Raw genomic sequence first — 56,744 nt, 5'->3', positions numbered from 1 at the left:
AAGTCTTCGGGAGTATCTTGGGCAGCGGTACGGACAATGGCGGGGGTCGTCATGGGGCCGCATGCATTTTGCCTGACATTCGCGCTCGTCTCCATGGGCCTGCTTCTTGCGGGGTGTCAGACCGTGACTGTCCAGGCGGACGACAAGACCGGCCCGACCACGAAACTCGAAATCACCGGCATCCTGGATGACCATGGCAATCCCGACCCGGTCTTCAACGACAGCGGCTGCTGTAACCGCCGCCGAAGCGTCCCCGATCTGGCCCCGCTCACCATTGCGGCTTCGGCCGAGGATCCCGAGAGCGGTGTGCGCGACATTGCCGTCTGGATCTGGGCCATCAAGCGGTGCCGCTACGACGACAGCACGGCGGATTTTCAGATCACGCAATCGACCGTGGCCGCTGCAGGCACGGCTTCGGGGACGTACCCACCCGGCAGTTCCGCGCCGCTCAGCCGCAGCTCGACGGCAACCGTTCGCATGGCCGACACACCCTATGGCGCCTGCAACCCCAAGACCGTCACTGACGCCAGTGGCCAGACGCGCGTGGTTGCCGCGCAGCCGACGGGCTTCTGCGGCCGCAGGGTCTTCATCGTCACGCAGAACGGCAACGCCTATCAGGGTTCGAGCAAGGGCGTGCTGTTTACGACCGGACCATTCGGCTCGAACAATCAGCCGTGCAACGAAATCCCCAACTGAACGCATCGGCGACGGCTTCCCCAAAACGCAGCGCTGGCAATCGCCGCGACGTCGGCTATCGTCACCGCTTCAGGCGACAGGCCGGCCCGCACACAACCGCCGAGAACAACAGCGAAGGAGCCCCATGAGCACCGTATCCCCGCCTCAGAACCCGGAAGCCGATCCGCGTGTCAAAGCCGTGTTCGACGACATTCGCACCACCCGCAAATCCGACTTCATCAACAATATGTGGCTGTGGCTCGCCTTCGATCCGGAGCTCCTGGAACAGACCTGGCGCGACGTGAAGGCCGTGATGGCAACGCCCTCGGCGCTCGATCCGCTGGTCAAGGAGATGCTCTATATCGCCGTCTCCGTCACCAATGGCTGCGGCTACTGCGCCCATTCCCATACGGCGGCGGCAAGGGCGAAAGGCATGACCGACGCCGAGCATGCGGACCTGCTCAGGGTGATCTCGCTTGCCGCCCGCACCAACCAGTTGGCGACGGCGCTGCAGGTGCCTGTGGATACCGCCTTCGACAAGACAAAAGAATAGACCGCGCGACCAAGAATAAGCGGTCTCGAAATCGCCTGTCTTTCCACAGGCTTGGTGCGGCTGGCGCAGAAAACGGAATAAAAGAAGAACATCCTTTCTGGCCTTTCCCCACCGAATCACTACATTGAGCCGCATGATGAGTGGTTTCGACGATATTCCCTTCTTCGACGAGGAGCCGGCGCCGCGCAAGCAGCAGCCCGCCCCCGCAGGTATTCCGGCAACGGGCGGCATCGCCGCGCGCGCCATGGCGGCGCGCGATCGCGCCCAGCCGCGCCCGGACTATCTCTCCGGCCTCAACCCGGAACAGTCCGAAGCGGTCGAGACGCTCGATGGCCCCGTGCTCGTGCTTGCCGGCGCCGGCACCGGCAAGACCCGGGTGCTGACGACCCGCATCGCCCATATCCTTTCGACCAACCGCGCCTTTCCCTCGCAGATCCTGGCGGTGACCTTCACCAACAAGGCGGCGCGCGAGATGAAGGAGCGCATCGGCGTGCTCGTCGGCCATGCGGTCGAAGGCATGCCCTGGCTCGGCACCTTCCACTCGATCGGCGTCAAGCTGCTGCGTCGTCACGCCGAGCTCGTCGGCCTGCGTTCCGATTTCACCATTCTCGACACCGATGACGTAGTGCGGCTGATCAAGCAGCTCATCCAGGCGGAAGGCATCGACGACAAGCGCTGGCCGGCCAAGCAGTTTGCCGGCATGATCGACGGCTGGAAGAACAAGGGCCTCGATCCCGCCCAGATCCCCGAGGGAGACGCCCGCGCCTTTGCCAACGGCAAGGGCCGCGAACTCTATGCTGCCTACCAGAACCGGCTCTTGACGCTGAACGCCTGCGACTTCGGCGATCTTCTTTTGCACCCGATCCGCATCTTCCGCATGCATGCGGATGTGCTGAAGGACTATCACGACAAGTTCCGCTACATTCTCGTCGACGAGTACCAGGACACCAACACGGCGCAGTACATGTGGCTGCGGCTGCTTGCCCAGCGCCCCAAGGGCGTACCGCAGAACGTCTGCTGCGTGGGCGACGACGACCAGTCGATCTATGGCTGGCGCGGCGCGGAAGTGGACAATATCCTGCGCTTCGAAAAGGATTTCCCGGGCGCCAAGGTGATCAAGCTTGAGCGCAACTACCGCTCGACCGAGCACATTCTGGGCGCTGCCGGTCACCTGATCGCCCACAACGAGGGCCGCCTCGGCAAGACGCTCTTTACCGACCGCACCGATCCGGATGATGAGAAGGTGCAGGTGCACGCCGCCTGGGATTCCGAAGAGGAAGCCCGCGCCGTCGGCGAAGAGATCGAGCAGTTGCAGCGCAAGAGCCACAAGCTCAACGACATGGCGATCCTTGTGCGCGCCTCGTTCCAGATGCGCGAATTCGAAGACCGCTTCGTCACGCTCGGCCTCAACTACCGCGTCATCGGCGGCCCGCGCTTCTACGAGCGCCTCGAAATCCGCGATGCCATGGCCTATTTCCGCCTCGTCTGCCAGCCGGCCGACGATCTCGCCTTCGAGCGCATCGTCAACACGCCGAAGCGCGGTCTTGGCGACACCACCGTGCGCACGCTGCACGACTATGCCCGCGCCCGCGACATCCCGATGCTGGCGGCGGCCTCCGAGATCATCGAGACCGACGAGCTGAAGCCGAAGGCGCGCAAGGCGCTGTTCGACGTCGTCACCGATTTCCGCCGCTGGCAGAGCCTGCTGGAAACGACCGTGCACACCGAGCTTGCCGAGCAGATCCTCGACGAGAGCGGCTATACGGCCATGTGGCAGAACGACAAGACGGCGGAAGCCCCCGGACGGCTGGAAAACCTGAAGGAACTCATCCGCTCGATGGAAGCCTTCGAGAGCCTGCGCGGCTTCCTCGAACACGTCGCTCTGGTCATGGATGCCGAGCAGAACGAGAACCTCGATGCCGTCTCGATCATGACGCTGCACTCGGCCAAGGGCCTGGAGTTCGATACCGTCTTCCTGCCCGGCTGGGAGGAAGGCCTGTTCCCGCACCAGCGCGCGCTTGATGAGGGCGGCCGCTCCGGCCTTGAGGAAGAACGGCGCCTCGCCTATGTCGGCATCACCCGCGCCAAGCATCGCTGCCACATCTGGTTCGTCTCCAACCGCCGCATCCACGGCCTCTGGCAGTCGACCATGCCGTCACGCTTCCTCGAGGAGCTGCCGCTCGCCCATGTGGACGTGGCCGAGAATGAACAATCCTATGGCGGCTATGGTCGCGGCGGCTACGGCCAGTCGCGCTTCGACAAGGCTGATCCCTTCCAGAACAACTACTCCACGCCCGGCTGGAAGCGCGCCCAGCAGCACCGCTCCGACGCCACCCGCGACAACTGGGGCACCCGCTCCGGCCACGCGGTCGAGCGCATCGGCTACGGCGAAAGCGGCCCGCGCGGCCGCACGATCGACGGCGAGCTGGTGGCGAAATCGACGGCCACCGAACCCTCGCGTTTCTCGGTCGGCGACCGCGTCTTCCACATGAAGTTCGGCAACGGCAACATCGCCGCCATCGAAGGCAACAAGCTCACCATCGACTTCGACCGCGCCGGCCAGAAGCGGGTGCTGGATGGATTTGTGGAGAAGGCGTGAGGAGGTCGAAGCCCTCCTCACGTGCACTCCCTATGGACTGCACAACCATCGATCTCATGGCGCCAACCGGCGAAGTGCAATAATATTGCGGGCACAATTCTCGCGTTTGAACGAAACCATGTACCGATCTCCCTCGACGCAAAGTGGGTGGAGACATGTCCTGGACGAGCGCTGTTCGCAGCCTGCTGGAGCTGGGCGCCGCAAATGTTGCGGAGGGTGACCGTGAAGGCATCCTCGTCGCGAATGTCGCGGCCTGTGTGATCGTCGTCACCACCACGAGCTTTGCCCTCATCTACGCACTCTATGGCGAGCCGAGCCTCATTCCCCTCGTCTATGCCAATCTCGCCCTAGCCGTCGCGGCCGCCATGACGCCGCTTTTTCATCGCTTCGGCCGCGTCGCGTCAGGGCTTTGGGAATTCGGTATCTGCGTGGTGGTCCTCGTCTGGATCGCCTCCTATGTCGGTCGGGACTCCGGCGTCCTGCTGACGCTGCTCGGCGTGACGCCGGTCGCCTTCGCGATCCTCGGGTTTCAAAACATGGCGCTGGTCACGGTCCTCAGCGCCATGGCTGCGATCACGGTCATCGCCGCATCCATCGCGTTTCCTCAGGCGCGGTCGGGTGTCTATGACGACACCCGTTTCCTGCAACTCCTCCATTCGTCGTCGATCATCACGCTCACGCTCATGTGCTTCGCAACGATCTACTATGCCTTCCACCTGGCGAGAGAGGCGCAGGGGCGGCTCGCCCGCCTGATGACGTCGATCATGCCGGACGAGATCGTGGCGCGCCTGCTGAGGAACGAGCGTGAAACGATCATCGACGAATTCGAGCATGCGACTGTTGTCCTGATCGACATCGTCCAGTTCGTGGCCCTGTCAAACAGCCTGGGGCCGGAACGGACGGTCAACCTGCTCAACGAGCTCTTCAGCGAGTTCGATCGCCTGGCCGCAGCAACCGGTGTCGAAAAGATCAAGACCATCGGCGATGCCTATCTTGCGGTGGCGGGCGTGCCCGCCCGGCACCCCACGCCCGAGAAGGCGGCGGCAGTGTTCGGCTTCGGCGCCATCGCCGCGGCCCGCGAGATCGGCGAACGCCATGGCGTCGTCCTCAAGCTGCGCGCTGGCATGGCCTCGGGATCGGTAACGGCTGGCGTGCTTGGGCGAGCGAAATACGCCTATGATATCTGGGGTGCACCCGTGAACCTTGCCGCGCGCCTGGAAGCGATCGGCAAGCACGGCTGCATCACCACCACCGCAGAAATCAGGCAGCGACTAGGCGAGTCTTTCCTGTTCATTTGCTCCGGCCGCGAGGACATCAAGGGCTTCGGCCCGACTGAGATCTGGACCTCGCGGATGCTGGATCCCGATGCATGTGCCCCTGGCATCCGCGCACACACGGCGAAGTGAGCAGCCGAAAGGAGAGCCCTCAGACCGCCTTGCGATAAACGAGAAACCCCGACTTCTCCGCCACCTTGTCGTAAAGCGTCATCGCCGTCTCATTGGTCTCGTGCGTCATCCAGTAGACGCGTGGCGCGCCGACGGCACGTGCCGCCTCATAGACGCCCTCAATCAACGCTCGTCCGACGCCCTTGCCGCGGGCTTCCGCATTGGTGAAGAGGTCCTGTAGGTAGCAGTTCGGCTGGATCATCGTCGTGCTGCGGTGGAAGAGGTAGTGCGTAAGCCCGATCAGCCGCCCTTCGCTCTCCGCCACCAGCGCATGCACCGGCTCGTAGGCGTCGAAAAAGCGCGACCAGGTCATGGCGGTGATCGCCGGGTCCAGCGCGGTTTCGCCGGAGCGGCCGTAGAAGGCGTTGTAGCCGTCCCAGAGCGGCAGCCATTGTTCGTAGTCGGTCCGGGCTATCGGGCGGATGTGAAGCTTGTCGGTCATTTGTCGGTCCTGTGATCGATTGGATGGAGCGGCACTGCGGCCCTAGCGTTTGGTCATCGCGGCGGTGATTGCCTGAACGTCGGTCATGATCGCATCGCCCATGAAGGCGATGTTTTCCATCGCGCGCTCACCGGCCTCGTGATGCCCTGCCCCGCAGGCGTCACGCACGACGACGGGCACCAGGCCGAGATCGGTCGCATGGCGCACGGTCGGGTCGATGCCGATTTCCGTGGCGATACCGCAGATGGCGAAGGAAGTAAGCCCGAGGTCGCGCAGGATCATGGCGAGCGGCGTGCCCTCGAAGGCGGAAAACGTGATCTTGTCGAGGATCGCCTCGTCGTCACGGGGCGCAAGTTCGGGCACCAGCTCGGAGCCCGGCGTGCCGCGCAGAAACCAGGGGTGCACCGCATCCGGATCGTCTGTCCGCTGCCAGGCCATCGCCTGGCGTAGCTGGAAGGCGCCCATCAGCGGCCTCGGCATCGACAGATGCCGGAGAAAGATCACCGGAAACCCGCCGGCCCGCGCAGCGTCCAGCACCTTCAGCACCTTGGAAAGCACCGCCGGGCCGTTCTTGACCTGATTGGTAATCCCCACCTGCATGTCGTAGACGATGAGCGCCATCCGCTCCGGCCGGCAGAAATCCTCAAGCGTCTTTCCGATTTCCAGTTTCGCGGCCATGACATCTCCTCCGGGCTCCTCCTCTGGCGCCCCTCTCCCGGCAACATCGCGCGCCGGGAATGTGGCGCGGGAGAAGGAGGCTTGCAAGACGGTTTCGGCCGCCTCGCGCAACTATTCGGATGCCTGGCGGAAATCGCGGCAACCGGAGCCCGGCTTGCCCGGAACATGGATCAATCGCGCTCGTTGCGCAGCCGCGCCTTCTCCATCAGCGCCAGCACCTCTTCGTCCGCCGTCTGTTCGAAATTGCGGTAGTACAGGCCGACGGCACGGAACGCGAAGGGCGTGGCGAGGCAGACGATGCGATCGACCTGGCTGCGCAGTTCGGTAAGTTCGCTTTTCGGCGCTACCGGAACGGCAAGCACGAGGCGCCCCACCCCCATTCGCCGCAGCGCCTTGATCGCCGCCCGCACGGTGCCGCCGGTGGCGATACCGTCGTCGACGAGGATTACATCACGGGCTCGGGACGACGCCGGCGCGCGGTCGCCGAAATAGAGCGTGCGGCGGCGCAGGATCTCGGCGCGCTGGCGCTCCGTTTCGGCCTCCAGATAGCCTTTCGGCGGACGGACCAGCCGGATCGCCCGACGGTTGAGCACCAGTTCCGGCTCCTCGCCATCGACCAGAGCGCCCAGACCGAATTCCTCATGCCCAGGCGCGCCGATCTTGCGCACGATCAGGATTTCCAGCGGCGCCGCAATATGGACGGCGATTTCATAGGCGACCGGAACGCCTCCGCGCGGCAGCGCCATGACGAGCGGATCGTCAAGCCCCTCGTCTTCGACCGCGCGCGCCAGCTGGCGCCCGGCATCCGCCCTGTCCTCGAAGAGCCACGTTGCCGTGAACATGTCGCCTCTCCCGGTTCGTCCTCCTGCGTGAGTATCGGGCCCTGAAAACAAGGGGCGCGCATGCCTGGCCCGAGGCTCGGATCGCGCTGCCCGAAGGGCCTCACCCCGGGGCTGCGGGCGGTACCGTTCATGCACGCCTCTTCGCCTGCCGGCGTGCCGCCCCACGGTTGATCGGGCGCCGCTGTGAACAACCGTGCCAATCCCGACCAATCGCTAAAATTGCAACGGATTTCGCCGGGTTTCGTTAAGGCGCCATCGCTACCAATTGGCGTCACATATCTGGCTGAGACGCAAGCCGCCTTTGTTGATTTTAGCACGACAGGCCGTTTCGAAATGAGCTTTCTCCCTGCCATATCGATCATCGCTCTTCTGGCGATGCTCCCGGTGCTGATTTCCCTGCGGGCCTCCATGGTCGAGGGGGGCACGGATTTTGCAGCCGCCTGCGCCATCGCAGCGGCGGCAACGCTGTTTCTGATGCTGTCCGAGATCCCGGCGCTGCGGCCGTTGTCGCTGATCGGCATCGTCTTTCTCATTGGCGCCTGTCTTTTCGTGCTCTCGGGCTTTCACCGGGCGCTCGGCGTCCTCCGGCCGATGTCGACGCCGCTGGTCGCTGCCGCCTCGATTTCGGCCGTGGTGGTGCTGATTGCCGCCTTCGGCCCGCACAGCGCGACATTGCACGCACTGTCGGCCGTCGGCATCGCCGCCGCCTTCGTGCTGATCATCGCCGTCTGTTCGCAGCACCGGCGCGCAGCGCCCGGGCCGATCGAGCGCCTCTGCGTCATCGGCTGCGCCGCCATCGGCTGTTCCGCCCTGATTGCGGTCACGATTTTCTCGCCGATCGCCCACGGGACCGCCGAAACCCCGCTTGCGTCGGCCAGCTGGGACTTCGCCTGCGTCGTGCTTAGATATTTCTACCTGCCTGTGCTGTTCCTCGGCGTGATCCTGATGATCCAGAACCGGGTGATCACCGACCTCAAGAGCGCCATTGCCCGCGATGAGTTGACGGGCGCCCTGTCGCGCCGCGCGCTGCTCGACCTCGGACAGCGGGCGCTGGCAGTGGGTTTTGCGCGCCAGAGACCCGTCACCTTCCTGCTGCTCGATCTCGATTATTTCAAGCAGATCAACGACCGCTACGGCCATGCGGTCGGCGACACGGCGCTCGGCCACTTCGCCGGCACGGTCGCCGCCTGTCTCAGCGGGCGCGGCACGCTCGGGCGCATCGGCGGCGAAGAGTTCGGCATCGTCCTGCCCAATCACTCGGAAGATGCCGCCTTTGCGGTGGCCGAGGAGATCGGCCGCACGGTGCGCGATACGCCGATCGGCCGCTTCGACCGCCCGATCCGGCTGACAGTGAGCATTGGCCTTGCCGAGGCCGAGCCCGGCGATACTATCAGCGACATCATGATCCGCGCCGACATGGCGCTCTACGACGCCAAAGCCGACGGCCGCGACCGCTGCACCATCGCCGGCCGCTTCCAGCCCGAGGCCAGCGCACGGGCTCTTGCCGCCGCCGCCGCGCAAATGCGCGCTGCCGACCACCGAAACCTCGAGCCGCAGCTTCTTCGCGGCACCGGTTGAGCCGGCACGCCTTGTAAAGCCAATTCCCGAACCTATGTGAACCTGGCTGCCCGAGCGCATGCCTTCCCGGGGATTGCCTCGGCAAAAACATGCGTCAATTCAAAATGCTACGGCGACCTTGCGTGAGACGTCAGGCGCTGCAGGAGGACATCCATGTCGCGTTCGCTTCGTGCGCTCTTTTTTGCCGGCCTTGCCATAGCCGCCACAGCCCTGCCCGCTCGCGCCGAAACAGTCGGCGAAGTCGGGGTCGACTGGCTCGGCAACGACATCATGATCGATGCCGTGAGCGACCCGAAGATCAAGGGTGTGACCTGCCACGTGACCTATTTCGACCGCAGCGTCATCGACCGGCTGAAGAACGGCAACTGGTTCGAGGATCCGTCGAACAATTCGATCGCCTGCCGGCAGACCGGCCCGATCGAAATCGGCGACATCGATCTTTCCAAGGAAGGCGAGGAAGTGTTTCGCGCCGGCTTGTCGCTCGTCTGGAAGAACCTGCTCGTCACACGGATCTACGACCGAAGGAACGATACGCTGATCTATCTGGCGCATTCGCGCGAATTGACGGATGGCTCTGCCAAGATGTCGATCACCACCATTCCGCTCTACGGCCAGACGGTCAATTGGCAGAACGGCAAGCCGCAGTAGGAGCGGTCCCTGCCGCCGGTATCGGCGTGCAAGGCGATCGGTCAAAGGTTGAAAGCGCCCGCCGCTTTGCGGGCGCTTCCGAAACCTCTTCGGTGCGAAACAGGGAGAAGTCTGGGAGCAACCCGTTCCGCTTTTGTAAGCACCTGACGTTCCGTGCGTTCACACGAACCTACGTGAACTCCCTGGCGCATTCATGCCAAATCGAATTTCCGCTTTCAACGTTTCCACTTCACCGCGGGATGATCTAGTAGGCCGTCGGCGGAACGATGCCCTGGTAGTAGTCGCCATCACCGCCCTGGTATCCGCCATAGGGGTTGCGATCACGGTAGACCGGCGTCGGCGCCGGCGCCGACATTCTGTTGATGCTGCCCGTCGACATCGTGTCAACCGAAGCGCTCGGCCGCTTCATTGGCGTCATCATCTTGTGTGTGTTCTGCGTTCCGGGAGGATTGTTGACGTCGATGCCCTGGTAATAGCTGTCGGCCAAGGCCGGTCCGGCGATGACCATCGTAACGGAGAGCACGGCGGCGAGTTTCCTGAGAGAGATTGTCATAGGTTCAACTCCTGTTGACGGGACCAGGCACCCGGCCTCCGTTCGGGCACCCGGCAACACCGGTAAAGTAGTACAAGTAACCCGCCCAGCCACTTGACGTTTTGTCACAATGGCATCGCCCAAGCGTGAAGTTCATTGCCGAAGTTTAACTTGACCGTATCGTTCCAGTACGTGCGGAAACGGTCTGAAAACACGCCGAAACGCAAGAAAGCCCCGGCGCCGATGCACCGGGGCTTTCTCAGATAAGGAACAAGCTTGCGTCAGGCGGCCTGGGCCAACTCGTCCGCAATGACGGTATCGAGGTTGAGGAAGCAGACCATGGTCTTTTCCAAAGCGACGATGCCGCGGCAGAAGGCGCGCTGCGCTTCCGGGATGATCTCCGGCGCCGGCTGCAGCGCCTCGCTCTTGATCGTCATCATGTCCGAGACCTGCTCGACCAGGAGGCCAACGAGCTTGCCGGCGATGTCGGTGACGATGATCGCCGAGCGCTCGGACGGCTCGGTCATCTTCATGCCGAGGCGGGCCGCCATGTCGATGACCGGGATCACCGCGCCGCGCAGGTTGATGAGGCCGAGCACGTAGGGCGGCGTATGCGGCATCGGCGTTACCGGCGCCCAGCCGCGGATTTCGCGGATCGCCATGATATCGATGCAGAATTCCTGGTCGCCGAGGTGGAACGACACGATTTCGAGATAGGCGCCGGACTGCTTGATTGCGTTGCTCATGTTCAGAATTCTTCCCAGTTTTCACCGGAGGCCGTCGTCGACGGCACCGAGCCCGGTTTGTTGCCGAATGCGCCCGCAAGCTTGCCCATCAGGGCCTTGGCGGGAGATGGAGTTGGAAACGAGGCCATTTTGGCAGCGCCGATCTTGCGCAGCGGCACCGCTTCGCTGGTGCCCTTGGCTGCCGGCCGCTGAACGGCTGAAACCGAAGGTGTTTTCGTCTGCACCGGCGCAGCGGTCCTCGCCGCGGGCGTCACAGGCGCCGGCGCCGCCGTCGGCATGGCGCGCTGCATCGTGTGCCCTTCGCGGAATTGGCCGACGAGGTCCGTCAGGCGTTCGGCGTCCTGCGCCAGCGTGTGGCTGGAGGCATTGGTCTGCTCGACCATGGCGGCGTTCTGCTGCGTCATCTGGTCGAGTTGGCCGACGGCCGTGCTGATCTCGTTGAGACCCGTCGACTGTTCGCGCGCCGCCATCACGATCGCGGTCATCAGTTCGTTGATGCGCGCGACATCAGTGCCGATCCGCCCGAGCGCCTCGCCGGTCGCCTGCACCAGCTTGACGCCGGTGCCGACCTCGCTGCCGGAGCGGCTGACGAGCGCCTTGATGTCCTTGGCGGCACCGGCGGCGCGCTGCGCCAGCTCGCGCACTTCCTGCGCCACGACCGCAAAGCCCTTGCCGGCTTCGCCCGCGCGCGCCGCCTCGACGCCGGCATTGAGCGCCAGAAGGTTGGTCTGGAAGGCAATCTCGTCGATGACGTTGATGATCTTGCCGATTTCGTTCGAGGCACCCTCGATGCGGGCCATGGCGGCGATCGCCTGGCCGACGATGCGGCCGGACTCCTCGGCATTGGTGCGGGTCTGGTCGACCATCTGGCTCGCCTCTTCGGCGCGCTGGGTCGCGGTGCGGACCGTCACGGTGATTTCGTCGAGGGCTGCCGAGGTCTGCTCCAGCGAAGCGGCCTGCCGCTCGGTGCGGCGCGCCAGGTCGTCGGCCGCCGTGCGCATCTGCCGCCCGTTGGATTCGATCGAAAGCGCATTGTCCTTAACGCTCGAAAGCACCACGCGCAGCCGCTCGACCGTCTGGTTGAAGTTCTGCCGGAGCTGGTCGAGATTGCCGTCGAACGGTCGGTCGATGGCAACGGCAAGGTCACCCTCGGCAAGCTGGGTCAGCGCGCGGCCGAGATTGTCGATCGCCGCCTGGATACGGCGCACCGCCTCCTCGCGCTCCTGCTGCTGCTGTTCGCGTTCCTTCTCGATCTCGCGGCGGCTGTGGGCAGCACTCTGTTCGAGAGACTGCTTTTCGATCGCCGACAGGCGGAAGAGGTCGACGGAGCGCGCCATGGCGCCGATTTCGTCGCCGCGGTCGAGCGCTTCCAGCTTGGTCGAAAGTTCGCCCTTCTGGATCCGCTGCATGCCATCGCGCAGGGAGAGAATGCCGCGCCTGAGCGTGCTGCCATGGAACCAGAGCAGATAAAGCAGCGTCGCCATGGCGATGAGGCCGGAGGCGAGCTGAAGCTGGAACGCCTCGTCGGAGGTGGCGCGCGCCTCGGCAACGCGCGTCTGAACCAGCGTCGCTGCCGCTTCGGAGAGGCTGGCGAGCGCCGTGGCGACCCGTTCGCCGGCACCGTCGATCGCGTCGTCGATCTTGCCGAAGTCGTCAGCCGAAGCCTTGCCTTCGATCAGTGCCTTCAGGTCCGTTCCGATCGCCCGGCGCAGTTCCGCCACATCGGCGTCAAAGGTCGAAAGCGCATCGCTGCCGCCAATGAGGCCGGCAAGCGCCTTGATATCGGTCGATTTCGTCTCAAGCAGTTTCAGGATCTCGGCGATGCTGGCGGCGCGCGCCGGCTGGATCGCGCCCTCCTCGCGGTCGATGATGCTGTCCATCGCATTGAGCACGAGATTGGTGGTCGCAAGCCGGACCTCGTCGACCGTGGTCAGCCCGTTCTGCGCGGCGAGCGCGCCCTGCAGGGCATCGTTCGCCTGCCGGCCCTCGTACCAGGCGACTCCGAGCACGGAGCCAAAACCGACGAAAGCGGCACCGGCAAGCGTTGCCAGCCGCTGGCTTACGGAAAGATTGCGCTTCAATGGGGAAGATGCGGCGGTCATAGACATTCCATGCTCACGGACCCGGCGCGGGCCGGATCCTCCGTTAGGATCGATGCGGAAAACCGGGCTCGATCAAACCGGATGACCTCATGTCATGTCGGAGCACAACGCTCCCCCGCGCTGGAAAAACACTGTCAAACAGACCTTAAACATTCGCTAAGGCGCCCCGCCGATCCCCAGGGAAAACGCCTTATTTTCGAGATCGCGCATATTTACTGCAAGCGCCGGTTTTCCCGGCATTTGAGGGCACAATCCATCAGCACGCCGGGTGCCGGTTTTGACACCGATCTCGTGACAGGCCCAGACAGACCCACGGTCCGCCGGCAGCGCGCCCGCTTCCCCTTGCCGCCCGAACTGTTATGATGATGCCATGAACACGAAGACTGAGCGCTCGATCCGCCTTCCTCTCGTCGCAACCCTTGCGGCCGCGATCGCCGTCGTGCTGCTGCTTGCCTTCCGCGGCTGGATGGAAAACGGCGCCGAGATGTTCCTGGCACTCGCCCAGTCCGGCCTTTCCTGGTGTTTTTAGCGCGGCCACGCTTCTAAGTTTTGCCCCTTACCCTAACCTTCTCCCCGCTTGCGGGAAGAAGGGACGAGAGCGAGCGAAACGTCGCCGTGCGGTTCTTCTGCGGTGGGTGTTGGCGCACTGAGGCTCATTGTCGGAGCGGGAGGTGGCCGTGCGGTCCCTTCTCCCCGTCACGACGGAAGGTCGCGGCAGCGGGATGAGTGGCAGCCACCCGACAAAATGCTCGCCCCGCTGCCACAACCTGCGGCAATTGTCCCATTTGCGCGGGGTGCGTGAAGGCGGTATCAAGGGCCAATCAACCGGACACGGCCGTCCTCGGCCCCAACAAATCGGTAGCACGCATGAAAACCATCCGCATCGTCCTTTGGGCCGCCGTCGTCGTCATGGCGGGTATCCTGGGCTGGCTGACCTATGAAATGACCCAGTCGAAACAGCAGGCCGCCTCCGGCCCCTTCGGCGTTCCCTTCACGCTGGTTGCCCAGGACGGCAAGGAAATCACCGAGAAGGCCTTCACCGGCAAGCCGACCGCGCTCTTCTTCGGCTTCACCCATTGCCCCGAGGTCTGCCCGACGACGCTGTTCGAACTGAACGGCTGGCTGGAACAGGTCGACCCCGAAGGCAACAAACTGCAGGCCTATTTCATCACCGTCGATCCCGAGCGCGACACCCCGGAAATCCTCGGCCAGTACGTCTCCAACGTCTCCAAGCGCATCACCGGCATTTCCGGTCCGGCCGACAAGGTCATGGAGATGGTCAAGGGCTTCCGCGTTTACGCCAAGAAGGTTCCGGTCGACGCCGCAAAGCCCGACGGCGACTATACCATGGACCACACCGCATCGGTGTTCCTGCTCGACGCCAACGGCAAGTTCTCTGGCACCATCGCCTATGAGGAAAACCCGGAGACGGCGGTAAAGAAGCTGGAAAACCTGACCAAGGGCTGAGCCCTTCGATCCTGACCTGAAGATGCAAGCGCCGGCCCCGTCCGGCGCTTTGCCTTTGTAGGGCAATCGTGATAGCGCACAGCACACGATTGCCGACGCTTGAGCGCACCCCTTTCAGGGCTTGGTGCGGGCGGCGGATTTGCCAGCCGAAGGACGGACCCTTGAGCGAGATCAGACTTTTCGTCACCACCACCGAGAAGCAGGCGGAAGCCGTGCTCGACCGCATGAGCGAGGTCTTCGGCGAAGAGGACTATGCCATCGGCACGACGGAAGTCGACGAGAAGCGCGACATCTGGGAAGCCTCGATCTACATGATGATGGTCGACGAGGAGAGCGTGGGCGAACGTCTCACCGAAGCGCTCTCTGAAAACTTCGCTCATCTCCCGATCGAGCGCGAAGTGCTGCCGGATATCGACTGGATCGCCAAGTCACTCGAGGGCCTGGCGCCGGTGCGCGCCGGTCGCTTCGTCGTGCACGGCTCGCATGACCGCGACAAGGTCAAGACCGGCGAAATCGCCATCGAGATCGACGCCGGCCAGGCCTTCGGCACCGGCCATCACGGCACCACCGCCGGCTGCCTCGAAGTGCTGGCGACCGTCGCGCGCACCCGCACCGTGCGCAACGTGCTCGATCTCGGCACCGGCAGCGGCGTGCTGGCGATCGCCGCCTGGAAACTGATGCACGTGCCGGTCCTTGCCACCGACATCGACCCGATCGCCACCCGCGTCGCCGAAGAAAACGCCCGGGTCAACGGCGTCGTTACCGGCATGACCTTTGCGACCGCCCCTGGCTTTCATTCGACGGCCTTCAGCACCAACGGCCCCTTCGATCTAATCATCGCCAACATCCTCGCCCGCCCCTTGATGAAGATGGCGCCGCAGCTCGTCGCCAACCTCGCCCCCGGCGGCTCGGTGATCCTCTCGGGCATCCTTGCCGAACAGCGCTGGAAAGTGCTCGCCCATTACAACGGCCAGCACCTGCGCCACGTGCGCACCATCTGGCGCAACGGCTGGGTAACGATCCATCTGGAGAAGTGAGGCCCGGCCGCTAATCTTGCGTGACCATGACATCCTCAATTAATGTCGTCGGCGTTCCACGCGCAAACAACCAATCCCGCGCCAGGCATTCGAAGGTGTCGTCGCGAAGATAGAACAGGAAATGCCTGTTCGCCGTCTCCGGCATGGGTGCCGGGCGCCAGCTCGATACCTGGTCGCGCAGCGGATCGTCGCCCACCAACTCGTAAAACTCACCCCACTTGGGAGCGAGCCTGCTGTAACGGCATTGGCCGCGAAACCAACCCTCGTCATTGGTCGCTCCGAGTCGCCAGGCTTGGCATCCGCCGAACGTGAGATAACCGATCTCATCCTCGCGCGCCGGATGCCCCCAAAGAGCCAGCCGAAAGCAAAGCTGGATTAGGCTTCCTGCCGCGCGGACTTCCACCGCCGGAACATTCGGATCAGCGTTCCAGTTTTCGTTGAGTTGTATGAAGCTCAAGCTTGGCAAGCGAACTACCTCACGACCGTATCGATTCGGCTGGAATGATACTTCTTGCCGTGACCAACCAAACCGAAAAACGAAAAGGCCGCCTCGTCCATCATGACGGGCGGCCTTTCGAAACTAAGGCGATGCCAGAGGCATCGCCTGCTGGTTGGCTTGTGGCCAACCATGCCCGCGAGCCTGAGGAGGAGGAGTGCTCGAGCGGGCGTCTACCGTTCCGAAGCTGACCACCCTTGAGGGAGGAGGAGAACAGAGTGACCAACTATTCTCGGAACCGCAGCTTTTTGAACCACCGGATGTTTGTCCGTGTTCGTTGAGGCGGCTTATAAACTATTATTCCGATAGAGAAAGAGTTTTTTGAGCATGGGTGCCATGCGCTGAGCGCATATGTATGGTAAATGAGCAATTGCCCTCCTATCAGGGTGCAACCGCAGCGTTGCGCGGACCGGGAATCAGGCCACCATGCAGGATATCGCCTCTTTCCCGGCAAGGGCGATTTCCGCTAACATAGCCCATCTTTTCCCGCGGTTTGCCGCTCAATCTACCGGAATTCCCTCATGTTTCAGTCATTTGAAGTCACCTCCACGCCGCAGTTCGGCAAGGAGCGCACCGAAGCCCTGCGCGCGTCCTTCGCAGCCCTCGGCATCGACGGCTTTCTCGTGCCGCGCGCGGACGAGTTCCAGGGCGAGTATGTGCCGGCCTCCTCCGAGCGCCTGTCCTGGCTCACCGGCTTTACCGGCTCGGCCGGCGTCGCCCTCATCACGCGGCGTGAAGCGGTCGTCTTCGTCGATGGCCGCTACGTCACGCAGTTGAAGGAGCAGGTCGACGGCGCGGTCTTTACTGGTGGCGACCTCATCGGCGAGCCGCCGCATCTCTGGTTGGAAAACCATGGAGCCAAGGGCTTCAAGCTCGGCATCGATCCCTGGGTCCACACCGGCGCCGAAGTGCGCCGGCTGGAAAAGGCGCTCGCTTCCCTCGGCGGTTCGCTCGTCTTCCTCGATCACAACCCGCTCGACAGGATCTGGACGAACCGTCCGGCTGCCCCGCTCGGGAAGGTGACGATCCAGCCGATCGAACATGCGGGCACGCTTGCCAAGGACAAGATCGCGACGATCGCAGCCGGCCTTTCCAAGACGGGCGCCGAAGCCGTCGTGCTGACCGACCCCTCCTCCGTCGCCTGGACATTCAACATCCGCGGGTCCGACGTGCCGCACACGCCGCATCCGCTGGCCCGCGCCATCATCCACGCCGACGGCCGCGCCGAACTTTTCCTCGACAAGCGCAAGACCGGCATCGAGCAGGAGGCCTACCTCACCCAGATCGCCGACATCGTCGCACCGTCGACCTTCGACGACCGTCTGCGGGCTCTCGGCACCGCCGGCGCCTCCGTCATGATCGATCCCGATCTCGCCTCCTTCGCCATTTCCGAACTGATCCGCGCCAAGGGCGGCAAGGTCGTCGAAGCGGTCGATCCCGCCCGCCTGCCCCGCGCCCAGAAGAACACGGCCGAGATGGAAGGCTCGAGCCGCGCCCATCTGCAGGATGGTGCGGCCATGGTCGAGTTCCTCGCCTGGCTCGACAGCCAACAGCCCGGCACAGTCACCGAGATCGGTGCCACCAACCAGCTGGAAGCTGCCCGCGCCACCGTCGGCGAGCGCATGCAGAACCCGCTAAAGGACATCTCCTTCGACACCATCTCCGGCGCCGGCGCGCACGCGGCGATCATGCACTACCGCGTCACCACGGCCACCGACCAGGCAATCGAAGCGGGCACCATGTTCCTGATCGATTCCGGCGCGCAGTATATCAACGGCACCACCGACATCACCCGCACGGTGGCCGTCGGCGCCGTGCCTGAAGAGCAGAAACGCTTCTTCACCCTGGTGCTGAAGGGCATGATCGCCATCAGCACGGCGCGCTTCCCCAAGGGCTCGCGTGGCGTGGATCTCGACCCCTTGGCGCGCATCGCGCTCTGGAAGGCGGGCGCCGACTATGCCCACGGCACCGGCCACGGCGTCGGCTCCTATCTCTCGGTGCATGAAGGCCCGCAGCGCATCGCCCGTCTTTCGACGCAGGAACTGCTGGCCGGCATGATCCTTTCCAACGAGCCCGGCTACTACCGCCCCGGCGCCTTCGGCATCCGCATCGAGAACCTCATCGTGGTGCAGCCGGCAACGATGGTTGATGGCGGCGACCTGCCGATGCTCGGCTTCGACACGATCACCTACTGCCCGATCGATCGCCGCCTGGTGCTGCCGGCGCTTCTGACCGACGAGGAACTCGCCTGGCTCAACGCCTATCACGCCGAGACGCGCGAAAAGTTGATGCCGCTGCTGGCCAGCGACGAGACGCGCGCCTGGCTGAAGGCCGCAACGGAAGCGCTGTCGCGCTGAGTCATGCTCTCTGCTGGGCTCCTGCTGTCGCGGGAGCCCATAAAACGAGCCGTCGCGCAGCCGATAGCGTGCTGCGCCCTCACCCGCCAGACCTTGGTCTCCGGACGTCCTGGTCTCTCGTTCAGATGCCCAGAAGCTTCTTCGCTTCGCCAAGCGTTGCCTCCGAGGCGGCGTGATCGCCAGCCTGGTGCTGTGCCTCACCCTTGGTGCGCAACTCCTTGACCTTGGCCATGTCGGCATCGGACAAGGAAGCGGTCTGCATGGCTGCATCGATCGCCTTCATCATGGTCGGGCATTGATTGGCAAAGGCCGTTGCCGGCGCTAGCGCCAGCAAAAGGGCAATAGAGATCCTGGTCAACATGGTCGCTCCTCCACTGCCGGGAGGCTTCATGCTGCGGTGACGTCGTACGCCACCTAACGAGGGGGGATATGTCCTGCCTCTCCGGCAACGGCAGAGATGATAGTCCAGGATGCGCGCGCCGCCAATCGAAACGGGCGCAACACATCCGTCCACGGCTTCGCACACCGCCGCGGACGGGCGTCCTACATCACCAGATGCCGGATCACCATGACCACCACCCAGCCGATGACGAGCATACGCAGTGTTGAGAGATTCAGCCCGAGCGCGATGGCAAAGGCGACGAACATGGCGATCGTCACGTCGAGCCCGCCATAGACGAAGGCCGGCGCCACCAGCGTCGTCAGAACGGCTGCGGGAACGGCGTTGAGCGCCGCCTCCAGCCGCGGCGGGATCTCTTTCATCTGGGTGATCAGGATATAGCCGCCGACACGCGTCAGGAAGGTCGCAACGGCCGCCGCGATGATCAGGTAGATGAGGTTCAGGTGTTGCGGATCCATGTTCACGCCTCCTTCTCGACACCCGTCGGTGCCACTGCCCGCTCGCTTGGCGGCAGACAGGCGGCAAGAATGATGCCGGCTAGTGCTCCGATGCTGACATGCCATGGCGAGCCGACGAAATGCATGCCGGCGACGGATGCAAGCCCCGAGACGATGACGATCGGCAGGAACCGGTCACGCTTGCGGAAGCCCATGACGAGACCCATGAAATAGACCGGCAGCAGGACATCAAGGCCGATCGCCTTGGGGTCACCGATCATCTGCCCGAAGATCGCGCCGACCAGCGTGTTGATGATCCACGGGATGTAGATCACGAGACCGAAGCCGAGATACCAGGCAAAGGTGATCGGCAAGCCGCGCTCGCCGCGCTTTTCGGTCTCGGCATATTGCGGATCGACCAGCAGGAAGAATGCGAGGAACTTCTGCCCGAAGGTGAAGTGCCGGACATATTTGGCGATCGAGGCCGAATAGAGCACGTGGCGGAAGTTGACCGCAAAGACGGAGAGCACCACCAGCCAGGGCTGGACGTGATTGCCGAAGAGCTCGATGCCGACCATCTGGCTAGCGCCGGCATAGACGGTCGCGCTCATGAACACCGCATCGGCAATGGTGAAGCCATTGTCGACCGCAAGCGCCCCGAACAGCGCACCGAAGGGCGATGCTGCCAGCATGATGGGAAAGCCGCCGCGGACCCCTTCCCAGAATTCATCTTTTTTCATGGAAACCTCCGCCGGCCGAGGCGATGACGCGCCATGCGGCCGGTGCCGGACTGATAGGCGCTTGCGCCCCCGGCAACAATTCAAATGCGCTGATACAATGATTGAATTTTATGATGCCTCGGCGAACGAGGCTTGAACAAAAGGCGCACCGATCAGGAAAACGATGCGCTTTATCGCTTGGAATAAGCGCCGGCGCGGGCCAGCCGCCCCTTACTTCTTGACCTGGAACGTATGCTCGATGCCGGGGAACGTGCGCGCCTTCACCTCGTTCGCATACTCCTCGGCAGCCTTCGAGATCGCCGGCGCCAACTCGGCAAAATGCTTGACGAAGCGTGGCTTGAAGTCGTTGAAGAGGCCGAGCATGTCGTCGGAGACGAGGATCTGGCCGTCGCAGGCAGGCGACGCGCCGATGCCGATCGTCGGCGAGCGCAGCTCCGCGGTAATGTCGCGGGCCACCGGCTCGACCGTGCCCTCGATGACGATGCCAAACGCTCCGGCATCGTCGATCGCCTTGGCGTCGCGGCGGATCTTTGCCACTTCCTTGTCGTTGCGGCCGACCGAGCGATAACCGCCGGTCGTGTTGACGAGCTGCGGCATCAAGCCGACATGGCCGAGCACCGGAATGCCGCGGCTGACGAGAAACTCGACCGTCTCGGCCATCTCCGCCCCGCCCTCGAGTTTCACTGCGCTGCAGCCGGTTTCCTTGAGGATACGCGCCGCACTGCGGAACGCCTGCTCCTTCGATTCCTGGTAGGAGCCGAAGGGCATGTCGATGACGACGCAGGCCTGCTGCGAGCCGCGCATGACCGCTTGGCCATGGGCGATCATCATTTCCAGCGTCACGCCGACGGTCGTGTCGAGGCCATAGAGCACCATGCCGACGGAATCGCCGACCAGCAGAAAGTCCACATGCGGATCGAGCAGCCGCGCAATCGGCGTCGTATAGGCCGTGAGGCTGACGATCGGGCGCTCGCCCTTCAGCGCTTCGATGTTGGCGGGGCTGAGCCGGCGCTTGGCGGTCTGCACGCTCATGTCAGGCAACCTTTGCAAATGATGCGGATTTCGGGGCGATCACGCGATTGTCGAGCAGCTTCGTCGTGCCGAAGCGGACGAAGAGCAGAAGCAGCACCGGCCGGTCGCCGATCGTTTCGATCGTCTCCAGCGTCTCGGGATCGCGCACCGCTACGACCTCGGGCTTCGCCAAGGGCTCGCTCGCCAGAAACTCGGTCACGGCCTTTTCGAGTTCGACGACATCGCTGACGCCGGAGGCAACGAGGTGCTGCGCCTCATCCAGCGCCTTCGGCACGATCGCCGCGGCACGCCGCTCTTCGGCCGTCAGGTAGACATTGCGCGACGAGCAGGCGAGCCCGTCGGCCTCGCGCACCGTCGGCACGCCGATCACGGTCACCGGCTGGGCGAGATCGTCCACCATGCGGCGGATGATCTGCAGCTGCTGGAAATCCTTCTCGCCGAAATAGGCGCGATCGGGCCCAACGATGTTGAAGAGCTTGGTGACGACGGTGGCAACACCGGCGAAATGACCGGGGCGCACGGAGCCCTCGAGCTCGCTGCCAAGCGTCGGCACGTCGACGACCGTCTCCATCGGCCGCGGATACATGTCGGCAACACCCGGCGCAAACAGATAGTCGACGCTGCCCGCTTCGAGCATCGCCTGGTCGCGGGCGAGATCGCGCGGATACTTGGAAAGATCCTCGTTGGCGCCGAACTGCAGCGGATTGACGAAGATGCTGGCGACGACGACGTCGTTTTCCTCGCGGGCCCGGCGCATCAGCTCCATATGGCCGACATGCAGGTAGCCCATGGTCGGCACGAAGCCGACCGTCTTGCCGGCGCGTCTATGCTCGGCAAGCGCTGCACGCAGCTCGGCGATGGTGGTGAAAGTCTTCATCTCCGGACCCTCCAATCCGCGCCGGCGCCCTGCCCTTTGGGATGCTGGCGCGCTGCCTTCGCAGATGGCCGCGCCCTGCTCCGCGAAAAGGCATTTGCATAAAATTCGGCTGCAATCCTCTATCTTGTGCAGCGCAAAAAAACAATCGGATTGATGACAGCTTGGTGACGCTCAGCCGCGCTTGACTTCCACCGGCAGCCTGTCACGGTTGGCGATCGATGCCACCTGCAACCCACGCTGGAGAGCAAGATGAAACCCTGCCTGCGCCTTCTCGGCGTTCTCGTCCCGACGCTTGCCTTCGCCACTGCGGCCGAAGCAAAAATCCCGCTGGTCAACGCCACCTGCCCCGGCAAGATCGAGGTCCATGCCGACGAAGGCGGCCCGATCTACATCAACGGCAAGGAAGCCAAGCTCAAGGTGTTCAACGAGAACTACTACGAAGCGCACGGCGCCGGCGTCACCATCTCGCTCAGCATCAATCCTGACGGCTCGCCGAGCGTGTCCTACACCGGCAAGGGCGGCGCCAACGGCGTGTGCACCGTGAAGTGACAATAACATCGAGCAGCGGCGCGCGCCCTTGGGGCCGCTCGCAGTCGCTAGCACCGTCGATCCTATTTGCAGCATCGAAGCAGGTCTCGCTCCGCTTGAAGACCTGTAGTTGCACCCCACATCAGCCCGGCTCAAAAAATCTTTGAGCCGGTGTCGGGATCGTCGACCGGCATTCGTCCTTAGGGCAACTCCAGGAAAAGTGCGACGCGGTTTTCCGTCCGGAGTTGCGCCAATCAAAGAGTTGGATCGCTTCGCGGTTTCGCCGAAACAACGAAGTGATCAGATCCGTAAAACACGAAATCCATTCCAAGGAGCATTTCATGCGCATGATTTTCGTAAATCTGCCGGTCAAGGATCTGAAGGCCTCGCGCGCGTTCTTCGCCGCCCTCGGCTTCACCTTCAACGAGCAGTTCTCCGACGACACCGCCGCCTGCACGGTGATCTCGGACAATATTTTCGTCATGCTTCTGACCGAGCCGAAGTTCCGCGACTTCATCACCGGCGAGATCAGCGACGCCCGGAAAGGAACCGAGGTCATTACCGCCCTTTCCGCGTCCAGCCGCGCTGAATGCGACGACATGCTCGCCAAGGCGCTCGCTGGCGGCGCCAAGCCCTGGAAGCCGGCGCTCGACTACGGCTTCATGTACGGCATTTCCTTCCAGGACCTCGACGGTCACGTCTGGGAATTCATGTGGATGGACCAGGAAGCCGCCCAGCAGCAGGCCTCCTGATCTCGCGCAGTGCCCCGAACTTTGCGCCTGCCGCCAAAAGCGGCGGGCGTTTTTGTGTGATGGAGTGATCGCAGTGCCCGCCAAAGCTTCCGGTCGGCGCCCGATTTGAGAAGAAAGCGACCGGTGAATCCGATAGTTGGGACGGGATACGAATGGCGAGCGACGCGCAGCTTCGCTTGCAAGCATTGAGAATGAGGAACCCCATGTCCACGAAGGTCGAAGCCAAGCATTGGTCCAAGGTCGAGCTCTTGCATGAGACAGTGCGCAACCCGAACATTCACGTGCGCGGCAGCAACAGCTACTACAGCAACGCCTGGACCGGATCCTTCGAGGAAAGTGTCGTTCGCTACCTCTATGGCGACGAATACAGCCTCAGGGCCTGGGAACCGCAATGGCCAATCGATCAACTGCTGATCGGCGACTATGTCGCGATTGGCGCCGAGGCGGTGATCCTCATGGGCGGCAACCACACCCATCGCACCGATTGGGTGAGCCTCTATCCCTTCCTCGATGTGATCGGCGAAGCCTATGTCGGCAAGGGCGACACCGTCATCGGCGACGGCGCCTGGATCGGCATGCGCGCCATGATCATGCCGGGTGTGACGCTCGGCGAAGGCGCCGTCATCGCGTCGGGTGCCATCGTGACGAAGGACGTTGCGCCCTACACCATCGTTGCGGGGAACCCTGCCCGCCCCGTGCGCCAGCGTTTCCCCGCGACCGATGTCGAGACGCTGATTGCGCTCGGCATCTACCAGTGGGAACGGTCAAAGTTCGACGCATTGCGCCGTTTCATCTGCGCCGACGATATTGCCGCCCTGAAAGCCGCCTCCGAAGAGTACGACAGCAGGCAGGCGTAACGACGCTCTGCCGATTGCATGCAACCGGCGGGGATTACCCGCCGATCAGCGCCAGCCACTCGTCCTCGTCCATGGTCGCGACGCCGAGTTCGCGGGCCTTGTCGAGCTTGGAGCCGGCACCCGGTCCGGCAACGACGATGTCGGTCTTCTTCGACACGGAACCTGCCACCTTGGCGCCGAGGCTCTCGGCCTTGGCCTTGGCTTCATCGCGCGTCATCTTTTCGAGCGAACCGGTGAAGACGACAGTCTTGCCGGCGACCGGGCTGTTTGAGGCAACCGGTGCTTCCGCTGCCTCCGGCGTCACCTCCAACAACAGCCGGGTGACGACTTCGAGGTTGCGCGGCTCCTTGTAGAACTCGACGATGGCACGGGCGACCACCTCGCCGATGCCGTCGATGCTGTTGAGTTCATTCCAGGCGTCGCCCGTAAACGTCGACGCGTCGCGCATCGCCTCGCCGAAGTGCTCGTAGGTGCCATAGGAACGCGCCAGCAGCTTTGCCGTCGTCTCGCCCACATGGCGAATGCCGAGCGCATAGATGAAACGCTGCAGCGCGATCGAACGGCGCGTATTGATGGCGTCGTAAAGCTTGCGCACGCTGACGCGGCCGAAGCCGTCGATGTTTTCGAGCTTGGTGAGCGACGCCTCCTGGCGTTTCTCCAGCGTGAAGATATCCGGCGCCGTGCGGATCATCAGCGTCGGGTCTTCGCTTTCGAAGAAGAACTCGATCTGCTTCGAACCGAGGCCCTCGATGTCGTAGGCGTTGCGCGAGACGAAGTGCTTCAGGTGCTCGACGGCCTGCGCGCGGCAGACGAAACCGCCGGTGCAGCGGCGCACCGCATCTACTTTGCCGGTCTTCTCGTTGATGTCGCGCACCGCATGGCTGCCGCAGACCGGGCATGTGGTCGGGAAGCGATAGGGCTCGCTCCCCGCCTTGCGCTCGTCCATGACCACGTCGACGATCTGTGGAATGACGTCGCCGGCGCGCTGGACGATCACCATGTCGCCGATGCGGATGTCGCGGCCCTCGCGGATCGCCTCGCCCGAATTACCGAGACCCTTGATGTAATCCTCGTTGTGCAGCGTCGCGTTGGTGACGACGACGCCACCGACCGTGATCGGCTCAAGGCGTGCCACCGGCGTCAGCGCGCCGGTACGGCCGACCTGGATGTCGATCGCCGTCAGCCGGGTGAAGGCCTGCTCGGCAGGAAACTTGTGCGCGGTTGCCCAGCGCGGCGAGCGCGAACGGAAGCCGAGGCGGGCCTGCAGGTCGAGCCGGTCGACCTTGTAGACGACGCCGTCGATATCGTAGTCGAGATCCGGCCGTTCGCGCTCGATGTGGTGGTAATGCTCCAGCAGCGCGTCGGCCGAGGAGAGCCGCTGCATCAGCGGGTTAACCGGGAAGCCCCAGCTCTTGAACACCTCGACCATGCCCATCTGCGTGTCGGCGGGCATTTCCGAGATCTCGCCCCAGGCATAGGCAAAGAAACGCAGCTTGCGGCTCSCCGTCACCTTGGCGTCGAGCTGGCGCAGCGAGCCCGAAGCGGTGTTGCGCGGGTTGACATAGAGCGGCTTGCCGAGCGCCGCCATCTCGGCGTTGAGCGCGGCAAAGTCCGATTTCGCCATATAGATTTCGCCGCGCACCTCGACGACATCGGGCGCACCTGCCGGCAGCGTCTGCGGGATCATGCCGATGGTGCGGATATTGGCGGTGACGTTTTCGCCAGTCGTGCCGTCGCCGCGGGTCGCGGCCGTCACCAGCCGGCGGTTCTCATAGCGCAGCGACATGGAGAGCCCGTCGATCTTCGGCTCGGCGGTAAAGGCGATGGAGTTGTCCGGCAATTGGCCGAGGAAACGATAGACCGAGGCGACGAAATCGCGCGCGTCCTCGTCGGAAAACGTGTTGTCAAGCGACAGCATCGGCCGGGCGTGCACGACCGGCTGGAAGGTGACGGAGGGTGCAGCACCCACCTTCTTCGAGGGGCTGTCGTCGCGGATGAGTACCGGAAAGCGCTGCTCGATCGCGTCGTTGCGCCGCTTCAGCGCGTCATAGTCCGCATCCGAAATCTCCGGCGCGTCCTGGCCATGATAAAGCGCGTCATGGCGCGCAAGCTCGGCCGCGAGAAAGGCAAGCTCTTCGGCCGCTTCCGTTTCATTGAGATTCTCGACGGGTTTCAATTCTTGGGACATGCGCGACGACTCCGGATTCGAAGTCGTTTTGTAGAGCAACTGATGGGAAAGAAAAGACCGTCCGGCGCCGTCGGCTCACGCGCCAATGGCATTGACGGCCCCCGGCGCGAGCCCGACAAGCGGCCTGACATCCAGTTCGCACCAGCGTTCATAGCGCCTCTGATAACGGCAGCGGATGGCCTCGAGATCCTTTTTCTGGACACCACGCTTGCAGTAGATCCATTTGCCTTCCGCCTGGCCACGCATCACCCGGCTCACCGGCTGCAGACCGAACATCTTCAGGATCGCGGCCCCGCCCTTGTCCCAGCCGATGCTGTAGATGTCGATGCCGTCGGGCGGGAACGTGTGGTGTTCGAGGATCGCCGAAACCGTCGCCCAGACGAGAATGCCGTTCTGCCTGCGGCGCTCGGCGCGCATGGAATCGAGCAGGAAGCTCATATTGAGGATGGTCGCGAGATAGACGACCTTCGCCTTTCGCGCCTGCGGATGGGCAAGCAGCCCGCTCGCCAGCAGGTTGCCGAAGGCATAATGCCCCTGCAGGAACAGCTTGAAGTGGTTCTTCTCGAAGGCGTAGTAGTCGATGAAGCCGAAGATGTTGCCGTCGAGGTCCTGCAGGCAGATCAGGCTGTAGGGGTCGGAATGGAACGCCCTCATATCCTCTTCGGGATCGATCGCGCCGCTGCGAAACACATCCTGTGCCTTGCGGACCACCTCATAGGCAACCGCCGTCGGCGCCGGGACGCGGACAAGATAGGAACGGTCCCCGTGCGCACAGGGCGCCACAAGCGCCAATGGCGTGACTTCGTCCGCGTTCGGCGGCTGAGGATCGGCCTCCTCCTCCGCCAGCCCGACCTGCGAGGCGTGTCGCAGCCTTGCGACAAGAGTTGCTGCAGTCACGGCGATCGCAATGCACGCGAACACCCCGAAGCCACCCAGTTCCTGGTTCGCTTCCTTTATCGTCAGGATAAGGCCGGCATAGGCGAGCGCGATGAGCAGGATCAGTTCCGGATGCGCACGCATCTGCGCAAACCGGATCTCCAGTCTATGCTCAAGTTTCTCCCACATGCCCGAAGTGCCCCAACCGCAGAGGAAATAGAACACGGGTGCAGCGGCGCAACAATTCAACCAAAAGGCTTAGGAAGCCCAAGACCGTGGGTTCAGATGAACATTCTGAGGACATCGCATCCTTCAGCCGCCAATGCTTCCACTTGGCGCCAGGATGATCTAGCCGTTGCCGGAAAGCAAGCGAGCGGCAGCCGCCCTCGCCTCTTCGGTGATCGAGGCGCCGGCAAGCATGCGGGCGATTTCCTCGGTGCGCGCCTTGTCGTCCATGCGGGCGACACGGGTGGAAATCATCTCGGCCTTCTCGGTCGAAGGACCCTTGGAGATCAGAAGATGCGTTGCCGCACGGGCCGCGACCTGCGGCGCGTGGGTGACGGAGAGCACCTGCACCGTTGCCGAGAGCCGCTTCAGCCGCTGGCCGATAGCATCGGCCACCGCACCGCCGACACCGGTGTCGATTTCATCAAAGACGAGCGTCGGCGCCGAGCCGCGATCGGCAAGCGCCACCTTCAGCGCCAGCAGGAAGCGCGAAAGTTCGCCGCCGGAAGCCACCTTCATGATCGGGCCCGGCCGCGTGCCGGGGTTGGTCTGGACGTGGAACTCGACGAGGTCGATACCGTCGACCGTCGGCAGCGACGGATCGCTTTGCACCTCGACCATGAAGCGTGCCCGCTCGAGCTTCAACGCCGGCAGTTCGGCCATGACAGCGTCGGAAAGCGCGGTCGCGGTATGGCGACGCTTTTCGGAGAGCGAGCGCGCCGAAGCGTCGAACGCCACCCGCGCCACGCCGACTTGTGCATCGAGCTGCTTCAACTTTTCCTCGCCGGCATCGAGATCGGCGAGATCGGAAATCATGCGAACGGCGAGTGCCGGCAGTTCCGTGACCGGAACCGAATATTTGCGGCTGGCGGCGCGCAGCGCGAACAGCCGCTCCTCCACCCGCTCCAGTTCCTTCGGATCGAACTCCGTGTTGCGCAACGCCCGCTCGACCGACATCTGCGCGTCCGAAAGCTGGTTGAGCGCACCGTCGAGCAACTCGACCGTTTCTTCGAGCAGGCCCGGCGCCTCCTGGCTCTTGCGCTCGAGACGGCGCACGAGTGAGGCGATCAGCGGAACCGGCGAAGCGTTGCCGTTCAGGAACTCCGAGGCCTCGTTGATGTCGCCGGCGATGCGCTCGGCCTTCATCATCCGCGCCCGGTTCTCGGCAAGCTCGTCCTCTTCGCCGTCGCGGGGGCTGAGCTTCTCCAGTTCTTCGACCGAAGACCGAAGGTAGTCCGCCTCGCGCGCGGCCGCCTCGACCCGCTCGCGGTGCTTCTTCAGGCCGCGCTCGGCATCCTTCCAGGCGCGATAGAGTTCGCTCACATGCGCCGCTTCTTCGGCGGTGCCACCGAAGGCGTCGAGAAGCGTGCGGTGCGCGTCGATATCGACGAGCGCGCGGTCGTCGTGCTGTCCGTGAATTTCGACCAGCATCTGGCCAAGCTGGCGCATCAGCTGGACGCTGATCGGCTGGTCGTTGACATAGGCCTTGGTGCGGCCGTCGGCCGACTGCACGCGACGAAAGATCAGGTCGCCGTCGTCGTCGATGCCGTTTTCCCTGAGCATCAGCCGCGCCGAATGCCCCATCGGCACGTCGAAGACCGCCGTCACCTGCCCCTTGTCGGAACCGTGGCGAACGAGCGAGCCATCGCCGCGCCCGCCAAGGGCGAGCGACAGGCTGTCGAGAAGGATGGACTTGCCGGCCCCGGTTTCACCGGTCAGCACCGAGAGCCCGGCGTCGAAATTGAGATCGAGCCGTTCAATCAGGACGATATCGCGGATCGAAAGCTGGGCAAGCATCCGGGGTTATATCTTCCTTGAAGGGCGCCGATAGATATCAGGCGCCGACGAGTTTCTTGGCGGCGCGCGAAATCCAGGAGTTGCCGCTTTCACGCGGCTCAAGGCCACCCGACTGCAGCAGCTTGAAGCTATCGTTGTACCACTGGCTGTCCGGGTAGTTGTGACCGAGAACGGCGGCAGCGGTTTGCGCCTCCTGGGTCACGCCCATCGCGAAATAGGCTTCCGTCAGGCGCGCCAGCGCTTCTTCAACCTGGTTGGTGTTCGGATACTGCTCGACGACGACGCGGAAACGCGACACGGCGGCAAGGTATTCCTTACGCTCGAGATAGTAGCGGCCGACCTGCATCTCCTTGCCGGCCAGCTGGTCGCGGGCAAAGCGGATCTTCGACTTGGCGTCGTCGACATATTCGGAGTCCGGGTAGCGGTCTACGACCGCCTGCATGGCTTCGATCGCCTTGAAGGCCGGCTTCTGGTCCTGCGTCACCGCCGGGATCTGCTTGGTATAGGCGAGACCCTGGATGTACTGCGCATAGGCCGCGTCTTCCGACTGCGGATAAAGATTGAGGTAGCGGCCGGTGGCGTTGATCGCCTCCTGGTACTGACCGTTACGGTAAGAAACAAAGGCGTTCATGACCAGCGCCTTGCGGGCATATTCCGAGAACGGATGCTGGCGGTCGAGCGCTTCGAACTTGCGCGCCGCCTCCGTCGTCTTGCCGGCATTGAGGTTGGCGAGGCCCTGATTGTAGAGCACTTCCGGCGGATCGGTTTCGGCCGTCAGCTTGGTGATGTCGATATCGGGATCGTTCTGGCAGGCGGTAATCAGGGCGCTGCCGGCAACGGCCGCGACAATGACGGCGGCGACGCGCGCTGACTTTTTCAAATCCACAGAAACTGCAAGAACCATCGGATATTCCCGTTCCATTCTGCGGGCATGGACCCCGCCAGACATGCGCTTTTAGAGCAAGTTACCTTGAGACCGCAACGTCATGATCGGTGATTCATGCAAATTTGTGGCAGCTCTATCATGAAAATGCCGGCCTTTCGGCCGGCGACTGGAGGAGATGATGACTTTTCTTGTTATGCGGACCAGGGCGCGAAGCCCGGAGCTGCCACTGCAACCATATCGCGCGCGCGGGTACGCTGGCGCGGGGTTGCCGTTTCGACGACTTCGTAGGCCGTCGGGTCGCTGAGAAGTGCCTTCAGCGCGTTGGCGTTCATCTTGTGGCCGCCGCGGTACGAGCGGTAGCAGCCGATGAACGGCGCGCCGGCGAGCGAGAGGTCGCCAACCGCATCGAGCGTCTTGTGGCGCACGAATTCGTCGGTGTAGCGCAGGCCCTCGACGTTGATCACCGTGTTGTCGTCGGAAATGACGACGGAGTTTTCGAGCGAGGAGCCGAGCGCAAAACCAGCAGCCCAGAGGCGTTCGACATCGCGCATGAAGCCGAAGGTGCGGGCACGCGACAGCTCGCGCTTGAAGACCGAAGGCGTCATGTCGCCCTTCCAGGCCTGGCGGCCGATCAGCGGGCAATCGAAATCGATCTCGACCTCGAAGCGCATGCCGTCATAGGGCGTGAACTCCGACCAGGAGGCACCCGATTCGATGCGCACCGGCTTGACGATGCGGATGTAGCGACGCTTGACCGCAAGGGCGCGAACGCCCACCTGCTCGATCGCGTCGATGAAGGGTTCGGAGCTGCCGTCCATGATCGGCATTTCGGCGCCGTGCACTTCGACCGTGAGGTTGTCGAGGCCGAGCGCGTAGATCGCCGCCATCACATGCTCGATCGTGGCGATCGAAGTCGCCGGCGACATGCCGAGAACGGTGCAGAGATCGGTGTTGCCGACCTGCGAGGAAACCGCCTTGTATTCGCTGACCCGGCCGTTGGAGAGAACGCGCTGGAAAACGATGCCCGCATCGGCTTCGGCCGGATGGAAGGTGATCGACACTTCCGCACCGGAATGAACGCCAATTCCCTTGAGCGTTACCGGGCTTGCAATCGTCGTCTGAAACCCGAGCAATTCGATTCCCATTCTCGTCACTTTCAATACCTGTGGCCAATGGCCAAAACCTGCTGGTGGACGCAACGATCTTCAGGGCACAAGAAAGATGCCCGAGAGTCCCGGCTCAACGACCGGTCCTCTGCGTTTCGAACAGACAGCGCTTGATCGAATCGCATGCGTCCCCAATTCCGAGTCTGAAAATAGGAGTTTGGAGGCACCATTCCAAATCACTGTTCGTTTCGCTTTGTTACGCATTTGCGACGGTCCGTAACATCGAATCAAACACCTGAAATAATGAACAAAATGCAAAAATGCCCGGGCAGTTGCCCGGGCATTCGGCAAGGTGAAGGAACGAGCCTTCCAATCAGTTCGATTGACGGCGCAGGAACGCCGGGATTTCGAGCTGATCATCTTCTTGCGGGCGCGCCTGCGGCGAAGCGCGACCGTGATCGTCAAGCTGGCCGCGGCGCGGCGCATAGAGGCTCGCTTCCGGCGAGAGCGGCCGGCGCTGCTGGGAAGCAGCGGTCGGGGCGGAAGCCGTCATGTCGGCGGCTGCCGGGGTCTGTTCGCGGTCACGCAGGCCGAGCGAGCTGGTGATGCGGTTGAGCAGACCCATCGGGCCGCGCTCTTCCTGCATCGGGGCAGCCGGCTGTGCGCGGCGGTCCATCTCTGCCTTTACGACCGGCGGAAAGTCTTCGACCTTCGGCATGCGAACCTGTTCCGGCTGCTGGCGCATGACCGGAGCGACGGGCTCCTGGCGCATGATCGGCTGCGGCTGGGGCTGAACCGGCTGCATCTGCGGCTGCGGCTGGCGCATGACCGGAGCGGCCTCTACCGGTGCAGCACCGGCGAAAAGCTTGCTCTGGGGACGAAAGTTGTCGTCGTGCATCGGCTGCTGAACCGGGGCCTGGGCCTGCACCTGGGCAGCCCGGGTCGCGATGTCGAGCTCGCGCTCCATTTCGGCTTCGCGGATGGCGGCTGCGATCTGGTCGGCGGTTGCCTGCTGCTGCATCGGCTGCTGAACCGGCTGTGCGACCGGCTGCTGCATCACCGGCTGGTGAACCGGGGCCGGCTGGTGCTGGGCAACCGGCTGCGGCTGCTGGGCCGGAACGGCGGCGGACGGGCGGACGACCGGCTTTGCTGCTACCGGACGAAAGTCGGCGGAACGACCCGCCACCTCCGCGGCCGTGCGGTCGATGCCGGTGGCAACGACCGAGACGCGGATGAGGCCTTCGAGGTCTTCGTCGAACGTCGCGCCGAGGATGATGTTGGCATCCGGGTCGACTTCTTCGCGAATACGGGTAGCCGCTTCGTCGAGTTCGAACAGGGTGAGGTCGCGGCCGCCGGTGATCGAGATCAGGAGGCCTTGGGCGCCCTTCATCGAGGTTTCGTCGAGCAGCGGGTTGGCGATCGCGGCTTCGGCGGCGGCCAGTGCGCGGCCTTCGCCCGAAGCTTCGCCGGTGCCCATCATGGCGCGGCCCATTTCGCGCATCACCGAGCGGACGTCGGCGAAGTCGAGGTTGATGAGGCCTTCCTTGACCATGAGGTCGGTGATGCAGGCAACGCCCGAATAGAGAACCTGGTCGGCCATAGCAAACGCGTCCGCAAAGGTCGTGCGGTCGTTGGCGATGCGGAAGAGGTTCTGGTTCGGGATGACGATCAGGGTGTCGACCGACTTCTGCAGTTCGGCGATGCCCTGGTCGGCGAGCCGCATGCGGCGCGCGCCTTCGAAATGGAACGGCTTGGTGACGACGCCGACCGTCAGGATGCCCTTGTTGCGGGCGGCCTGCGCGACGATCGGGGCTGCACCGGTGCCGGTGCCGCCACCCATGCCGGCGGTGACGAAGCACATGTGGGTGCCGTTGAGGTGATCGATGATCTCATCGATGCACTCTTCGGCGGCCGCACGGCCGACTTCCGGCTGCGAACCGGCGCCGAGACCTTCGGTGACGGCAACGCCCATCTGGATGATGCGCTCGGCCTTGGTCATGGTCAGTGCCTGGGCATCCGTGTTGGCGACGACGAAATCGACGCCCTGGAGGCCTGCGGTGATCATGTTGTTGACAGCATTGCCGCCGCCGCCACCTACACCAAAGACGGTGATGCGGGGCTTCAGCTCCGTGATATCCGGCTTCTGCAAGTTGATAGTCATAGTCCCGTTCCTTCTGGTTTCTGGCCGCCTTGCCGAGCCGGCCAAATCTTTCAAAGTCCTAGTTTGTCTTCACCCGGCCCCGTCCCTGTCGGAGCCGGCCGTCACTCAAAAGCTCTCTTTCAGCCACTGGCCCATGCGGGCGATGCGGCCGTTGCCGGCGCCGAGCGCCGAGAACATGCCGCCGTGGGAGGCATGGGTCTCGAGGTCGGCGACCTGCGGATAGATCATCAGGCCGACCGCCGTGGAGAAGGCCGGGCCCTTGGCAGCGGCCGGCAGCCCGGAAACTCCGAGCGGACGGCCAATGCGAACATTGCGGGCGAGGATGCGGCGAGCCGCTTCCGGCAGGCCGGTCAGCTGGCTGGCGCCGCCCGTCAGAACGATTCGCTTGCCGACGATCGGGCTGAAGCCCGAGCGCTGGATGCGATCGCGGATGAGTTCCAGCGTCTCTTCGATGCGGGCGCGCACGATGCGCGACACAAGTGCGCGCGGCACATGCGTCGGCTGATCGCGGTCGTCCTCGCCGATCGGCGGAACCGATACGATGTCGCGTTCGTCGGCGCTGTTGGGCAGAGCCGACCCGTGCACGACCTTCAGCCGTTCGGCATCCTCGATGCGGGTCGAAAGACCACGCGCCAGATCCGTCGTCACGTGATGGCCGCCGAGGCTGACAGCGTCAGCGTGAACCAGCTTGCCTTCGGCAAAGACCGAGATCGTCGTCGTGCCGCCACCCATGTCGATCGCCGCACAGCCGAGCTCGACCTCGTCGTCGACGAGAGCGGCAAGACCGCTGGCATAGGGGGTCGCCACCATGCCCTCGACCGAAAGGTGGGCGCGGTTGACGCAGAGTTCGAGGTTCTTGAGCGCTGCCCGTTCGGCCGTCAGCACATGCATGTCGACGCCGAGAACGTCGCCGAACATGGCGAGCGGATCGCGGATGCCGCGCTCGCCGTCGAGCGAGAAGCCCGTCGGCAGCGAGTGCAGGATGGCGCGGTCGGAGCGCAGCGACTGCTGGCCGGCGGCGGAGAGAACCTTGCGCAGATCATTGGCGTCGACTTCCTGGCCGCCGAGATCGATCGTCGCCGTATAGACGTCGCTCTGCAGCCGGCCGGCCGAAACGTTGACAATCAGGCTGTCTATGGTGAGGCCGGCCATGCGCTCGGCCGCATCCACGGCGAGCCGTACGACGCTCTCGACCGCATCGAGGTCGGCGACGACGCCGTTCTTGACGCCGCGGGACTTCTGGTGGCCGATGCCGATGATTTCGACGCTATGCGTACGGTTGGGCAGGATCTGGCTTTCGGCGCGCGGCGTCAGCCGGCCGATCATGCAGACCACCTTGGTCGAACCGATATCCAGCACCGAGACGACATGAGACCGCTTCGAGGAAAGCGGCTTCAGGCGCGGCAGGCCAAAGCTGGAGGAACCGAATAGACTCATATGCGGCCTTCTTTCTTCTTTTCGGTCTCCTGCGCCTTCAGCATCTTGTCCCTCGCCTTCAAGGCAACTTCGCGCCGGGTCACTGCGTCCGGCGTCAACTGAACTGTTGTTCTGTCTTCGAGCCTCAGATCCACGGCAGCGATATCGCGATCGAGGAGCTGGTGCTGGCTTTCCATGTCGGAGAGCACCTTCATCGCCCGGGCGACGTCGTGCTCCGGCAGCTTGACGACGATGCTGTTGTCGAGGCGCAGGTCCCAGCGGCGGCCGGCCACGCGCACGAAGGCCTTCACGCGCGAGCGGATCTCCGGCCAGCGGGAAAACTCGTCGTAGAAATCGGCAGCCGCCGTTTCGGCGTCACGGCCGACGAAGAGCGGCAGAGCGGCAAACTTGTTGTCGCGCAAGGGCGCGATCACGCTGCCGCTGCGCTCGATCAGCGAAAGATCCGAACCGTGCTGCCAGATGCCGAAGGCCTTGCGCTCGGTGAGGCTAACCTCGATCGTGCCGGGATAGATCTTGCGAACGGTGACGCCCTGCACCCAGGGCATTTCCGCAATCAGCTTGCGTGCCTCGGCGATATCGAGCGCCACCAGCGACGTCGTGCCGTCGAGGCCGAGCTGCTGGAGAATGTCGATTTCCGAGGTCTGGTCGTTGCCGGAAACCTTGACGTCTTCGATCGCGAAGCCTGCGGCCGTGGTCGAGGCCTGCGCGAAATTCTGCGTATGGCCGCCGAGCGACATGCCGTAAAAGCCGGTGGCGGCGAAAAAGGCGATCGCCGACAGCGTGCCGGTATAGGCGGGAAAGCGGATGCGGCCAGCGCCGAGGCTGACGAAGAAGCGCACGACGCGACGAAGCGGACGCGGCAGTACGCGCGCGCCATCCACATCGACGGCGGCGGCGCCATCGAGGTGACGAACCCTCTTGCCCCTTTTGCCCCTCAACGCAAACACGACGCGTCCTCCACCATCCAACTCAAAAACTCACCGAAGCTGTAGCCGGCATGCGCGGCCATCTCGGGCACCAGGGAGGTCGGTGTCATGCCGGGCTGGGTGTTGATCTCCAGCCAGATCAGCTCGCCCTCGGCGGAGGAACTGTCATCGAAACGAAAGTCGGATCGGCTGACGCCCCGGCAACCGATTGCCTGATGCGCCTTCAGAGCGAGTGTTTGTATTTTTTGGTAAATATTTGGTGAAATCTGTGCCGGAATGACGTGACGCGAACCACCTTTTACATATTTGGAATCATAATCGTAGAAGGCATGGCCCTGCGGGATGATTTCGGTGACGCCGAGCGCCTTGTCGCCCATGACACCACAGGTCAGTTCTCGGCCGGCGACATAACGCTCGACCATGATTCGGTCGCCGTAACGCCATTCGCTCGATGTCACCACCTGCGGCGGATGCGACTGATCTTCCTTGACGATGACGACACCGAAGCTGGAGCCTTCGGAAACCGGCTTGACCACGTATGGCGGCTTCATCGGGTGCTTCGGACCAAAGGCATGGCGATCCATGACCTGCGCATCGGCAACTGGAATGCCCGAAGCAGCCGCAACGTGCTTGGCCTGCGCCTTGTCCATGGCGAGCGCCGAGGCCAGTACGCCGGAATGGGTGTAGGGGATCTCAAGATATTCGAGGATGCCCTGGATCGTGCCGTCCTCGCCGAACGGTCCATGAAGGGCGTTGAAGGCAACGTCGGGTCGCAGCGCGGCCAGCGTCTCTGCGACATTGCGATCGACGTCGATCCGGGTGACGCGATAGCCGGCAGCCTCCAGGGCATCCGCACAGGCAGCCCCGGACGACAGGCTAACCGGTCGCTCCGAAGAAAATCCGCCCATCAGGACAGCCACATGCTTGCCGTTCATTCAAACCCCCAGACAATACGCCACTATCGCAAGGTTTCCTTGCGTCTGGCTGGCTCCCGCCCTCGCGAGTCAGCTGCGCCATTGGGGTCACTAGAACGTCATTAAGGTTAACGAACCGTTTACTTTCGTTAACCCCGGTCAGGAAATGAAACGCCGCCTGCAGGCGCAAGCGCATGTGGAACAAGGCATTTTAGCGAGAGATCAAAGGGTTGCGGAGTAATCTTGAATCTAATGCATAAACAGAAGAAAAAATGAAAAAACCCGCCGCAGCCAGGGCGGCGGGTCTATGCCTGACGGCATCCGAATTGGATCAGTCGTCATCACCGACAATCTTCCAGACGATGCCGGCGATCGCCGCGCCGACGATCGGCGCCACCCAGAACAGCCACAATTGCGCGACCGCCCAATCGCCGACGAAGAGCGCCTGCCCCGTCGAGCGGGCCGGATTGACCGACGTGTTCGTCACCGGGATCGAGACCAGATGGATCAGTGTCAGCGCCAGGCCGATGGCGATCGGCGCAAAGCCCGCGGGCACTCGGCCATGGGTGGAGCCGAGAATGATGAACAGGAAGAAGGCGGTTAGCACCACCTCGGCAACCAGCGCCGCCGTCAGCGAGTAGCCGCCCGGCGAATGCGCGCCGTAACCGTTGGCAGCGAAGCCACCGAGCTGGAAATCCCCCTTGCCGCTGGCGATCAGATAGATAACCGCCGCCGCGGCGATGGCACCCAGCACCTGGGCGATGACATAGCCGACAAGTTTGTGCGCCGGGAACTTGCCGGCAACCAGCAACCCCACCGAGACGGCCGGATTGAAATGCCCGCCGGAAATGCCGCCGACCGCATAGGCCATGGTCAGCACCGTCAGGCCAAAAGCAAAGGAGACGCCGAGATAACCAATACCGACCTCAGGAAGGGCAGCCGCCAGCACGGCGCTGCCGCAACCGCCGAAAACGAGCCAGAATGTACCGAGAAATTCCGCAGAAAGCCTTTTGAACATGCATTCGCTCCTGAAAAACGAAGCCGATCGCTTCGCCGTCGAGAGTTTGCCACAATTTGATTCTCGTCAATCCGGGTTGTCCCGCCAAACAAAGCTCCCGCAAAACGTGAAAATCTGCCTACGGCAAAGCAGTTGAGGCGCAAGCGAAAAGGCCGTCCCGCGCCGCGGCCCCAGGGCGGAGCGCCGACAGAATAATGATGCGCATGACGCCGATATCGTTCGCACTTCTTACGATATCAGGGTTTCGTCATGTCGAAACTTGCGTTAAGACGCCCGCACCCGCCTCCCAAGACGGTCTTACATCCATAGGAACAATGATAATGACAGACGCGACAACCTCCCTGTCGCCGAAGGACAATGCGTCAAAGCACGCGGCAGTGAACTCCCCTGCCCGGGTGCTGTTCGCAAGCCTCGTCGGCACGACCATCGAATTCTTCGACTTCTACGTTTACGCCACCGCCGCCGTTTTGGTGTTCCCGCACCTGTTCTTCCCGGGCTCGGACCCGACCTCGGCAATGCTGCAATCCTTCGCGACCTTCTCGATCGCTTTTTTCGCCCGCCCCTTCGGCGCCGTGATCTTCGGCCACTTCGGCGACAAGGTCGGCCGCAAGGCGACGCTGGTGGCGGCGCTGATGACCATGGGCATCTCCACGGTCGTCATCGGCCTTCTGCCGACCTATGCCACGATCGGCGTCGCAGCTCCGCTGCTGCTCGCGCTTTGCCGTTTCGGCCAGGGTCTCGGCCTTGGCGGCGAATGGGGCGGCGCAGTGCTGCTTGCCACCGAGAATGCGCCTGAGGGCAAGCGCAGCTGGTACGCCATGTTCCCGCAGCTCGGCGCGCCGATCGGCTTCATCCTGTCGGCCGGCACCTTCCTGATCCTCGGCGAAGTGATGAGCAACGAAGCCTTCCTCGCCTGGGGCTGGCGCGTGCCGTTCATCGCCAGCATCCTGCTCGTCGCCGTCGGCCTTTATGTCCGCCTGAAGATCACCGAAACGCCAGAGTTCCAGAAGGCCGTCGACAAGCACGAGCGCGTGCAGGTGCCGATCGCCGAGATCTTCCGTTTCCACAAGCGCAGCCTGGTGCTCGGCACTTTCGTGGCGCTTGCGACCTTCGTGCTGTTCTACCTGATGACCGTCTTCTCGCTCTCCTGGGGCACGGCGAAGCTCGGCTATTCGCGTGAGCAGTTCCTGGTCGTGCAGATGACCGGCGTCGTCTTCTTCGGCCTGATGATCCCGGTTGCCGGTATCCTCTCGGACCGCTACGGCCGTCGCATGATCTTGATCATCACCACCATCGGCATCGGCGTCTTCGGCCTGTTCATGGCCCCGCTTCTTGCCGGCGGCCTTGGCGGCGCCTTCCTGTTCTCGATCATCGGCCTCGGCCTCATGGGCCTCACCTACGGCCCGATCGGCGCAGCGCTGGCAGCCCCCTTCCCGACCTCGGTGCGCTACACCGGCGCGTCCATGACCTTCAACCTCGCCGGCATCTTCGGCGCGTCGCTGGCGCCGTACATCGCCACCTGGCTCGCCACCAACTACAGCCTCGATTACGTCGGCTACTACCTGCTGGCCGCCGCCGCCATCACGCTTCTGTGCCTGGTGCTGTCGACGGAAGACGAGGTTTCGGCCTGATCACGACTGGCCCCGCCTAGCGCGGCCGATCACAACCAAGAAGGGCCGCAGCGGCAACGCTGCGGCCCTTTCGTTTGGCGCCCTCTGTTCGCGAAGCCTCCGAAGCCAATCCGATGACGATCGCAGCACGCGGCGGGCCAGCGCCAGCAAAGCGCTGGCTGCTCGACTCACTGCTGCTCCATGAGGTCCGGATCGTCGGCGCAGTCGCCGGTCATGGCGCAGCTAGAGCCGACCTGCCGCGTGGACTTGGGAAGACGCGCAATCAACTCGCAGCGATGCATCGATTCCGCGAAAATATTGTCGACCTCCGTGCCGTCGATCATGACAACGCCGTTTCGGATGGCTGGGTGAGTGCCGTTCGCGATCTTCATCGCGACGATGCGGATGGCAGCGTTGGCGTAGTGGCATGGCCCCATTGAGAGTGCGATCTGCTGCCAACCGGGCGTCGCGTTCGCTTGCTCCGGCTGCTCATAGAACTTTGCCAGCATGTCGAGGAAATCGCCGTCTTTCATCCGGATCTGTTCGGCCAGCTTTGCAAGCTCGATCTGGTCGCCTGATTTTACGAGATCGGCAACCCTGGCTTCGAGACGCTGGGCGTCAGCACCGTCACCGAGCGAGGCGACGGCAGCTTGCAGACGCACCTCATCCATAGCTTTGACGGGCGCAAAGAACGCAAGATTGGCCAATAGGGATGAAACGGCGAGCAACCTCGCATACGACAGTCTTTGCAAGCAACGCACTCGAGCTTTCTCCTCGACCGTGATTGAGTAGGGACCCCGGCATTCTGCAAAGGCGCTGGCAGCCGCTTGCCGCCCGCCGGAAAAACAAGAGGCCGCAGCGCTTCCGCCACGGCCTTTCAGATTACGTCTCGCAACCGAGCCTTACGCGATGCCGCGGCCGAGGAACTCCTTGATCTCGTAGCCCGGCATGAAGTTGCCGATGCGCTTGATCTCCCATTCGAGCCGGACGCCGGAATGTTCGAGCACGCGCTGGCGCACGGTTTCGCCGAGATATTCGAGCTCGTAGCCGGTCGCCTGGCCGGTGTTGATCATGAAGTTGCAGTGCAGCGGCGACATCTGCGCGCTACCGATCATCATGCCGCGGCAGCCGGCCTCGTCGATCAGCTTCCAGGCCGAGTGGCCCTCCGGGTTCTTGAAGGTCGAGCCACCGGTCTTTTCGCGGATCGGCTGCACCGTTTCGCGATGCTGGCGCACGGCATCCATGTCGGTGCGGATCTTGTTCTTGTCCTCGGCGTAGCCTTCGAACACCGCGTGGGTGAAGATGAGGTCCTTCGCCGCCGCCGAATGGCGGTAGGCATAGCCCATGTCGGCATTCGACAGCACATGCTGGTTGCCCTGACGGTCGACCGCGTGCACCTCGACGACCCGCTCGCGGGTCTCGGCACCATTGGCGCCGGCGTTCATGCGCAGCGCGCCGCCGAGCGAGCCGGGAATGCCGTAGTAGAAGTAGAAGCCGCCAATGCCGTGATCGAGCGCCATGGCCGCGATGTTCTTGTCCGGGCAGATCGCGCCGGCCTTGATGCGGTTTTCGCCGACCAGTTCCAGATCGCCAAAACCCTTGGCCGACAGCCGGATGACGACGCCGGGAATGCCGCCGTCGCGCACCAGCAGGTTCGAGCCGACGCCGACAACCATGACCGGCACTTCAGCCGGGACCAGCTTCAGGAAGGTGATGAGATCGTCGGTGTCGTGCGGCTGGAACATCAGCTCGGCAAGACCGCCGGCGCGGAACCAGGTGACACGATCCATCGGCGCATCCGGCGTGATACGGCCGCGCACAGCGCTGACGCCACTTCCGAGCGATTCCAGTAGTTTCTGACCGTTGACCTGTTTCATGCTCAATTTCCTGAAATATCCGCGAGTTCCTTAGGCAGGGCAGCCGCCCAGTAGGTGATGCTGCCAGCCCCCAAGAGAACCACAAAATCGCCGGGCTGTGCAATCTTGCTGACAACCGGCGCGATTGCCTCCGGACCGGAGACGTAACGGGCGTCGCGATGGCCACCCGCCTTGATGCGATCGACCAGTTCCTCGGCCGTTGCGCCCGGAATGAGGTCTTCGCCGGCCGCATAGACAGGCGCGATCAGGATCGTGTCGGCATCGTTGAAGCAGGCCGAAAAATCTTCAAACAGGCTCGAAAGGCGCGAGTAGCGGTGCGGCTGGTGCACGGCGATGATTCGGCCCCGGCAGGCCTCGCGCGCGGCGCGCAGCACCGCCTTGATCTCGACCGGATGGTGGCCGTAGTCGTCATAGACGCGCACGCCGTTCGTCTCGCCGGTCAGCGTGAAGCGGCGCTTGACGCCGCTGAAGGAGGCAAGCCCCTTGGCGATCGCTTCCGGGCTGACGCCGAGGCGCTGCGCAACGGCGATCGCCGCGGTCGCATTGGACACGTTGTGGCGGCCGGGCATCGGCAGGCGAAGGTCCTTCATCGGGATCACCTGGCCGGTGCGCCGGCGGCGGATCTCGATGTCGAAGACGGAGGTGGCGCCGTCCATGCGGATGTTGTGGAAGCGCACGTCGGCCTGCGGGTTCTCGCCGTAGGTCACGACCTTGCGGTCCTCGATCTTGCCGACCATGGTCTGCACTTCCGGATGGTCGAGGCAGAGCACGCCGAAACCGTAGAAGGGCACGTTCTCGACGAACTGGCGGAACGCGGCGCGCACGGCATCGAAATTGCCGTAGTGGTCGAGATGTTCCGGGTCTATATTGGTGACGATTGCAACGTCAGCCGGCAGCTTCAGGAAGGTGCCGTCGGATTCGTCGGCCTCAACCACCATCCACTCGCCCTCGCCCATTCGGGCGTTGGTGCCATAGGCATTGATGATGCCGCCGTTGATGACGGTCGGGTCGAGCCCGCCGGCCTCGAGCAGCGCTGCGACCATCGAGGTCGTGGTCGTCTTGCCATGCGTGCCGCCGATCGCGATCGCATTGCGGAAGCGCATGAGCTCGGCCAGCATCTCGGCGCGGCGCACGACGGGAAGGAACTTCTCGCGCGCGGCGATCAGTTCCGGATTGTCCTTCTTGATCGCGGTCGAAACGACGATCACCTCTGCTTCGCCGAGGTTTTCCGCCTTGTGGCCGACGAAGACCTCGATGCCCTTGGCGCGCAGGCGCTGCACATTGGCACTGTCGGACTGGTCGGAACCCTGGACCTTGTGTCCGAGATTGTGCAGCACCTCGGCGATGCCGCTCATGCCGATGCCGCCGATACCGATGAAATGGACCAGCCCGATGGTTTTCGGCATTTTCATGAGCGTGTTTCCCTGAATTTCTCGACTGTCAAACCGCTGGCAATAGCCTCTACGAGGGATGCAAGCAAGCTTGCTGCGTCCGGCTTGCCGGTTTCCCGGGCATTTGCCGCCATCTCCGCGAGCGATTGCGGCTTGGCGATCGCATCATTGAGGATGCCGGCGAGACGGTCGGCGGTGAGTTCGGCCTGCGCGATCACGCGTGCGCCACCCTTGGCGGCAAGGGCGGCTGCATTGGCCGCCTGGTCGTGATCGAGCGCATAGGGATAGGGCACGAGGATCGCCGGCCGGCCGATGACCGCAAGCTCCGATACCGTCGAGGCGCCGGAGCGGCAAATGACGAGCTGAGCGCCGGCGATGCGCTCGGCCATATCGGTGAAGAACGGCGAGACCTCGGCGGGCACACCGAGCTTCTCATAGGTGGCGATCACGCCGTCCCTGTCTTCCGGCCGGGCCTGCTGCGTGACCTTGAATCGCTGGCGAACCTCGTCGTCCAGACGGCAGATCGCCTGCGGTACTGCCTTGGAAAAATACTGTGCGCCCTGGCTGCCGCCGAAGACGACGAGATGGAATGGCGCGTCGCCGACAGCCGACACATAGGGCGTGTTGGCGGCGGCTAGCACCGCCGGGCGAACGGGGTTGCCCGTCGTCACGGTTTTCGCGGCAAAGGCGCCCGTGCCCTCCGGAAGAAAGCCACCGGCGATCGCCTTGACGCGCGAGGCCAGCGCCTTGTTGGCGCGGCCCATGACGGCGTTCTGCTCGTGGATGATCGACGGCACACCCATGCCGGTTGCCGCCAAGAGCGGCGGCACGGTCGGGTAGCCACCGAAGCCGACGACGGCCTTGGGCTTCAGCCGGGCAATCAGCTTTCTCGCCGCGCGCATGCCGCTCCACAGCGTCCAGAGCGATTTGACGACGCTGACCGGGTTCTTCGAGCCGATTGTCGCCGAAGGCACGACATGAACCTCGTCGGCCGGGAACTTGCCGGCATAACGTTCGGCGCGGCTATCGGTGACCAGATGCACCGAATAGCCCATGGCCTTCAGCTCGTGGGCCAGCGCTTCTGCCGGAAAGAGATGGCCGCCGGTACCGCCGGCGGCAAGCAGGATGATGCCTTTAGTCATATTTTACTCCGCCGGCACGCCAATGCCGGACCGAAACAGGCTGCGCTCCACGGCGCGCTTCTCCGGGCGGTGACGGGTCAAGGCCAGGATGAAGCCGGCAGTGACGCAGATCGCCACCATGGACGAGCCACCATAGGAGATCAGCGGCAGGGTCATGCCCTTGGCCGGAAGCAGTTCGAGGTTCACGCCGATGTTGATCATCGACTGGATGCCGATCTGAAGCACCAGGCCGGCAACGGCGAACCGGTTGAAGTCGTTGCGTTCGCGGAAGGCATGGTTGAGGCCGCGCATCACCAGGAAGGCGAAGATCAGCACGATGACCATGCAGAAGACGATGCCGAATTCCTCGGCGGCAACGGAAAAGACGAAGTCGGTATGGCTGTCCGGGATGATGCGCTTGACGATGCCTTCGCCCGGGCCCCGGCCGAACCAGTCGCCGCGGATGATCGCCTCGCGGGCGGTATCCATCTGGAAGGTGTCGCCTTCGCCCGTCAGGAACTTGTCGATACGCGCGGCCACGTGCGGCAGCAACGTATAGGCGACGAAGAAGCCGCCGAGGGCCGCACCGCCAAGCAGGATGATCCAGAGCCAGGGCATGCCGGCCATGAAGAACATGCCGCCCCAGACGGCGGTGGTCAGGATCGTCTGGCCGAGGTCGGGCTGGGCGACAAGCAGGGCCGCGACGATGCCGAAGAGCAGGATGGCAAAGAGATTACCGGGGATTTCCGGCTGGCGCGCATGTTCGGAAAACAGCCAGGCACAGACGACGACGAAGGCCGGTTTCATGAACTCCGACGGCTGGATCGAAATCCCACCGAGCGAAATCCAGCGCATCGAGCCCTTCACCTCTTCGCCGATGAAGAGCACCAGCACCATCATGCCGAGCGAACCGGCAAGAAGCAGAATCGCCGCGCGCCGGACCTGGCGCGGCGAGAGGAAGGAAATCCCCACCATCACCACCAGCGACGGCAGAAGGAAGAGTGCGTGACGCCGGACGAAGTGGAAGCTGTCGAGGCCGATGCGCTCGGCAACCGCGGGGCTCGCCGCAAAGGACAGCATGAAGCCGACGCCCATCAACAGGATGAAGGTCGCCAGAAAGAACCTGTCGATCGTCCAGAACCAGTCGGCCACGGGGCCACGTTCGGCTCGGCTTACCATCTTGTCAGTCCCCTTCTCCGGCGCCCATCGCGCCCACGTCCGAAATCCCGCACCACCTTCCGCATCGACCGGCACGCATGCGCGCCGGCCGAGGGATCAAATCAGCATCGTCACGCCTTCGATCGCGCGCACATGGCCGACGAAGGCATCACCGCGTACCTCGAAGTTCTTATACTGGTCGAAGCTTGCGCAAGCCGGTGAGAGCATCACCGCCGAGCCGCCCGTCTCGTCCCTGCCGGCATCGGCCGCGGCATGCGCTACCGCCTGCTCCAGCGTGCCCGAGATCTCATAGGGAACCGCTTCGCCAAGCGTCGCGGCGAAAGCCGGTGCGGCCTCGCCGATCAGATAGGCCTTGGCGATCTTCGGGAAGAAGGGTGCAAGCGTCGTGATGCCCCCTTCCTTCGGCAGACCGCCGGCGATCCAGTAGATGCGGTCATAGCTCGAAAGCGCCGGCGCCGCCGCATCCGCATTGGTCGCCTTGCTGTCGTTGACGAAGACCACCGTACCCTTGCGGCCGACCGGCTGCATGCGGTGCTTGAGACCGGGGAAGCTCTTCAGGCCGGCGTGGATTTCCGCCGCGCTGACGCCGACCGCAAGGCAGGCCGCGATGGCCGCGGCTGCGTTCTGGGCGTTGTGACCGCCGCGCAGCGTCTGGATGCCGTCGAGATCGACGAACAGGCCGGAAGTGCCACCTTCAGCCTTCAGGATGCGCGAGCCCTCGGCATAGAGGCCGCTTGCCAGCACATGGCGACGGGAGATCCGCACGGTCCTGGTGCCGGCGCGCTCGACCCGATCGGCGATCAGCGCCGAGAAACTGTCGTCGACACCGACGATTGCCGTGCCGCTACCGGCGACCAGCCGTTCCTTGATGTCGGCGTAATGCTGCATCGTGCCGTGGCGATCGAGATGATCGGGTGTCAGGTTGAGCAGAATGCCTGCCGTCGGGTTCAGCGTCGGCGCCAGATCGATCTGGTAGGACGAGCACTCGACCACGTAGAAGCGCCCGGCCTTCGGAGGATCAAGCGTCAGCACCGCGGTGCCGATATTGCCACCGAGCTGCGTGTCTCGGCCGCTTTCCTTGAGGATATGTGCGATCAGCGCCGTCGTCGTCGATTTGCCGTTGGTGCCGGTTATCGCGATGAAGGGGCAATCGGGCGCATGCGCCCGGCGTTCGCGCACGAAAAGTTCGACGTCGCCGATGATCTCGACACCAGCCGCATGGGCAAGATCCACAGTCCAGTGCGGCTTGGGATGCGTAAGCGGCACGCCGGGCGAAAGCACGAAGGCGGCAAAGGCCGCCCAGTCGACGGTGCGCAGGTCCGCCGTCGGCACGCCTGCGGCCGAAGCCTTGGCGACGCTATCCGGGTTGTCGTCCCATGCGGTAACCTGGGCACCACCGGCGACGAGCGCCTGCGCGGTCGCAAGGCCCGAACCGCCGAGACCGCAGAGAGCGACTTTCCTGCCCTTGAAGGAAGTGACCGGGATCATCGTCCGCTCACCGCAGCTTGAGGGTGGAGAGGCCAACCATCGCCAGGATGACGGCGATGATCCAGAACCGGATCACGACCTGGCTCTCGGTCCAGCCCTTCTTTTCGAAGTGGTGGTGGATCGGCGCCATCAGGAAGACGCGGCGGCCGGTGCGCTTGAACCAGAAGACCTGGATGATGACCGACAGCGTCTCCATGACGAAGAGGCCGCCGATGATGATCATGACGATCTCGTGCTTGACGGCGACGGCAACGGTGCCAATCAGGCCGCCAAGCGCCAGCGACCCGGTGTCGCCCATGAAGATGGCGGCCGGCGGCGCATTGAACCAGAGGAAGCCGAGGCCGGCGCCGATGACAGCGCCGAGGATGACGGCAAGCTCGCCCGTGCCGGGCACGAAATGGATCTGCAGATAGTTGGCGAAGACGGCGTTACCAGCGAGATACGCGATCAGGCCGAAGGCGGCAGCGGCGATCATCACAGGCACGATCGCAAGACCGTCGAGACCGTCGGTCAGGTTCACGGCATTGCCGGCGCCGACGATGACGAAGCCACCGAACAGCACGAAGAAATAGCCGAGATTGACGATCAGGTCCTTGAAGAAGGGGAAAGTGACGGAGGAGCCGAAAGTGGAGCCGGACGGACCGCCCGAAAGCGAGGCCTGCATCATGAAGAACACGGCGATCGCCGCGATCACGAATTCGATGCCGAGGCGTGCCTTTCCGGAAAAACCCTTGTCCGACTGCTTCGTAACCTTGAGGTAATCATCATAGAAGCCAATGGCGCCGAAGCCGAGCGTGACGAGCAGCGTCGAGACCACGTAGACGCTCGACAGATCGGCCCACAGCAGCGACGAGACGACGATGCCGGCCAGGATCATCAGGCCGCCCATGGTCGGCGTGCCGGCCTTCTTGAAATGCGTCTGCGGCCCGTCGGCGCGGATCGGCTGGCCCTTGCCCTGGCGGATGCGCAGCGAGGCGATCATCGCGGGCCCGAAGAGGAAGACGATCATGGCCGACGTGAAGAGCGCCGCGCCGGTGCGGAACGTGATGTAGCGAAAAAGATTGAAAAACTGAAAGTGGTCCGCCAGTTCCACAAGCCAAATGAGCATAAGGGACCTTTCCCCAAAGGTTTCCTGCACAATGATGCAGCAGTTTAAAGTGTTACAGCGAAGCTTTCCCGCCCCGGGAGACGCGGCGCCGTAGTATTTCGAAACACGTCCAACAGAATCATCTGAAAAACGATACGCGCTTGCATGCGAAAGTGTTAGGGCGCGCCGCCTAACCTCAAACTGTATCCACCGCGCCATCATGGGCGGTTCCGCCGGCTTTTATTACGCCGGCTACCCCTCGGCTTCGGTTCCCTCGGCCCCGTATTCCTCGGCTTGCGTCTCCGGATAGCTCTCGATCAGCGCCTGCACGATCTTGGCGCAGCCGGTTCCCTTGGACGACTTGACCATGACAACGTCGCCCGGCGCGACAGCGGCCAGCGCATAGGCTTTGAGGTCCTCAACGCTCTCGCGATAGATCACCGAAACTTCGGGCGGAAGCGCGTCGCGCAGGTGCGCCATCAGCGGTCCGGCGAGCCAGACATCGGTAATACCGGCTTCGATGAGCGGACGGGCAAGGGCCGCATGCACCTCGGCCGCGTGTTCGCCCATTTCGAGCATGTCGCCGAGCACGGCGACACGACGGCCGCCGACCGGCGGCTCGCTGTCGCGCAGCAGCGAAATTGCCGCCCGCATCGAGCTCGGATTGGCGTTGTAACTCTCGTCGATCAGCTTCAGCGTACCGCCGCCGATCGAAAGCGTGTGGCGCCGGCCCCTGCCCGTTTCGGCCTGCATGGTTGCGAGCGCCGAAGCCGCATAGTCGAGATCGCCGCCAGCAAGCTTCACCGCTGCGAGAACCGCAACGGCATTCTCGGCGATGTGACGCCCGGGGGCACCGATCGCGACTTCCAACGTGCGACCGCCGATGCCGGCCCAGAGAATGGAACCCTCCGCACCGCCGCTGAATTCAACCAGCCGGAATTCGGCCTTCGGGTTGGCGCCGAAGGAATGGATGTGGCTGACGCCGGCCGCTGCCGCGGCGTCTTCGAGCAGCTTGTACTGCGGGCTGTCGTGAATGATCAGCGCGTGGCCGCCATTGACGACGCCTTCGAAGATCTCGGCCTTGGCTTCGGCGATCTGGTCGAGGCTCTCGAAATTGCCAAGATGGGCGGCAGCGATGCTGGTGACGATGGCCACATGCGGGCGCACCATGGCGGTCAGCGGCCGGATCTCGCCCGGATGGTTCATGCCGATTTCGAAGACGCCGAAATCGGTTGCCTCGGGCATGCGCGCAAGCGTCAGCGGCACACCCCAGTGATTGTTGAAGGAGGCGACCGACGCATGTACGCGGCCCTGCGGCTGAAGCACGTGGCGCAACATCTCCTTGGTGGTCGTCTTGCCGACCGAACCGGTGACGGCGATGATCTTGGCGGCACTGCGGTCGCGCGCCGCACAGCCGAGCCGGATCATCGCTTCGAGCACGTCGTCGACGACGATCATCGGCGCATTCAGCCGTCCGAGCGCCGGCAGCTTGCCTTCGCTGACGACCAGCACCGCGGCGCCATTGGCGAGCGCGATACCCGCATAGTCGTGGCCATCCACGCGATCACCCTTGATCGCGAAGAAGGCTTCGCCCTTGCCGATCGAGCGGCTGTCGATGGAGATCCCCGAGATGCCTTCAGGCAGATTGCCGACCGGCCGGCCATTCATGGCGGCCAGGAGATCGCTGCTTGTCCAGAGCCAGTTCAAATCACAAGCCTCCCAATGCCTTGCGGACCTCCGCGTGATCCGAGAAGGGCAACGTGACGGAGCCGATCGTCTGCCCCTCCTCGTGCCCCTTGCCGGCGACGATCAGCGTGTCGCCGGTCTTCAGCATGCCGACCGCCGTGCGGATCGCCGTGGCGCGGTCGCCGATTTCGATGGCGCCCCTGGCCGCCGCCATGATTTCGGCGCGGATCACATCGGGCACTTCCGAGCGCGGATTGTCGTCGGTCACGATCGTCACGTCGGCAAGCCGGGTGGCGATCTCGCCCATGATCGGGCGCTTACCCTTGTCGCGGTCGCCGCCGCAGCCGAACACCACGACGACGCGGCCGGTCGTGAACGGCCGCACCGAGGCGAGCACGTTTTCCAGCGCATCCGGCTTGTGGGCGTAATCGACATAGGCGAGCGCGCCGTCCCTGGTCTGGCCGACCAGTTCAAGACGACCGGAGGCCCCCTGCAGCTTTTCAAGCGCGGAGAAGGCAGCCTTGGCGCTGATGCCGGTGGACATGGCAAGGCCGGCCGCCACGAGCGCATTGGCCACCTGGAAGTCGCCGGCAAGCGGAATGTGGATTTCGAAGATGTCGTCGCCGACATGCACTTCGGCCGACTGCTTGTGGCGGAAGTGCTCGACCCGCTTCAGAGAAATGTAATCGCCCTTGCGGCCGACCGTTCGCACGTCGAGCTTGGCCTTGCGGGCAGCAGCGATCGCCTGGTCCGACCACTGGTCGTCGGCAAAAATCACCGCGGGCGCGCCCTTCGGCAACAGCGCCTCGAACAGCCGCATCTTGGAGGCCATGTAGTGCTCCACCGTCGGGTGGTAGTCCATGTGATCGCGGCCGAGATTGGTGAAGGCGGCAGCCGACAGGCGCACGCCGTCGAGCCGGCTCTGGTCGAGGCCGTGGCTGGAGGCCTCCATCGCCGCATGGGTGACGCCGGCATCGGCAAGTTCGGCGAGCAGCTTGTGCAGCGACACCGGATCGGGCGTCGTCAGCGAGCCGTAATCGTTACGCCCGGGTGCGACGACGCCGGTCGTGCCGATCATCGCGGCTGCAAGACCGGAATGCGCCCAGACCTGGCGGGTGAAGGAGGCGACCGAGGTCTTGCCAGCGGTGCCGGTGACGGCGACCATGGTTTCCGGCTGGCGGCCATAGAAGGCAGCGGCAGCGCGGGCGAGAAAGGCGCGAGGTTCGGAAAGCTTCAGGACCGGCGCTGCCGAAGTGTCGACGTCTGAGCCAGCTTCGGTGACGACGGCGACCGCGCCGCGCTTCAGGGCATCGGCGACATAGGCGCTGCCATTGGCCTTGCTGCCGGAAACGGCGACGAAGAGATCCCCTGGCTGAACCTGCCGGCTATCGGCCGTCAGTCCGGCAACGTCGATATCGGCGGCAGCGCCGCTCAGTTGCGCCGAAAGTTCCGGGAAGCTCGATCCCGCCAGGTCTTTGATCTTCATGAACGCACGTCTCGCATCGATTTCGATCCGCAAGAATCGCGAATCGTCCGCTTTCTCATTTCATGTCTAATAAGACACAAGCAAGGCAGAACCGTCTTCTCCAAATTTTGGTTCGACACCGAGCAGCGGCGCAGAGCGGCTGATGATGTCGCGAACCATGGGAGCCGCGTTCGAGCCTGCGGTGCGCCCGCCACCCTCGCCGGTCTTCGGCGCGTCGATGAAGGTCAGCACGATGTATTTCGGGTTGTCGATCGGGAAGGCCGCGAGGAAGGCGTTGAAGTTCTGGTCGCTGGCATAGCGGCCGTTGACCACCTTGTCGGCCGTGCCGGTCTTGCCGCCGACGTTGAAGCCCGGCACCAGTGCGCGCTTGCCGGAGCCCGCAATGCCGTTCCAGCGAAGCAGGAAGCGCATGTCGTCGCTGGTGCTCTTCTTGACCACCGATGTGGAGACGGCGTCGGCCTGCTCCTCGGTGCGCGGCAGGAAGGTCGGTTCGATCAGCTTGCCGCCGTTGACGAGTGCAGCACCCGCGACCGCCGTCTGCAGCGGCGTCGTCGAGACGCCGTGACCGAAGGAGATGGTGACCGAGTTGATCTTCTTCCATTCGCGCGGCTGCGTCGGGGATTTCACTTCCGGCAGTTCGGTCGGCAGCTTCGAAAGCAGGCCGAGGCGCGTCAGGAATTCCTTGTGGCCGGGAATGCCGACGAGATCGGCAATCTTCGCGGTGCCGATGTTCGACGAATACTGGAAGATTTCCGGGACAGTCAGCACGCGGCGCTTGCCGTGGAAGTCCTTGATGGTGAAGCCGCCGATACGGATCGGCGCCGAGGCGTCAAAGCTGTCGTTGAGCGTCACCTTGCCGGAATCGAGGCCCATGGCGATGGTGAAGGTCTTGAAGGTGGAGCCCATTTCGAACGTGCCGTTCGACATGCGGTTCATCCAGCCCTCTTCCGCCCCTTCGGCCGGTTTGTTCGGGTCGTAGTCGGGAACGGACGCCATTGCCAGCACTTCGCCGGTATGCACGTCGAGCACGACGGCGCCGGCGGCGAGCGCCTGGTAGTTCTTCATGCCGGCGTCGATGACGTCGCGCACGATGTTCTGCACGCGCACGTCGATAGAAAGCTTCACCGGCTCGAGCTTGGCGTCGCTGGTCATGCCGATCGCGGCAAGGTCGGCCAGCCCCTGGCTGTCGATGTAGCGCTCCATGCCGGCAACGCCGCGGTTGTCGATGTTGACGTGGCCGAGGATATGCGCGGCGGTGTGGCCGCCGGGATAGAAGCGGCGCTTTTCCGGGCGGAAGCCGACGCCGGGAATGCCGAGCGCCAGGATCTCCGACTGCTGCTTCGGGGTCAGCTGCCGGCGCAGCCACTGGAAGCGCGATTTCGACTTCAGCTTGTTGTAGATTTCGCGGGCGTTGATGTCGGGCAGCACCGTCGCCAGCCGCTCGACCGCTTCGTCGGCATCGACGATCTTGTGCGGCTCGGCATAGAGCGAGACGGTGCGGATGTCGGTCGCGAGGATCTCGCCGTTGCGGTCGAGAATGTCGGGGCGCGACGCCATCAGGTTGTCGGCCCGGCCGATGCTGGAAACGGTTTCGGGTGCCGCCATGCCGTATTGCACCAGGCGGCCGCCGATGACGGCATAGACGATGCCGAAGCTGGCGATCACGATGGCGACGCGGTTCTTCGCCTGGTTCGTGGTCTTCTTGCGCGTCCCCTGAAAGGTGACGTTGACGCCGCTTTCAGCCGGTCGGTTGTTGCCGCCCGCCGAGAAGTGCGCCTTGCTTTTCAACACCATGATGCGGGAGAGAAACGACATCAGCGCGCCACCGAGCCAGTTGCGATCTTATCGGTCTTTTCGATGATGGCAGCGATGCCATCCTTGGCCGACTTGTCCTCGGGCACGGGCAGATCGGCCTTCAGCATCGGCAGTTCCTGCGGCTGGGCGAGCTGTGTCGAGGGGGTCGGCACGAGTTGCAGGTCGGCTCCGAAGGCACCGACGAGGCGCTCCAGGCGGTTCGGTTGGGTCAGAAGCGCCCAGTCGGCCCGCAGCAGATCGATCGTGTCTTCCTCGAGCTTGATCGCCACGTCGAGCTTGCGGACTTCCTCAAGCTTGTTTTCGGCGCGGTGCTTGATCGTATAGGTCACCGTGGCCGCGGCCGTCATGACGACGATCAGAACGATATCGAACGTTCGAAGCATGTCTTGTCAGCCCCCCAGCCGTGCAAGGCTTGCCAGTTCCGGCAGATTGAAAATGGACAGATCGTTTCCCGGCGACGCGGCTTGCGTGCGGATACCGGCGCGAAGCTTGGCAGAGCGGGCGCGCGGATTGAGGGACGCTTCTTCCTCGCTGGCTGCCACCATAGGCTTGCCAACTGGCGTGAAGGTTGCGGCACGCGCGGACACCATCGGCAGGTGACGCGAGCCGCTGGCCTTGCCGGAGCGGTCCTGGAAGAAGGCCTTGACGATGCGGTCTTCGAGCGAATGGAAGGTGACGACGACAAGACGGCCGCCGGGCTTCAGCGCTCGCTCGGCCGCAAACAGCGCCTCTGCCAGTTCGCCGAGCTCGTCGTTGACGAAGATGCGCAGCGCCTGGAAGACGCGGGTGGCGGGATGGATCTTGTCCTTGGCCTTGCGCGGCGTCACCACCTCGATCAGGCCGGCAAGATCGCGGGTCGTTTCGAAGGGCTGCTCGGCCCGGCGCTTCTCGATCGCACGCGCGATGCGGCCGGCCTGCTTCTCTTCACCGAGAAAGCCGAAGATGCGGATGAGATCAGAGACCTTGGCGCGATTGACGACATCGGCCGCCGAAACGCCCGAAGCCGACATGCGCATGTCGAGCGGCCCCTTCTTCTGGAAGGAGAAGCCGCGCTCGGCCTCATCGATCTGCATGGAGGAAACGCCGATATCGAGCACGACGCCATCGAGCCCGCCTTCGGGCGCATGGGCAGCAAGATCGGAGAACTGTGCATGAACGAGCTTCAGCCGGCCGGCCCACTCGGCGACCTGCGCCTGCCCTGCGGCAATCGCCGTCGGGTCGCGATCGAGCGCGATCACGTCGGCACCGGCCTTGAGGATTGCGGAGCTGTAGCCACCGGCACCGAAAGTGCCATCAAGGATGACCTTGCCGGGCGCGGGCTCGAGAGCCGCAAGCACCTCGGGCAAGAGAACGGGAATGTGACGAACCGGTCCGCCTTCGGCTTCAGAAACACCTCCGCCTTGATCCGTCACCATTCCCTCTCTCCATTCTATTCTGGACGCAACCCCCGTGACTTGCGCCCTTCCCGGGCCGCCGCCTGCGCCTTTTGAAAGGCCTGCGGCTCCCAGAGCTGAAAATAATCGCCCCGCCCGACGAACATCACGTCGGTCGAGATGCCGGTGAAGTCGCGGATAAAATCCGTCATCATCAACCGGCCTTCCGGATCGAGCTTCACAAAGACGCCACCCCCGTGAACCAGCAGCGACATCTCGTTGGCTTCCGGAGAAAATGGATCCTCGGCCGCCATCTGCTTCTCGAACCGATCCAGGAGCTCCGGCCCGCCGACGCTGATCGCCGGAAAGACGAAATCCTGAAAACAGTATAGCTCCCGAACGCCCCCATCCGACAGCACGGAGCGAAACGCCGAGGGAACAGAGACCCGCCCCTTCGCATCGATCCGATTGGTGGCATGTGACAAGAAGCGGTTCATAACGCGAAACGGCCGCCCAAGACTGACGGGCCACGATCATCGACCCGCGAGAACACGTCACTCCGCACGCAAGACCGCCCCGCCGAACAGTGGAATGTCCGACCACCCTCCGAAGCCGGAAGGCATTGGAATCTTGCGATATTGGGCCGCGAAGCAGCCCCTGCGCAGTGCCATTATGGGATATCATGGGACCATATGGGCGTCAATGGGAATGGATCACAAACAGCCGTCGGGCTGATCAAATATTGATAGGTTGTTAAGTTTAACGAAGGGTTACGAAGAGACCCCCACTGTGCGGGAATGCGACGGTCGAACGGCTTCAAATCGTTGAAAAATCAGAATGTGAGAAAAAGCGCAGAAACACCGTTGCGCAGAGGCGCTTGCGCGTCATCGCAAGAGAAGAATGCACGGCGGCAACGACACAACCGCCTAAACCTGCACCGCTGCCGGCCGCAAAAATGGCATGCGGATCAGCCCGATTTGCAAGGCGCGATCCGCGCGCGCTGAACCGTTCGGCCCGCATTGAGAGAGAGAGAGAGAGAGAGAGAGAGAGAGAAAATCGCCAGTTGGCCTGTAAGCCGGGTTCTGTATGGCCCCGTCACCCGAAGGCAACGGAACGTGGCAGCCATTCATCTGGGACTACGTTTGCACGCAGCCTCTTGCAACCCACCCGGATGACTGGCCCGGAAACAGGCTGGGCGCTTGCGCGTCCGCGTCATCCCTATTCGGTCTTGCTCCCGGTGGGGTTTGCCGTGCCGTCCATGTCGCCATGTCCGCGGTGGGCTCTTACCCCACCCTTTCACCCTTACTCCGCAAGCGGAGCGGTTTGCTTTCTGTGGCACTTTCCCTGAGGTCACCCTCGCCGGACGTTATCCGGCACCGTGCTTCCGTGGAGCCCGGACTTTCCTCCCCCCGCGGCCTTTCGGCACTTGCGGAGAGCGGCTGCCCGGCCAACTGGCAGGCGCTCCTTAACGCAAGCCCCCGCCCGGCGCCAGAAAAAACGGCAGTGTTTTTCACGCTGCCAACAGGGCAGATCGGTCGAGACCGGGTGGATGCCGCCGCACCTAGCGAAAGGCGACCGCGAAGTCGGCGTCATATTCGGGCTCATCGATCCGGCCATTTTGCACAAGGACAGCGCCGAGCCTGCCGATCTCGTCGGAGCTTTTTGCCGCCTGGCCGTTGCCGCCGGTGACGACGGCGATGCGGTCGCCCTCGGCAAAGCCGATATAGGGCAGCCCGTCGCGGGTAAACGAGGTGACACAGGGTGAAAAGCGGGTGGAGACCGGCCGGAAATCAGGCATCACCTCGGCCAGCAGCCGACGCAGATGCTCGGCCGCTGCCGCACCGCCCGGTCCGCGGAACCAGTGCCGTATCGCCGGCTCGTCACCCAGGATCCTGTCGATCGGATCGCCGCCGATCTTGATGTAGGTCCTGCCGTCGGCATAGCCGACCGGCGGCAGCAGGTAGTAGCTCTTCTCCTGCTCGGGTGCTGCACCGATCAGCGAGGGCATGCCCTCGAAGTCAGGCAGCTCGCTCGCCGCCACCTCCGCGAACAGCACCGTGCGAGCTTTGACCGTCAAGTCGATCGGCCGCGGCAGCAGTTTGTCGGACAGGGAAAATCCGCCGGCCGCAACGATGACCCGGCCCGCTTCCAGGCGCACGCCCGAGACCGTCGTGACGACAACGCGATCGTCCGCTTCGGAGACGGCGCCGACCTCGTCGCGCACGATCCGTGCGCCGGCCTTCTCGGCACAGATGACCTGCGCCGCAACGAGCGCGCGTGGATTGATGTAGCCGGCGCCAAGGCGTTCATAAACGCCGGCCGTGCCCTCGGGAAAACGGAACCAGGGAAAGCGCCGCGACAGCGCCTCGCTGTCATAGAGCGGCGCTTCGACGCCGAGCGCATCCCGCGCCTTTTCCACCTGCTCGATATAGTCGTAGCTCGAGCCCGGCGCTGGCCCCGCCATCAGGCAGCCGACCTCGTGATAAAACCGGATGCCGCTTTCGCGTTCGATCTCGTCGTAGCGCTCGATCGAGCGACGGGCGAGACGCGCCCAGACGGGGTCGTCGTCGATCGTGCGGGTGATGCGGGCATTGTCGTAGTGGCTGGAAAAGACGCCGGAATGACTGGCCCAGTCGGTCGGCTCGTCAGGACCGACGAGCGCGACGCCAGCACCCGAGAGCGCCAGGTGCCGGGCAGCCGCAGCGCCCATCATGCCCTTGCCGACGACAATGAAATCAAAGCTTTCCGACATGCTCATCCCCGCTCCGCTGACACGGAAGGAGGTAGCATATCGGTGCTCTTAGGGCACCACCACTCAAGGATTTAATTGGTGCGCCGGAACGCGAGACCTGTCCGGCTGGAGCATCCGCCATTGCCGCGTGGCCGGCGGACGATGCTCTCTCGTCGCGTGGGCAAATGGATCACCCACGCCTGTCAGGGACTAGAGCATTCCGCCCTCAAGCGGAAACACCGAGGCGGCCAGATGCTCTAGAATTGGGATGCCAAAGCGCCCCTCGTGCGTTCGCTGGAACGCACGGCGTTCTAGTCGATGATGTCCTGGACCTTGCCGCAATAGCGTTTGGAAACCGGGTTCATGCGCTTGGCGCCATGGCCGGCATTGTACTTGAGGATCGTGCCGCAGGTGGTGCCGCCCGAAAGCTCATGCGCCATGGCGAGATACTTCATGCCGAACTTGATGTTGGTTTCCGGGTCGTAGAGACCCTTGGAGGAGCCCGAATAGCCCATCATGCGCGCCGTGGCGGGCTTGATCTGCATC

52 protein-coding genes and 1 other RNA gene (2 of these 53 running past the window's edge) are annotated in these 56,744 nt (G+C 63.7%); 15 read left to right on the top strand and 38 right to left on the bottom strand.

The features are described 5' to 3' along the window. The 5 genes from ASD01_RS01070 to ASD01_RS01050 form a co-directional block, all read left to right on the top strand. A protein-coding gene (locus ASD01_RS01070) for a hypothetical protein (RefSeq protein ID WP_156623605.1) crosses the window boundary here: on the top strand, positions 1–76 show its 3' end. The gene continues 302 nt to the left of window position 1, outside the view; the window shows 76 of its 378 coding nt (coding positions 303–378); its start codon lies off the left edge, out of view; the stop codon is at positions 74–76. Continuing rightward, positions 52–696, top strand: a complete 645-nt coding sequence (locus ASD01_RS01065) for a hypothetical protein (protein WP_034792564.1) — start codon at positions 52–54, stop codon at positions 694–696. Before ASD01_RS01070 ends, ASD01_RS01065 begins: the two co-directional genes overlap by 25 nt. 124 nt (positions 697–820) lie before the next feature. Beyond that, the gene (locus ASD01_RS01060; protein WP_034792561.1) at positions 821–1,228 is read left to right on the top strand and encodes a carboxymuconolactone decarboxylase family protein; all 408 of its coding nucleotides are present in this window, start codon (positions 821–823) and stop codon (positions 1,226–1,228) included. Positions 1,229–1,361: 133 nt separating this feature from the next. Further along, positions 1,362–3,827, top strand: coding sequence for an ATP-dependent helicase (locus ASD01_RS01055; RefSeq protein WP_034792560.1), 2,466 nt, complete (start codon positions 1,362–1,364; stop codon positions 3,825–3,827). A 155-nt stretch (positions 3,828–3,982) separates the two neighbouring features. Further along, positions 3,983–5,233 (top strand): adenylate/guanylate cyclase domain-containing protein, encoded by a 1,251-nt coding sequence (locus tag ASD01_RS01050; protein ID WP_034792559.1) that lies wholly within the window; start codon positions 3,983–3,985, stop codon positions 5,231–5,233. Between the two features lie 19 nt (positions 5,234–5,252). Here the strand turns inward: ASD01_RS01050 and ASD01_RS01045 are convergent, their stop codons facing one another. The 3 genes from ASD01_RS01045 to ASD01_RS01035 form a co-directional block, all read right to left on the bottom strand. Further along, on the bottom strand, positions 5,253–5,714 hold the full coding sequence (locus tag ASD01_RS01045; RefSeq protein ID WP_034792558.1) for a GNAT family N-acetyltransferase: 462 nt from the start codon (positions 5,712–5,714) through the stop codon (positions 5,253–5,255). A gap of 42 nt (positions 5,715–5,756) precedes the next feature. Then, positions 5,757–6,392 carry a cysteine hydrolase family protein gene (locus tag ASD01_RS01040; protein WP_034792554.1) on the bottom strand — a complete coding sequence of 212 codons (636 nt, stop codon included), beginning with the start codon at positions 6,390–6,392 and terminating at the stop codon, positions 5,757–5,759. Between the two features lie 170 nt (positions 6,393–6,562). Continuing rightward, positions 6,563–7,234 (bottom strand): phosphoribosyltransferase, encoded by a 672-nt coding sequence (locus ASD01_RS01035; protein ID WP_034792548.1) that lies wholly within the window; start codon positions 7,232–7,234, stop codon positions 6,563–6,565. 333 nt (positions 7,235–7,567) lie between these two features. On the opposite strand from ASD01_RS01035, the gene ASD01_RS01030 reads away from it, so the two are divergent. Further along, a complete protein-coding gene (locus ASD01_RS01030) occupies positions 7,568–8,812 on the top strand; it encodes a GGDEF domain-containing protein (RefSeq protein WP_060528757.1) in 1,245 nt (414 codons plus the stop codon). Between the two features lie 153 nt (positions 8,813–8,965). Then, positions 8,966–9,460 (top strand): CreA family protein, encoded by a 495-nt coding sequence (locus tag ASD01_RS01025; protein WP_034792543.1) that lies wholly within the window; start codon positions 8,966–8,968, stop codon positions 9,458–9,460. 244 nt (positions 9,461–9,704) lie between these two features. Here the strand turns inward: ASD01_RS01025 and ASD01_RS01020 are convergent, their stop codons facing one another. The 3 genes from ASD01_RS01020 to ASD01_RS01010 all read right to left on the bottom strand — a co-directional run bounded on the left by ASD01_RS01020 (position 9,705) and on the right by ASD01_RS01010 (position 12,840). Continuing rightward, positions 9,705–10,013 carry a hypothetical protein gene (locus ASD01_RS01020; protein WP_034792540.1) on the bottom strand — a complete coding sequence of 103 codons (309 nt, stop codon included), beginning with the start codon at positions 10,011–10,013 and terminating at the stop codon, positions 9,705–9,707. A 260-nt stretch (positions 10,014–10,273) separates the two neighbouring features. Next, entirely contained in the window at positions 10,274–10,738 is a 465-nt protein-coding gene (locus tag ASD01_RS01015) for a chemotaxis protein CheW (protein WP_034792537.1), read from the bottom strand. A 2-nt stretch (positions 10,739–10,740) separates the two neighbouring features. Further along, positions 10,741–12,840, bottom strand: a complete 2,100-nt coding sequence (locus ASD01_RS01010; protein ID WP_034792534.1) for a methyl-accepting chemotaxis protein — start codon at positions 12,838–12,840, stop codon at positions 10,741–10,743. 370 nt (positions 12,841–13,210) lie between these two features. On the opposite strand from ASD01_RS01010, the gene ASD01_RS36075 reads away from it, so the two are divergent. The 3 genes from ASD01_RS36075 to ASD01_RS01000 all read left to right on the top strand — a co-directional run bounded on the left by ASD01_RS36075 (position 13,211) and on the right by ASD01_RS01000 (position 15,344). Continuing rightward, complete coding sequence (locus ASD01_RS36075; RefSeq protein WP_034792531.1) at positions 13,211–13,369, top strand: hypothetical protein; 159 nt, start codon at positions 13,211–13,213, stop codon at positions 13,367–13,369. 338 nt (positions 13,370–13,707) lie between these two features. Further along, positions 13,708–14,307, top strand: coding sequence for an SCO family protein (locus ASD01_RS01005; RefSeq protein WP_034792528.1), 600 nt, complete (start codon positions 13,708–13,710; stop codon positions 14,305–14,307). A 161-nt stretch (positions 14,308–14,468) separates the two neighbouring features. Then, positions 14,469–15,344 (top strand): 50S ribosomal protein L11 methyltransferase, encoded by an 876-nt coding sequence (locus ASD01_RS01000; protein WP_034792526.1) that lies wholly within the window; start codon positions 14,469–14,471, stop codon positions 15,342–15,344. Between the two features lie 10 nt (positions 15,345–15,354). On the opposite strand, the gene ASD01_RS00995 is transcribed toward ASD01_RS01000, so the two are convergent. After that, positions 15,355–15,810, bottom strand: a complete 456-nt coding sequence (locus ASD01_RS00995; RefSeq protein WP_051659252.1) for a hypothetical protein — start codon at positions 15,808–15,810, stop codon at positions 15,355–15,357. A gap of 551 nt (positions 15,811–16,361) precedes the next feature. On the opposite strand from ASD01_RS00995, the gene ASD01_RS00990 reads away from it, so the two are divergent. Then, positions 16,362–18,197: an aminopeptidase P family protein gene (locus ASD01_RS00990; RefSeq protein ID WP_034792524.1), complete on the top strand. Its 1,836-nt coding sequence runs from the start codon at positions 16,362–16,364 to the stop codon at positions 18,195–18,197. Positions 18,198–18,318: 121 nt separating this feature from the next. On the opposite strand, the gene ASD01_RS00985 is transcribed toward ASD01_RS00990, so the two are convergent. The 5 genes from ASD01_RS00985 to panC all read right to left on the bottom strand — a co-directional run bounded on the left by ASD01_RS00985 (position 18,319) and on the right by panC (position 21,683). Continuing rightward, positions 18,319–18,558: a hypothetical protein gene (locus ASD01_RS00985; protein WP_034792522.1), complete on the bottom strand. Its 240-nt coding sequence runs from the start codon at positions 18,556–18,558 to the stop codon at positions 18,319–18,321. Positions 18,559–18,740: 182 nt separating this feature from the next. Then, complete coding sequence (locus ASD01_RS00980; RefSeq protein ID WP_034792520.1) at positions 18,741–19,055, bottom strand: AzlD family protein; 315 nt, start codon at positions 19,053–19,055, stop codon at positions 18,741–18,743. 2 nt (positions 19,056–19,057) lie between these two features. Further along, positions 19,058–19,774, bottom strand: a complete 717-nt coding sequence (locus ASD01_RS00975; protein ID WP_034792518.1) for an AzlC family ABC transporter permease — start codon at positions 19,772–19,774, stop codon at positions 19,058–19,060. Positions 19,775–19,984: 210 nt separating this feature from the next. Beyond that, complete coding sequence (gene panB / locus ASD01_RS00970) at positions 19,985–20,806, bottom strand: 3-methyl-2-oxobutanoate hydroxymethyltransferase (RefSeq protein WP_034792516.1); 822 nt, start codon at positions 20,804–20,806, stop codon at positions 19,985–19,987. Between the two features lies 1 nt (position 20,807). After that, positions 20,808–21,683, bottom strand: a complete 876-nt coding sequence (gene panC, locus ASD01_RS00965; protein ID WP_034792514.1) for a pantoate--beta-alanine ligase — start codon at positions 21,681–21,683, stop codon at positions 20,808–20,810. 249 nt (positions 21,684–21,932) lie between these two features. Between panC and ASD01_RS00960 the strand changes: the two genes are divergently transcribed. The 3 genes from ASD01_RS00960 to ASD01_RS00950 all read left to right on the top strand — a co-directional run bounded on the left by ASD01_RS00960 (position 21,933) and on the right by ASD01_RS00950 (position 23,820). Further along, positions 21,933–22,232 (top strand): hypothetical protein, encoded by a 300-nt coding sequence (locus ASD01_RS00960; RefSeq protein WP_034792512.1) that lies wholly within the window; start codon positions 21,933–21,935, stop codon positions 22,230–22,232. Between the two features lie 320 nt (positions 22,233–22,552). Then, positions 22,553–22,963: a VOC family protein gene (locus tag ASD01_RS00955; RefSeq protein ID WP_034793603.1), complete on the top strand. Its 411-nt coding sequence runs from the start codon at positions 22,553–22,555 to the stop codon at positions 22,961–22,963. 203 nt (positions 22,964–23,166) lie between these two features. Then, positions 23,167–23,820 carry a CatB-related O-acetyltransferase gene (locus ASD01_RS00950; RefSeq protein WP_060528756.1) on the top strand — a complete coding sequence of 218 codons (654 nt, stop codon included), beginning with the start codon at positions 23,167–23,169 and terminating at the stop codon, positions 23,818–23,820. Between the two features lie 34 nt (positions 23,821–23,854). Here the strand turns inward: ASD01_RS00950 and ligA are convergent, their stop codons facing one another. The 10 genes from ligA to aqpZ all read right to left on the bottom strand — a co-directional run bounded on the left by ligA (position 23,855) and on the right by aqpZ (position 37,354). Next, positions 23,855–26,008, bottom strand: coding sequence for an NAD-dependent DNA ligase LigA (ligA, locus tag ASD01_RS00945; protein WP_060528755.1), 2,154 nt, complete (start codon positions 26,006–26,008; stop codon positions 23,855–23,857). A gap of 75 nt (positions 26,009–26,083) precedes the next feature. Beyond that, the gene (locus ASD01_RS00940) at positions 26,084–27,073 is read right to left on the bottom strand and encodes a hypothetical protein (RefSeq protein WP_060643522.1); all 990 of its coding nucleotides are present in this window, start codon (positions 27,071–27,073) and stop codon (positions 26,084–26,086) included. A 159-nt stretch (positions 27,074–27,232) separates the two neighbouring features. Then, positions 27,233–28,906, bottom strand: a complete 1,674-nt coding sequence (recN, locus tag ASD01_RS00935; protein ID WP_034792506.1) for a DNA repair protein RecN — start codon at positions 28,904–28,906, stop codon at positions 27,233–27,235. A 37-nt stretch (positions 28,907–28,943) separates the two neighbouring features. Continuing rightward, the gene (locus ASD01_RS00930) at positions 28,944–29,810 is read right to left on the bottom strand and encodes an outer membrane protein assembly factor BamD (RefSeq protein WP_034792504.1); all 867 of its coding nucleotides are present in this window, start codon (positions 29,808–29,810) and stop codon (positions 28,944–28,946) included. Positions 29,811–29,983: 173 nt separating this feature from the next. Beyond that, complete coding sequence (gene lpxC / locus ASD01_RS00925) at positions 29,984–30,937, bottom strand: UDP-3-O-acyl-N-acetylglucosamine deacetylase (protein WP_034792502.1); 954 nt, start codon at positions 30,935–30,937, stop codon at positions 29,984–29,986. A 334-nt stretch (positions 30,938–31,271) separates the two neighbouring features. Beyond that, entirely contained in the window at positions 31,272–33,059 is a 1,788-nt protein-coding gene (gene ftsZ / locus ASD01_RS00920; protein WP_034792500.1) for a cell division protein FtsZ, read from the bottom strand. Between the two features lie 105 nt (positions 33,060–33,164). Continuing rightward, a complete protein-coding gene (ftsA, locus tag ASD01_RS00915; RefSeq protein WP_034792498.1) occupies positions 33,165–34,496 on the bottom strand; it encodes a cell division protein FtsA in 1,332 nt (443 codons plus the stop codon). Then, positions 34,493–35,443 (bottom strand): cell division protein FtsQ, encoded by a 951-nt coding sequence (gene ftsQ, locus ASD01_RS00910; protein WP_034792496.1) that lies wholly within the window; start codon positions 35,441–35,443, stop codon positions 34,493–34,495. Before ftsQ ends, ftsA begins: the two co-directional genes overlap by 4 nt. Then, positions 35,431–36,357 (bottom strand): D-alanine--D-alanine ligase, encoded by a 927-nt coding sequence (locus ASD01_RS00905; protein WP_034792494.1) that lies wholly within the window; start codon positions 36,355–36,357, stop codon positions 35,431–35,433. The genes ftsQ and ASD01_RS00905 overlap by 13 nt, the downstream gene beginning before the upstream one ends. 310 nt (positions 36,358–36,667) lie before the next feature. Then, on the bottom strand, positions 36,668–37,354 hold the full coding sequence (aqpZ, locus tag ASD01_RS00900; RefSeq protein WP_034792491.1) for an aquaporin Z: 687 nt from the start codon (positions 37,352–37,354) through the stop codon (positions 36,668–36,670). A gap of 320 nt (positions 37,355–37,674) precedes the next feature. Between aqpZ and ASD01_RS00895 the strand changes: the two genes are divergently transcribed. Continuing rightward, on the top strand, positions 37,675–38,985 hold the full coding sequence (locus tag ASD01_RS00895; RefSeq protein WP_034792460.1) for an MFS transporter: 1,311 nt from the start codon (positions 37,675–37,677) through the stop codon (positions 38,983–38,985). 167 nt (positions 38,986–39,152) lie between these two features. On the opposite strand, the gene ASD01_RS00890 is transcribed toward ASD01_RS00895, so the two are convergent. From ASD01_RS00890 to ASD01_RS00810, 16 genes are all read right to left on the bottom strand, one after another. Continuing rightward, positions 39,153–39,626, bottom strand: coding sequence for a hypothetical protein (locus ASD01_RS00890; protein WP_156623604.1), 474 nt, complete (start codon positions 39,624–39,626; stop codon positions 39,153–39,155). Between the two features lie 240 nt (positions 39,627–39,866). After that, complete coding sequence (gene murB / locus ASD01_RS00885; RefSeq protein ID WP_034792458.1) at positions 39,867–40,841, bottom strand: UDP-N-acetylmuramate dehydrogenase; 975 nt, start codon at positions 40,839–40,841, stop codon at positions 39,867–39,869. Between the two features lie 2 nt (positions 40,842–40,843). Next, on the bottom strand, positions 40,844–42,253 hold the full coding sequence (gene murC / locus ASD01_RS00880) for a UDP-N-acetylmuramate--L-alanine ligase (protein WP_034792455.1): 1,410 nt from the start codon (positions 42,251–42,253) through the stop codon (positions 40,844–40,846). Next, positions 42,250–43,374 carry an undecaprenyldiphospho-muramoylpentapeptide beta-N-acetylglucosaminyltransferase gene (murG, locus tag ASD01_RS00875; protein ID WP_034792449.1) on the bottom strand — a complete coding sequence of 375 codons (1,125 nt, stop codon included), beginning with the start codon at positions 43,372–43,374 and terminating at the stop codon, positions 42,250–42,252. Before murG ends, murC begins: the two co-directional genes overlap by 4 nt. 3 nt (positions 43,375–43,377) lie before the next feature. Further along, entirely contained in the window at positions 43,378–44,532 is a 1,155-nt protein-coding gene (gene ftsW / locus ASD01_RS00870) for a putative lipid II flippase FtsW (protein ID WP_034792447.1), read from the bottom strand. A gap of 96 nt (positions 44,533–44,628) precedes the next feature. Continuing rightward, a complete protein-coding gene (murD, locus tag ASD01_RS00865; protein ID WP_034792444.1) occupies positions 44,629–46,020 on the bottom strand; it encodes a UDP-N-acetylmuramoyl-L-alanine--D-glutamate ligase in 1,392 nt (463 codons plus the stop codon). Between the two features lie 7 nt (positions 46,021–46,027). Next, positions 46,028–47,128, bottom strand: a complete 1,101-nt coding sequence (gene mraY / locus ASD01_RS00860; protein ID WP_034792441.1) for a phospho-N-acetylmuramoyl-pentapeptide-transferase — start codon at positions 47,126–47,128, stop codon at positions 46,028–46,030. Between the two features lie 231 nt (positions 47,129–47,359). Beyond that, positions 47,360–48,814: a UDP-N-acetylmuramoylalanyl-D-glutamyl-2,6-diaminopimelate--D-alanyl-D-alanine ligase gene (locus tag ASD01_RS00855; protein ID WP_034792439.1), complete on the bottom strand. Its 1,455-nt coding sequence runs from the start codon at positions 48,812–48,814 to the stop codon at positions 47,360–47,362. A 1-nt stretch (position 48,815) separates the two neighbouring features. Continuing rightward, positions 48,816–50,279 (bottom strand): UDP-N-acetylmuramoyl-L-alanyl-D-glutamate--2,6-diaminopimelate ligase, encoded by a 1,464-nt coding sequence (locus tag ASD01_RS00850; RefSeq protein WP_060528867.1) that lies wholly within the window; start codon positions 50,277–50,279, stop codon positions 48,816–48,818. A 66-nt stretch (positions 50,280–50,345) separates the two neighbouring features. Next, on the bottom strand, positions 50,346–52,094 hold the full coding sequence (locus ASD01_RS00845; protein ID WP_060643520.1) for a peptidoglycan D,D-transpeptidase FtsI family protein: 1,749 nt from the start codon (positions 52,092–52,094) through the stop codon (positions 50,346–50,348). Continuing rightward, positions 52,094–52,477 (bottom strand): cell division protein FtsL, encoded by a 384-nt coding sequence (gene ftsL / locus ASD01_RS00840; RefSeq protein ID WP_034792423.1) that lies wholly within the window; start codon positions 52,475–52,477, stop codon positions 52,094–52,096. Before ftsL ends, ASD01_RS00845 begins: the two co-directional genes overlap by 1 nt. A 6-nt stretch (positions 52,478–52,483) precedes the next feature. Continuing rightward, the gene (rsmH, locus tag ASD01_RS00835) at positions 52,484–53,509 is read right to left on the bottom strand and encodes a 16S rRNA (cytosine(1402)-N(4))-methyltransferase RsmH (protein ID WP_034792418.1); all 1,026 of its coding nucleotides are present in this window, start codon (positions 53,507–53,509) and stop codon (positions 52,484–52,486) included. A gap of 14 nt (positions 53,510–53,523) precedes the next feature. Further along, positions 53,524–53,964, bottom strand: coding sequence for a division/cell wall cluster transcriptional repressor MraZ (mraZ, locus tag ASD01_RS00830; protein ID WP_034792415.1), 441 nt, complete (start codon positions 53,962–53,964; stop codon positions 53,524–53,526). A 558-nt stretch (positions 53,965–54,522) separates the two neighbouring features. Then, positions 54,523–54,922: RNase P RNA component class A (gene rnpB / locus ASD01_RS00820), an RNA gene on the bottom strand. A 106-nt stretch (positions 54,923–55,028) separates the two neighbouring features. Then, positions 55,029–56,219: an NAD(P)/FAD-dependent oxidoreductase gene (locus ASD01_RS00815; RefSeq protein ID WP_034793594.1), complete on the bottom strand. Its 1,191-nt coding sequence runs from the start codon at positions 56,217–56,219 to the stop codon at positions 55,029–55,031. A 290-nt stretch (positions 56,220–56,509) separates the two neighbouring features. Continuing rightward, positions 56,510–56,744, bottom strand: the final stretch of a protein-coding gene (locus ASD01_RS00810; RefSeq protein ID WP_034792405.1) for a lytic transglycosylase domain-containing protein. The gene runs 293 nt beyond the window's last position; the window shows 235 of its 528 coding nt (coding positions 294–528); its start codon lies off the right edge, out of view — the gene reads right to left on this strand; the stop codon is at positions 56,510–56,512.

This window comes from Ensifer sp. Root423 (assembly GCF_001426275.1).
GTDB classification, from domain to species: domain Bacteria; phylum Pseudomonadota; class Alphaproteobacteria; order Rhizobiales; family Rhizobiaceae; genus Ensifer; species Ensifer adhaerens.
The sequence above is the reverse complement of the archived record's forward strand: the minus strand, read 5'-3'. Positions and strand labels throughout refer to the sequence as shown.

Coding starts and splice junctions, on each gene's coding strand:
- lpxC (WP_034792502.1), bottom strand. CDS start 30,937: ATGGGAATCGAATTGCTCGGGTTTCAGACGACGATTGCAAGCCCGGTA.
- ASD01_RS01050 (WP_034792559.1), top strand. CDS start 3,983: ATGTCCTGGACGAGCGCTGTTCGCAGCCTGCTGGAGCTGGGCGCCGCA.
- ASD01_RS01010 (WP_034792534.1), bottom strand. CDS start 12,840: ATGACCGCCGCATCTTCCCCATTGAAGCGCAATCTTTCCGTAAGCCAG.
- ASD01_RS01055 (WP_034792560.1), top strand. CDS start 1,362: ATGATGAGTGGTTTCGACGATATTCCCTTCTTCGACGAGGAGCCGGCG.
- ASD01_RS01020 (WP_034792540.1), bottom strand. CDS start 10,013: ATGACAATCTCTCTCAGGAAACTCGCCGCCGTGCTCTCCGTTACGATG.
- ASD01_RS00905 (WP_034792494.1), bottom strand. CDS start 36,357: ATGAACGGCAAGCATGTGGCTGTCCTGATGGGCGGATTTTCTTCGGAG.
- ASD01_RS00955 (WP_034793603.1), top strand. CDS start 22,553: ATGCGCATGATTTTCGTAAATCTGCCGGTCAAGGATCTGAAGGCCTCG.
- ASD01_RS01015 (WP_034792537.1), bottom strand. CDS start 10,738: ATGAGCAACGCAATCAAGCAGTCCGGCGCCTATCTCGAAATCGTGTCG.
- ASD01_RS00985 (WP_034792522.1), bottom strand. CDS start 18,558: ATGTTGACCAGGATCTCTATTGCCCTTTTGCTGGCGCTAGCGCCGGCA.
- murD (WP_034792444.1), bottom strand. CDS start 46,020: ATGATCCCGGTCACTTCCTTCAAGGGCAGGAAAGTCGCTCTCTGCGGT.
- ftsA (WP_034792498.1), bottom strand. CDS start 34,496: ATGAGTCTATTCGGTTCCTCCAGCTTTGGCCTGCCGCGCCTGAAGCCG.
- ASD01_RS00930 (WP_034792504.1), bottom strand. CDS start 29,810: ATGGTTCTTGCAGTTTCTGTGGATTTGAAAAAGTCAGCGCGCGTCGCC.
- ASD01_RS00990 (WP_034792524.1), top strand. CDS start 16,362: ATGTTTCAGTCATTTGAAGTCACCTCCACGCCGCAGTTCGGCAAGGAG.
- ASD01_RS01035 (WP_034792548.1), bottom strand. CDS start 7,234: ATGTTCACGGCAACGTGGCTCTTCGAGGACAGGGCGGATGCCGGGCGC.
- murC (WP_034792455.1), bottom strand. CDS start 42,253: ATGAAAATGCCGAAAACCATCGGGCTGGTCCATTTCATCGGTATCGGC.
- ASD01_RS00940 (WP_060643522.1), bottom strand. CDS start 27,073: ATGTGGGAGAAACTTGAGCATAGACTGGAGATCCGGTTTGCGCAGATG.
- panC (WP_034792514.1), bottom strand. CDS start 21,683: ATGAAGACTTTCACCACCATCGCCGAGCTGCGTGCAGCGCTTGCCGAG.
- ASD01_RS00950 (WP_060528756.1), top strand. CDS start 23,167: ATGTCCACGAAGGTCGAAGCCAAGCATTGGTCCAAGGTCGAGCTCTTG.
- mraY (WP_034792441.1), bottom strand. CDS start 47,128: ATGCTCATTTGGCTTGTGGAACTGGCGGACCACTTTCAGTTTTTCAAT.
- ASD01_RS01005 (WP_034792528.1), top strand. CDS start 13,708: ATGAAAACCATCCGCATCGTCCTTTGGGCCGCCGTCGTCGTCATGGCG.
- murG (WP_034792449.1), bottom strand. CDS start 43,374: ATGACTAAAGGCATCATCCTGCTTGCCGCCGGCGGTACCGGCGGCCAT.
- rsmH (WP_034792418.1), bottom strand. CDS start 53,509: ATGGTGACGGATCAAGGCGGAGGTGTTTCTGAAGCCGAAGGCGGACCG.
- ASD01_RS36075 (WP_034792531.1), top strand. CDS start 13,211: ATGAACACGAAGACTGAGCGCTCGATCCGCCTTCCTCTCGTCGCAACC.
- ASD01_RS01040 (WP_034792554.1), bottom strand. CDS start 6,392: ATGGCCGCGAAACTGGAAATCGGAAAGACGCTTGAGGATTTCTGCCGG.
- ASD01_RS01030 (WP_060528757.1), top strand. CDS start 7,568: ATGAGCTTTCTCCCTGCCATATCGATCATCGCTCTTCTGGCGATGCTC.
- ASD01_RS01065 (WP_034792564.1), top strand. CDS start 52: ATGGGGCCGCATGCATTTTGCCTGACATTCGCGCTCGTCTCCATGGGC.
- ASD01_RS00815 (WP_034793594.1), bottom strand. CDS start 56,219: ATGTCGGAAAGCTTTGATTTCATTGTCGTCGGCAAGGGCATGATGGGC.
- ASD01_RS01060 (WP_034792561.1), top strand. CDS start 821: ATGAGCACCGTATCCCCGCCTCAGAACCCGGAAGCCGATCCGCGTGTC.
- mraZ (WP_034792415.1), bottom strand. CDS start 53,964: ATGAACCGCTTCTTGTCACATGCCACCAATCGGATCGATGCGAAGGGG.
- ASD01_RS00895 (WP_034792460.1), top strand. CDS start 37,675: ATGACAGACGCGACAACCTCCCTGTCGCCGAAGGACAATGCGTCAAAG.
- panB (WP_034792516.1), bottom strand. CDS start 20,806: ATGAGCGTGCAGACCGCCAAGCGCCGGCTCAGCCCCGCCAACATCGAA.
- ftsL (WP_034792423.1), bottom strand. CDS start 52,477: ATGCTTCGAACGTTCGATATCGTTCTGATCGTCGTCATGACGGCCGCG.
- ASD01_RS01045 (WP_034792558.1), bottom strand. CDS start 5,714: ATGACCGACAAGCTTCACATCCGCCCGATAGCCCGGACCGACTACGAA.
- aqpZ (WP_034792491.1), bottom strand. CDS start 37,354: ATGTTCAAAAGGCTTTCTGCGGAATTTCTCGGTACATTCTGGCTCGTT.
- ASD01_RS00980 (WP_034792520.1), bottom strand. CDS start 19,055: ATGGATCCGCAACACCTGAACCTCATCTACCTGATCATCGCGGCGGCC.
- ftsZ (WP_034792500.1), bottom strand. CDS start 33,059: ATGACTATCAACTTGCAGAAGCCGGATATCACGGAGCTGAAGCCCCGC.
- recN (WP_034792506.1), bottom strand. CDS start 28,906: ATGCTTGCCCAGCTTTCGATCCGCGATATCGTCCTGATTGAACGGCTC.
- ASD01_RS01025 (WP_034792543.1), top strand. CDS start 8,966: ATGTCGCGTTCGCTTCGTGCGCTCTTTTTTGCCGGCCTTGCCATAGCC.
- ASD01_RS00960 (WP_034792512.1), top strand. CDS start 21,933: ATGAAACCCTGCCTGCGCCTTCTCGGCGTTCTCGTCCCGACGCTTGCC.
- ASD01_RS00850 (WP_060528867.1), bottom strand. CDS start 50,279: ATGAAGATCAAAGACCTGGCGGGATCGAGCTTCCCGGAACTTTCGGCG.
- murB (WP_034792458.1), bottom strand. CDS start 40,841: ATGAAACAGGTCAACGGTCAGAAACTACTGGAATCGCTCGGAAGTGGC.
- ASD01_RS00975 (WP_034792518.1), bottom strand. CDS start 19,774: ATGAAAAAAGATGAATTCTGGGAAGGGGTCCGCGGCGGCTTTCCCATC.
- ftsW (WP_034792447.1), bottom strand. CDS start 44,532: ATGGTAAGCCGAGCCGAACGTGGCCCCGTGGCCGACTGGTTCTGGACG.
- ASD01_RS00845 (WP_060643520.1), bottom strand. CDS start 52,094: ATGTCGTTTCTCTCCCGCATCATGGTGTTGAAAAGCAAGGCGCACTTC.